This is a genomic window from Kitasatospora mediocidica KCTC 9733, assembly GCF_000744225.1.
GTDB lineage: Bacteria > Actinomycetota > Actinomycetes > Streptomycetales > Streptomycetaceae > Kitasatospora > Kitasatospora mediocidica.
In genome coordinates this window covers 1805464-1859827 of record NZ_JQLN01000005.1, presented here as the reverse complement: position 1 = coordinate 1859827, position 54364 = coordinate 1805464, and the positions used below count along the sequence as shown (strand labels likewise).

The window sequence follows — 54364 nt, the reverse complement described above, 5'->3', positions numbered from 1 at the left end:
GGCGGCCCGGCCCTGCCCCAGGTCGTGCACGGCCAGCGCCCACTGGGCCCAGCCGGAGCCGGCCGCCGGGGCTCCCCAGGCCGAGGCGGCGTCGGCCAGCGCCTCGGCCACCCGCTCGGTCACCCGCTCGGTCACCCGTGCGCCGTCCCCGCGCAGCGCCGCCACATACGCGTCGAGCGCGCAGAGTTGGCTGAGCCACTGCGGCTGCCCGGTGTCCCGGGCGAGCGCCAGCCCCTCGGCGAGGCTGACCTCGGCATCGCGGTGCCGGCCGTGAAAGAGTTCCGCCTCGGCGAGGAAGAAGAGCAGCGTGGGCAGCGGACCCACCGACCCGCTGAGGCGCGCCTCGGCGATCAGCTCGGTGGCCAGCTGATAGGTCTCCGCGTCGCGGCCCAGGATCAGCGTCGCGCCGCAGATCGGCAGCAGCTCACGCGGCCCCTCCGCGCCGGCCGCGCGCGCCCGCCGGACGGTCTCGGCGGCGGTCGGCAGCACCGGGCCGGACCGGCCGAGCGCGGGCAGCGCGGTCGCCAGCAGGTGGCGGACCAGCGGCTCGGTCGGGTCGCCGGCCGGCAGCGACAGGGCGGCCAGCCGGTCCAGCACCACTTCGGTCTGCGCCGCCCCGAGGTACCAGGCGGCGTGGAAGGCCTGGAGCAGCAGCCGGGCGGCGTCCGGCGGGGTGATCTCGCTCTCCGCGGCGGTCAGCAGCAGCCGGTACGCGTCGGGGTAGGAGCCCCGCCAGAAGTGCGCGGTGGCCCGGACCCAGGCCAGCACGGCCCGGGCGTACGGCTCCTCGGCCCACTCCCCGGCGCGCACCGCCAGCGCCTCGGCCCGGTCCGACTCGGCGGCGTCCAGGGCGGCTTCGGCGGCCAGCAGCAGGCAGCGGGCGGCCGCCGTCCGGTCGGGGTTGAGCCGGGCCGCCCGCTCATAGGCGGCGGACGCTCCGGCGTGCCCGCCGCGCGCACCGGCCCGCGCGGCGACCCGCTCCAACGCCTCGGCCAGCTCCGCGTCCTGGCCGCTCACCGCGAGCGAGAGGTGCCAACTGCCGCGGTCCTCCTGCCCCGCCTCGCGCAGCAGCCGGCCCAGCGTGCGGTGGACCGCCGTCCGGCTGTCCGGCGCCGCCTGTTGCAGCAGGACGGTGCGCAGCAGCGAGGTCCGCAGGACGTACCGGCCCTGCAGCGAGAACCGCAGCAGCCCGGCTGCCTCGACGGCCGCGAAGTCCTCCGCACGGACGCCGAGTTGCTGGGCCGCCCCGCGCACGACCGCCGGGTCGCCGGTCTCCTCGGCGGCCGCGAGCAGCAGCAACGTCCGGGCGCCGGCGGGCAGTCGGGTGACCTGGCCGTGCAGGGCAAGCTGCAGCCGTCCGGTCAGCGGCAATCCGCCGTCCAGGAAGGCGGAGTCGGCGGCGGAGCCCGGCACGGCCGCGAACTCGACCGGCAGCTCGGTCAGCGCCAGCGGGTTGCCCTGCGCCTGCGCGAGCACCCGGAACCGCACCCGCTCGGTCGCCCGGCCGTCCTCGCGCGAGGTCAACAGCGCCGCGGCGGCGGTGGGATCGAGTCCGGCCAGCCGCAGTTCGGGCAGCCCGGGGGCCGCGAACGCCCCCTCGCCGTCGCGCGCGGCGAAGAGCAGCACGACGCCCTCGCGGTCCAGCCGCCGGGCCGCCAGCAGCAACGCCTCGGCGGACGCCCGGTCGAGCCACTGGGCGTCGTCGACCAGGCACACCAGCGGGCGGTCGGCGGCCAGTTCGGCGAGCAGCGCGAGCGTCGCGAGGCCGGTGAGCAGCCGGTCCGCGGGGCCGACGTCGGCCAGCCCGAAGGCGTTCTCCAACGCGCGGCGCTGCGGCGCCGGCAGCGCGGGCAGTCTGTCCAGCGCCGGGGCCAGCAGCAGGTGCAGTCCGGCGAACGGCAGGTCGGCCTCCGACTCGACGCCGGTCACCCGGATCAACCGGTGCTCCTCGCCCGCCCGTTCGGCGGCATGGTCGAGCAGCGCGCTCTTGCCGATCCCCGGCTCCCCGCGCAGCACCAGCACCGCGCTGCGCCCCTCCCGCGCCCCCGCCAGCATGGCGTCGACGGCGGCCTGCTCCCGTGCCCTCCCGTACAGCATGGGCCGAGCCTACCCATGCGTGACTGATTCGGGCCGACCGCGTCCTGCGTACCTTCGTGACCAGTAGGAACACCGAAACGACAGCAGCTCACAAGGAGAAGGACCATGACGGATCTTCAGCAGTTGGCCGACCGGTACATCGCCCTGTGGAACGAGACCGACCCGGCCACCCGCCGCAAGCTCGTCGACGACATCTGGGCCGAGGACGCCGGCTACACCGACCCGCTGGTGGAGGTGGTCGGCCGGGATGCCTTCGACACCGTGATCGGCGCCGTCCAGAGCCAGTTCCCCGGCCTGGTCTTCACCCTGGGGTCCGGCGGCGTGGACACCCACCACAACATCGCCCGCTTCACCTGGGACCTCGGCCCGGCCGGCGGGGAGGCGCTGGTGGTCGGCTTCGACGTCCTGGTGGCCACCGCGGACGGCCGGATCGGCGCGGTGCACGGCTTCCTCGACCGGGTACCCAGCGCCTGAACCCGTTCTGGATACCGACGGAAAGGGCCGGGGAGCTGCCCCTCCCCGGCCGGATCGGGTTGGATGGGCGGATGAGTAGCGAGAAGAACGACGTGCCCGCCTGGGAGCAGCGGTTCCGGGCGGCGCGGCTCTCCCTCCCCGAGTGGGCCGACGAAGCCCCCGACCGTTCGCTGTACGTCTCGAACGCGACCGGAACCTTCGAGGTGTACGCCTGGGACCGGGCCGCCGACACCCACCGCCGGGTCACCGACCGCCCCAACGGCACCACCGACGCGGCGCTCTCGCCCGACGGCGCCTGGGTCTGGTGGTTCGACGACACCGACGGCGACGAGTTCGGCGTCTGGCGTCGGCAGCCCTTCGGGGGCGGCGCCGACGAGCCGGCCGTCCCCGGCCTCGCGCCGTCCTACGAGGCGGGTCTGGCGCTGGGCCGGGACGGCACCGTGGTGGTCGGCCGGTCCACCGACGAGGACGGCACCACGATCCACCTGCTGCGCCCGGGCGCGGAGCAGCCCGTGGAGATCTACCGGCACGCCGAGTACGGCGGCGTCGGCGACCTGTCGCACGACTGTGCGCTGCTGGCCGTCGACCACACCGAGCACGGCGACGCGATGCACAGCGCGATCCGGGTGCTGCGCACCGCCGACGGGTCCACGGTCGGCGAGCTGGACGAGGTGACCGGCCACGCCGAGCCGCGCGGCCTGGCCTGCCTGGGCTTCGCCCCCGTCCCCGGCGACAGCCGCCTGCTGGTGGCCCACCAGCGTCGCGGCCACTGGGAGCCGATGCTCTGGGACCCGCTGACCGGCGTCGAGACCGAACTGGTGCTGCGCACCGCGGAGGGCGGCACGCTGCCCGGCGACGTCTCCGCGCAGTGGCACCCGGACGCCAAGGCACTGCTGGTCGAGCACGAGTTCGAGGCCCGCAGCGAGCTGTTCCGCTACGACCTCGCCGACGGGGTGCTGACCCGGCTGGACACCCCGCGCGGCACGGTCTCGGGCGCCACCGCCCGGCCGGACGGGACGGTGGAGTTCCTCTGGTCCTCGGCCGCCGAGCCGTCCGCCGTCCGCTCCACCGCGGGCACCGTGGTGCTGCGCGCGCCGGGCTCGGTGCCGCCCGGATCGGTGCCGGTCGAGGACGTCTGGGTGGACGGCCCGGGCGGCCGGGTGCACGCCCTGGTGCAGCGCCCGGCGGGCGAGGGCCCGTTCCCGACGGTCTTCGAGGTGCACGGCGGCCCGACCCACCACGACAGCGACTCCTTCGCCGCCGGCCCGGCCGCCTGGCTGGACCACGGCTTCGCGGTGGTCCGGGTCAACTACCGCGGCTCGACCGGCTACGGCCAGGCCTGGACGGACGCGCTGCGCGAGCGGGTCGGCCTGATCGAGCTGGAGGACATCGGCGCGGTGCGCGCCTGGGCGGTGGCCTCCGGCCTCGCCGACCCGGCGAGGCTGATCCTCTCCGGCGGCTCCTGGGGCGGCTACCTCACGCTGCTCGGCCTGGGCGTGCAGCCGGAGGACTGGTCGCTGGGCTTGGCCGTCGTCCCGGTGGCGGACTACCTCACCGCCTACGAGGACGAGATGGAGGCGCTGAAGTCCCTGGACCGCACGCTCTTCGGCGGGACCCCGCAGGAGGAGCCCGAGCGCTGGCGGACCTCCTCGCCGCTGACCTACGTCGAGCGGGTCAAGGTGCCGGTCTACATCAGCGCCGGTCTGAACGACCCGCGCTGCCCGATCCAGCAGATCGAGAACTACGTGACGCGGCTGGAGCAGCTGGGCACCCCGCACGAGGTCTACCGCTACGACGCCGGGCACGGCTCGCTGGTGGTGGAGGAGCGGATCAAGCAGCTGCGGCTGGAGATCGACTTCGCCCGCCGGCACCTGCCGCAGTAGTCCGCTCTCAGCTCTCCAGGACCGGGTCGAGCCCGAGGGCCCGGTCCTGGGCGGCCTCCGCCTCGCGGCGCAGCAGCCGGAACCACATGAAGCCGACGAAACCGGCGAAGACGAACCACTCCAGCGTGTAGCCGAGGTTCTGGAACGCCCGGGCGGTCAGTCCGTCGCCGCCGTCCGGCTGGGTCGTCGGCACCGCCGTCAGGCCGGCCTGCACGTCGTCCTCGGCCACCCAGCCGTCGTACGTCGGGTACGGCAGCAGGTTGACCAGGGTGGCCGGGTTGATGGTGCCGAGCTGGCCGGCCGGCAGTCCGCCGACCACCGCGCCGGCGCTGTCGCTGGTCTCGGGCGCCTGGAGGCGGCCGACGACGCTCACCTGACCGGCGGGGGGCGCTGGAGGCGTACCGGGGGCGCCCGCCACCCAGCCGCGCACCACCGCGACGGCGTGACCGTCCGCCGTCCGCAGCGGGGTGAGCACGTAGTAGCCCTGCCGGTCGTCCACCGTGCGGTTGGGGACCATCAGCTGGTGGGCGGCGTCGAAGGTGCCCGAGACGCTCACCTCGTGGCCCACCGAACCGGCGCTGACCAGCGGCGCGGCGGCGGTCAGCACGGAGTCCAGCGGGCTGGCGGCGCCGGGCGTGGCCAGGGGCGCGGTGGTCTTGGCGTGGTGGCTGACGACCCGGTCCTCGAACCGGCCCAGCTGCCACGAGCCCAGCCACAGGCAGACCGCGATGGCGGCCACCGCGAGGACGGTGTTGCCCAGCCAGCGCGGAGTCAGGAGGAACCGGTACACACCCCCACGGTAACCATCGATTCCCACCGCCCCCGCACAGGGTCCCCGTCCGCCCCCGTGGCGCGCCCGTCAGGACGCCGGCTGCGGCAGCGAGCGGTAGACCGTGCCACCGCCGCACACCCCGTCGAGCTGCGCGGAGGCCGCCACCGGTCCGTCGCCGGCCGGCCGCTCGGCGACGGTGAGCGTCCCGGACGCGGTGGACCGGTCCGACGACGGCGCCGCGCTGGCGGAGGAGCCGGCCGCCGCGCTGGACCGGCCGACCGCGCCCCCGCCGCTCGGGAGGGTGAACCCGCCACCCGGCGACTCGTCGGCGGAGCCCGGACCGCCGGACTCCGCCGCCGGGACGGCGCCGGCCGGCCGGCTCGGCGAGCCGCCCTGGGCGCCCGGCCCGCCCGTACTGCCGGTGGCCCCCGGCTGCCCGGCCCCCGGGCTGGCGCCGGCGGTGGGGTCCAGGCTGGCGCTGGGGCTCGGACCGGCGGTCGGCGCCGCCGAGGAGGACGCGCCTCCGGGCTGGCAGAGCGCGGTCGGCACCCAGGCGAAGGAGAGCTGGTAGCTGGCCGCCACGGGCAGCAGCAGCCGGCCCGGCAGGGTCGCCGGGTCCGGCAGCGCGTCGGCCGGATCCCCCAGGGTGTGGACGAGAACGGTGACCGGACCCGCGCCGCCGCTCACCGTCAGGGTGCCCGGGTCGGTCAGCAGGCAGGCCCGCCCCGAGACGTTGGAGACGGTGAAGAGGCCGTAGCGCCGACCGGTCGCGTCCGGCGTGCCGACCAGGGCGCTGGCCCGTCCGAGGTCGGCCGCAGCGCAGTCGGGCGCGGCGGGGACCGCTCCGGATGGGCCGCTGCCGGGCGCGCTCAGCGCGGACGCCCCGGCGATCGGCGGCGGCGTGGACGCCGAGGTGGCGTCGCCGTCGTCCGCCGCGCCCGTCCTGGGCAGGCCGGGAAGCGGGCGGCGGCCCTTCGACGCGGGGCCGGAGCCGCCGCGCTCCTCGGAGGGCCGGACGGTGCCGGGGCCGGCCGCCGAGCCGTCGGACAGCTGAAGGCCGCCCAGGCTCTGCAGGGTCGGCACGGCGACCGCGAGCACCGCGGCGGCCAGCCCCGCGCTGGTCCACGCCTGCCGGCGCCGGGCCCGCCGGGCCGGGACGGCCCGCCGGATCCGCGGCAGCGCGTCCGGCGTCGGCTGCAGGCCGTCCACCGCGCGGTGCAGCAGCGCGCGGAGCATCTGCTCCTCCGCGCTGTCGAAGCTCCCGGGCGCCTCCGCGCGCCCCCGCGCCTCGTGCTGATCCTCAGTCATGACTGCTCTCCATCAGCACCCGCAGGGCCGCCAGACCGCGCGAGCCGTACGCCTTCACCGCCCCCAACGAGACCCCCAGCAACTCGGCCACCTGAGCCTCCGTCATGTCGGCGTAGTAGCGCATCACCAGGACCTCACGCTGACGCCGTTGCAGCTTGCGCAGCGCGGCCTTCAGCTGATCGCGTTCGAGAGCATCGTAGGCGCCCTCTTCTGCACTGGCCATGTCAGGCATCGGCTTCGGCAGCAGCCGCAGCCCGAGGATGCGCCGACGCAGCGTACTGCGCGAGAGGTTGACGACGGTCTGGCGCAGGTAGGCGAGGGTCTTCTCGGGCTCACGGACCCGCCGACGGGCCGCGTGCACCCGGATGAACGCCTCCTGCACGACGTCCTCGCAGGAGGCCTGATCGTCCAGCAGCAGGGCGGCCAGCCGCAGCAGCGACCGGTAGTGGGCCTGGTAGGTCTCGGTGAGCAGGTCGACACTGGCTCCCGCCGTGTCGGTGGCAGCCATGGTCATCCCGGGCTCAGCCGACTGCCGCACAGCTGCCGGGCGTACGGGTTTCGCCCTTGCCCCACCCATCACCACCAGGTCTGTCACGGCCGTTGGACACTCGATCCCCCCTCAGGGTTGCCCCGTCTGGCGGACATTCTTCCGCACAGAGCGGAGCCCCCTCCACCGGAAGGGGGCTCCAGATCAAAAACCAGGGGTGGATCCGTGTGTCAGCCGAGGAATTCCGCAGCGACCAGCTCGGCGATCTGCGCGGTGTTGAGGGCCGCGCCCTTGCGCAGGTTGTCGCCGCAGAGGAAGAGGTCCAGGGCGTTCGGGTCGTCGATCGAGCGACGCACCCGGCCGACCCAGGTGGGGTCGGTGCCGACCACGTCGTTCGGCGTCGGGAACTCGCCGGCCTCCGGGTTGTCGTACAGCACCACGCCGGGCGCCCGGGCCAGGATCTCCTGGGCGCGCAGCTGGCTGACCTCGCGCTCGAAGACCGCGTGCACGGCCAGCGAGTGCGTGGTGACCACCGGGATCCGCACACAGGTGGCGGAGACCCTGAGGTTCGGCAGGCCGAGGATCTTGCGGCTCTCGTTGCGGACCTTGAGCTCCTCGGAGGACCAGCCGCCCTCCTGGAGCGAGCCGGCCCACGGCACCGCGTTCAGCACCAGCGGCGCCGGGAACGGGCCGTTGTCGCCGATCACCGCGCGCAGGTCGCCGGTCTGCTCGCCGACGGCCGTACCGGCCACCTTCGCGGTCTGCTCGCGCAGTGCGTCGATGCCGGGCTGACCGGCGCCGGAGGCCGCCTGGTAGGAGGCGACCACCAGCTCCTTGAGGCTGAGCTCGGAGTGCAGCGCGCCCAGCGCGACGATCATCGACAGCGTGGTGCAGTTCGGGTTGGCGATGATGCCGCGCGGACGCAGCCGGGCCGCGGCCGCGTTCACCTCGGGCACCACCAGCGGCACGTCGTCGTCCATCCGGAAGGCCCCGGAGTTGTCGACGACGACGGCGCCCCGGGCCACCGCGATCGGCGCCCACTGCGCCGAGACCTCGTCCGGGACGTCGAACATCGCGATGTCGATGCCCTCGAAGGCCTCCTCGCTCAGCGCCACGACCTCGACCTCCTGGCCGCGCACGGACAGCTTGCGGCCGGCCGAGCGGGCGGAGGCGATCAGCCGGATCTCTCCCCAGACGTCCTGGCGGGCGGAGAGGATGCCGAGCATCACCGTGCCGACGGCGCCGGTGGCGCCGACCACGGCGAGGTTGGGCCGGCGACTCATCGCCCGGTCCCGCCGTAGACGACGGCCTCGTCGCTGTCGCTGTCCAGGCCGAACGCGGAGTGCACCGCGCGGACCGCCTCGTTGACGTCGTCGGCGCGGGTCACCACGGAGATCCGGATCTCCGAGGTGGAGATCAGCTCGATGTTGACCCCGGCCTCGGAGAGCGCCTCGAAGAAGGTCGCGGTGACCCCCGGGTTGGAGCGCATGCCGGCGCCGACCAGCGAGATCTTGCCGATCGCGTCGTCGTAGCGCAGCGACTCGTAGCCGATGCCCTCCTTGACCCGGCCGAGGGCGTCGATGGCCTTCTGGCCCTCGGCCTTCGGCAGGGTGAAGGAGATGTCGGTCAGACCGGTGGAGGCGGCCGAGACGTTCTGCACCACCATGTCGATGTTGACCTCGGCGTCCGCGATCGCGCGGAAGATCCGGGCAGCCTCGCCCGGCTTGTCCGGCACGCCGACGACCGTGACCTTGGCCTCGGACGTGTCGTGGGCGACCCCGGAGATGATGGCCTGCTCCATCTCGCCCCCTTCGGGCTTGGTCGGGTTGGTGTTGCTGACGATGGTCCCCGGCAGTCCGGAGAACGACGATCGTACGTGGATCGGGATCGTGTAGCGCCGCGCGTACTCGACACAGCGGTCCAGCAGCACCTTGGAGCCGGACGAGGCCAGCTCCAGCATGTCCTCGTAGCCGATCCAGTCGATCTTGCGGGCCTTCTTGACCACCCGCGGGTCGGCGGTGAAAACGCCGTCCACATCGGTGTAGATCTCGCAGACCTCGGCCTTGAGTGCGGCGGCCAGCGCCACCGCGGTGGTGTCGGAGCCGCCACGGCCCAGGGTAGTGATGTCCTTGCTCACCTGGGAGACGCCCTGGAAGCCGGCCACGATCGCGATGTTGCCCTCGTCCAGGGCATTGCGGATCCGGCCCGGCGTGACGTCGATGATGCGCGCCTTGTTGTGGACCGAGTCGGTGATGACTCCGGCCTGGCTCCCCGTGAACGACTGGGCCTCGTGACCCAGGGATCTGATGGCCATGGCCAGCAGCGCCATCGAGATCCGCTCACCAGCGGTCAGCAGCATGTCGAACTCACGGCCGGCGGGCAGGGGGGAAACCTGCTCGGCGAGTTCGATCAGCTCGTCCGTCGTGTCGCCCATCGCGGACACCACGACGACGACCTCATGGCCGGCCTTCTTGGTGTCCACGATGCGACGGGCCACGCGCTTGATGCCCTCGGCATCCGCAACGGATGAGCCGCCGTACTTCTGCACGACAAGGCCCACGTGCGCTCCTCGACTAAGTCGTTTTCGGGGGTGGTGGTGGTCGGCGCGGGTGGCGTCGTCCGGTCCCCCGGGCCCCCTGCGTGAGGGGGTCCTTTCGGTCGCGGGTCAGTCTACCGAGCGGGCGGCCGGGTTCGGCCGCATTCCATATGGTGAGACTGACGTTTTACCTGGTGGACGCTCCGGTTGCGGCGCGACGGGCGACTCTGCGGGGGATCCGGGGCGGGTGCGAAAGATTCACGGGGGCGGGCGGGTTCCGCTCCGGATTTGCCGGTTGAAGATTTTTCAAGATTTTCACCGGGCCCCCGCCTGATCCGCCCGTCGCACCTGCCGTAGCCGTCGAACCCGTCGCACCCATGGCGACGACCGTGGCCCCGGCGTCCGGCCGCACCACGTGCTGCGGCAGGGTCCGGCCCAGCCGCAGCAGCAGCGCGCCACCCGCCAGCGCCGCGGCGGCGACCACAAGCCACGGCAGCCGGCCGTCCACCGCGAGCAGCACGGTGAAGAGCGAGGGCGCGACGGTCTTCGCGAGCGACCAGGAGAGCTGGTACGTCGCCAGGTACCGCCCCCGCAGCTCCACCGGCGCGGCGGCGGTGGCCAGCGAGGAGGCCGACGGGTTGTGCACCAGCTCCCCGACCGTGGCGACCACCACGGCCGCCAGCAGCCCGGCCATCAGCAGCGGCAGCGCGTGCGGCCGCAGGGTGCCCAGCACCGCCTGGCCGAGCGCGGCCAGCGCGAAGAACCCGGCGCCGGCCGCCGCGGCCGCCGTGCGGCTGCCGAAGCGCCTCGCGGCCCGCGCCACCGGGACCCCGGCGACCGCGCAGAGCACCGTGTTCACCACGAAAGCCGCGCCGGTCAGCGACTGCGGGGCGCCCAGCCGGCTCACCGCGAAGACCGGCAGCAGGACCGAGAGGGCCGAGTAGCCGAGGGCGATCAGGAAGTTGGCCGAGGTCAGGCCGAGGTACTGCCGGTCGGCCAGCACCACGCGGTAGCCGACCCGCGCCGGCCCGTCGGCCGCCGGCCCGTCGGCGCGGGCGGGAGCCGGACGGCTGCGGCCCGTCCCGGGCGTCCGGCGCGCCAGCAGGCCCGCGGCCAGGAAGCTCGCGGCGTTGAGCCAGGCCGCCACCGTGAAGCCCCGGTCGCCGAGCACGCCGATGATCAGCGAGGCGAGCAGCGTCCCCGCCCCCAGTCCGGCGTTGGCCAGGCTGCGGGCGATCGCCTGCAGTCGCTCGACGTCCGCCCCCCGGGCCAGCTCGCCGATCCGGGCCTGCTGGACGACCGGGAAGCCGCGGTCGCCGGTCGCGGTGAGCAGGGCCACGACGGCGAAGGCCGGCAGCGAGGTGGCGAACGGGTAGGCGGCGAAGGCCAGGCCGCGCAGCCCGTAGAGCGCCAACTGGAGGCGGCGGGCGCCGAACCGGTCCACCGCGACGCCGACCAGCGGCAGCGCCGCCATCGCCGCGAACCCGGTGGCCGTGAGCACCGCGCCGATCAGCGTCAGCGGCAGGCCGGTGACGTGCCGGAAGAACACCAGGCTGAACGGGATGTACATCCCCGAGCCCACGGAGTCGACCGCCATCCCCGCCAGCAGGGCGCGCTCACCCGGCACGCGCGGCACGCGCGGCACGCGCCGCCGCCGCAGCCTGCCGCTGCCCCAGCTGTCCGTGATCATGATCCCCCCAATTGCTAAGTTGAAAGTAACTTAGCAGTAAGCGACTTAGAGTCAAGCTAGTTTGTGGCAGACTGGTCCCCATGGAGCCCATCGAAGCCACCGCCCCCGCATCCGCGCCCGCCACCGGCGCGCTACCGCCGGACGCGGTGGACACGATCATCGACCAGTGGCAGCGGGCCAGGCCCGACCTGGAGACCGACGCGATGGCGGTGTTCGGGCGGATCTACCGGCTGGCCCGGGCGATGGGCGACCGGATCGAACGGACGTACCAGCGGTTCGGCATCGGTCGCGGCGAGTTCGACGTCCTCGCCACGCTGCGCCGGGCACCCGCGCCGCACGTGCTCTCCCCGCGCGAGCTGACGGCCACCCTGATGCTCACCACGGGCGGCATGACCGGCCGGCTGGACAAGCTGGAGCGGGCCGGACTGGTGCTGCGCTCCCCCGACCCCGTGGACCGGCGCGGGCTCCGGGTCTCGCTCACCGCGCAGGGGCTGGCCGTGGTGGACCAGGCCGTCAGCGCCGGGCTGGCCGAGCAGCAGCAGGCGCTGGCCGCGCTCGGCGGCGAGCAGGCCGCGCAGCTGAACGATCTGCTGCGGACCCTGCTCGCGGCCGTCTGACGCTCAGCGGTGGCCGGGTGTCAGGTGCCGAGCTCGGCGGCCATCAGGGCGCCGGCCTGCTGCTCCAGCTGCTCGTCGGTCAACCCGTCGTCGTCCGTGTCCGCGCCGTCCGGCACCGCGCCGATCGGGCTGTCCAGCCGGACGTGCGCGATCAGCGACTGCAGCGCCCGCAGCACCGCGGTGCAGGACGAGCCCCAGGTGGAGAGGTAGGAGAACTGCCACCACCAGAGCGCCTCGCTGATCCGGCCCTCGTCGTAGTGCGTCAGGCCGTGCCGCAGGTCGCTCACCACGCCCGCCAGATCGTCCGAGATCCGGAACGCGCTGGGCATCGTCGGCGCACCGTACGGGTCGAAGACCTCGTGGTAGACGTCGATCGGCGCGAGCAGCTCGGCGAGGCGCTCACGCAGCTCCACGCCGTCCGGCTCGGGCCCGGTGTCCGGCTCGAACCGGTCCTCGGGCAGGACGTCCTCGACAGCGCCGAGCCGCCCGCCGGCCAACAGCAGCTGGGAGACCTCCAGCAGCAGCAGTGACACGGCGCTGCCCGGCTCGTCGCCCTTGGCGATCTCCGTCACGGCCAGCACGAAGCTCTTGACCGAGTCCGCGATCTGCACGGCGAAGTCGTCCGGTCCCTGCGCCGGCACGGTCTGGGTGTGCACACCCGGGTGCACGCTCTTGTCAGACATCGAGCAGTCGTCTCCCTTCGAAGGCCCGGCCGAGGGTGACCTCGTCGGCGTACTCCAAGTCCCCGCCGACGGGCAGTCCGCTCGCCAGTCGGGTCACCTTCAGCCCCATCGGCTTGCAGAGCCGGGCCAGGTAGGTCGCGGTCGCCTCCCCTTCCAGGTTGGGGTCTGTGGCGAGGATCAGCTCGCTGACCGTCCCGTCGGCCAGGCGCGCCAGCAGTTCCCTGATCCGCAGGTCGTCCGGACCGACGCCCTCGATCGGGCTGATCGCGCCGCCGAGCACGTGGTAGCGGCCGCGGAACTCACGCGTCCGCTCGATCGCCACGACGTCCTTGGACTCCTCCACCACGCAGATGACCGTCAGGTCGCGCCTCGGGTCCAGACAGACCCGGCAGCGCTCGGTCTCCGCCACGTTGCCGCAGACCGCGCAGAACCGGACCTTGTCCTTGACCTCCAGCAGCGTGTGCGCCAGACGCCGGACGTCCACCGGGTCGGCCGCCAGGATGTGGAAGGCGATCCGCTGCGCGCTCTTGGGCCCGACGCCGGGCAGCCTGCCCAACTCGTCGATCAGGTCCTGAACAACGCCCTCGTACACCGCTCTGCCTTCCCACTGCTCTCGCCACTGCACTCGCCACTGCGTTCACGACGTCGGCTCTGCTGCTCGTTCGCCGCCGCCGGTGCCATCATCCAACGATTCGGGCGTCGGACACACCGTCCGACGCCCGAATGACCTGAGATGTTCAGAAGGGCAGCCCCGGGATGCTGCCGCCGAGACCGCCGAGGCCCTGGGTCAGCGGGCCCATCCGCTCGGCCGCGAGCTTCTGGGCCGCCGCGTTGGCGTCCCGGACGGCCGCCAGGACCAGGTCCGCCAGCGTCTCGGTGTCCTCCGGGTCGACGGCGGCCGGCGCGATGGTGAGCGCCATCAGCTCGCCGCTACCGCTCACCGTGGCCTCGACCAGGCCGCCGCCCGCCGAACCGCTCACCCGCGCGTCGGCCAGCTCCTGCTGCGCGCGGCCGAGGTCCTCCTGCATCTTCTGCGCCTGCTTGAGCAGCTGCTGCATGTTGGGCTGGCCACCACCAGGAAACACGGTTCACTCCTGCCTGAGAAACTCCATGCGGCGGCGCGTCGCGTGGCACGCCGTCCTCCGTCGGATCGAGCCTACGTCCTGGGCGGTGCGGCGCTCATAAGGTCCCGGTTTCGCCCGTTCCCGCCGCTCCCGCCGATCAGCCGGTGATCAACGGCCGTGCTGGATCTCCTCCAGAACGGTCGCGTTGAGCTCCCGGATGATCAGCTCCTGACCGGAGACGGTGTTCACCGGCTGGCCCGGACCGCCGGCCTCCGGGTCGTCGTCGTCCTCAGGACCGAACCCCGACGTCATCGGCGACGGCCCGGCGGGCGCCGCCTGCGACACGACCGCCGGAGCCTGCGCCTGCTGCTGGTGCTGCTGCTGTTGCTGGTGCTGCGGCTGCTGTTGCTGTACGGACGGTGCCGGCGCCGGTGCCTGGGCCTGCGGCGTGGCCGGGGCGAACTGGGCGACCGGCGCGGCGGGAGGAGCCGCCGCGGGAGCCGGCTGACGCGAGGCCGGCGAGGCACCGCCCGCCCCGCCCGCGCCACCCCAGCCGCCGCTGCCCGCGGTGGGCGCGGGCGCCTGGCTGCCGCCGCCGGACGGGTCGACGATGCACTCGATCCGCCAGTCCACGTTGAGCGCGTCGGCCACCGCCTGCTTCAGTACGTCGTCGCTGTTGCTGCTGACGAAGCTGTCGCGGGCCCCGGCGTTGATGAAGGAGACCTGGAGGACACTGCCGTCGAAGCCCGCGACCTGGCCGTTCTGGCTCAACAGGATCCAGGTGAAGCGGCGGCGGTTCTTCACCGCCTCCAGGATCTGCGGCCACATCTGCCGCACCTGCGCCGCGCCCTGCTGCGCCCCTGCGGACGGCTGCTGCTGGACCGGCGGGGCGGGCGGGGCCGCTGCCGGCTGCTGAACGGGCGGGGGCGTCGACGTCGGTGTCGGCGTCGGCTCCTGCCCGGCCGCCGGGAAGCTGCGCGGGATCGGCCAAGCCCCCGGCGCGGGCCCCGCCGCCGGAGCGGGAGCGGGCACGGAAGCAGGTGCCGGTGCCTGTACCGGCTGCTGGAACGCCGCAGGCGCCACTACCGGCACCTCTGTCACCGCTGGCACCACGGGTGCCGGCGCCATGGCCGCCACCGGCGCACCGGCGCCGGCGAATCCCCCCCCGCCCCCGAACGCCGTCCCGCCGCCCGCGGCGGCCCGCCGCTCCAGGGTCTCCATCCGCGCCATCAGCGACAGCTCGTCGCTGTACGCGCCGGGCAGCATCACCCGGGCACAGATCAGCTCCAGCTGGAGGCGCGGCGCGGCGTTCCCGCGCATCTCGGTCAAGCCGGTGTTGACGATGTCGGCGGCCCGGCTGAGCTCGGCCGCCCCGAACCGGTCCGCCTGCGCCTGCATCACGGCCACCCGGTCCGGAGGAGCGTCGATCAGCCCCTTCTCCCCGGCGTCCGGCACCGTGCCCAGGATCAGCAGGTCGCGCAGCCGCTCCAGCAGATCCGTGACGAACCGCCGCGGGTCGTGCCCACCCTCGACCACCCGGTCGACGATCTGGAACACCGTCGCCCCGTCGTGCGCGGCGAACGCGTCCACGACCTCGTCCAACAGCGCCGAGTCCGTGTACCCGAGCAGCGCGGTGGCCATTTGATAGGTGACCCCGCCCTCGCCCGCGCCGGCCAGGAGCTGGTCCATCACCGACATCGAGTCACGCACCGAGCCAGCCCCGGAGCGCACCACCAACGGGAACACCGAGTCCTCGACCTGGATCTGCTCCCGCCCGCAGACCTCGGCCAGGTAGTCCCGCAGCGTGCCCGGCGGCACCAGCCGGAACGGGTAGTGGTGGGTCCGGGACCGGATCGTCCCGATCACCTTCTCCGGCTCCGTCGTCGCGAAGATGAACTTGAGGTGCTCCGGCGGCTCCTCCACCACCTTCAGCAGCGCGTTGAACCCGGCCGAGGTGACCATGTGCGCCTCGTCCAGGATGAAGATCTTGTACCGGCTGTGCACCGGCGCGAAGAACGCCCGCTCACGCAGGTCACGCGCGTCGTCCACACCACCGTGCGACGCGGCGTCGATCTCGATCACGTCGATCGAACCGGGCCCGCCGGTCGCCAGGTCGGTGCACGACTGGCACTCCCCGCACGGCGTCGGCGTCGGCCCCTGCGCACAGTTGAGACAACGCGCCAGGATGCGCGCACTCGTCGTCTTGCCGCAGCCGCGCGGGCCGCTGAACAGGTAGGCGTGGTTGACCCTGTTGTTGCGCAGGGCCTGCTGGAGCGGAGCGGTCACGTGCTCCTGCCCGATGACCTCGGCGAAAGTCTCGGGGCGATAGCGGCGGTACAGGGCTAGGGACACGCCACCGACGATATCGGGACCGCCGGACAAACGCGTCGTCCGTCGGCCCCCCGCCCCCGCCAGGGAACGCAAAGACCCCTCGTGCACCCGCCAGAGCCCTCTTACCCTTGCTGCCTTCCGGCCCTGGGGGGGTTCAGAGAGATAACGCCACACGAGGGGCTGGCACCAGAGTAGCGGATCCCAGCCCCTACTCCCTACCCCCACCCCCATCGACGATCCGCAGGCAGCCACCCGCGACCACCTGCGGATAGGTGGTCGCGAGCACCCCCGAACATGTACTAAGCTCTCCCACGGAGGATTCGCCTAGTGGCCTAGGGCGCACGCTTGGAAAGCGTGTTGGGGGCAACCCCTCACGAGTTCGAATCTCGTATCCTCCGCCTCTGCCAGCCATGGCAGCCGAAGGACCCGACCGCACTGCGGTCGGGTCCTTCGTCGTTCCGTGGTTGCAGTTTCGGTTGCATTCGCTGCCGTTCGGAGCCGTCCGCAGCCCGCTGAGCAACGGCCCAGCTGCAGGCGGAAAGCATTCGAGCCGACGCCGCCCCAGTGCGACGACCGGCAATGGACGCTACTGCGGCGCGAGATTCGACTGGGCTGTGGCATTGGACGCCACCATCGCGCGCACACCAGCACGCGGGCCGGCGCCCGCATCGACCTACCGCCGGAGCCCACCTCGGCGAAGGTCGGGCACCGGCCAGAAGTGGTCGGCTCGTCGACCGGCGGCTAGCGTTTTATCGGATGCCTCGGCCGGGAGGAGGAACTGCCCGGTTCGGGAAGGCCCGGCGGTGCAGGCGGCGCGTGCATCCCGCCTGCTTCCCACTTCGGGCCGTGAGGCCTCAGGCTAGGAGGCGTGGTGACGACTCCGTCCGATCCTCTTGCGCTGCTGCGGTCCAAGAGCTACATCGCGCTGCTGGTGCTTGCCGCGATGATCGGTGTTCCCATCTCGGCAGCGGCCTACTTCTTTCTCGCCCTGGTCAGCGAACTGCAGGGGTGGATCTTCACCAGCCTGCCGAAGGCCCTGGGCTTCCACGGCGAACCCCTGTGGTGGCCCATACCGCCGCTGCTGCTGGCCGGCGTGCTGGTCGCGCTCACCATCCGGTATCTGCCCGGCACGGGCGGGCGTTCACCAGCTGACGGGTTCAAGGCGGGCGAGGGCCCGCCACCCACCATCGACCTTCCGGGCATCGTACTCGCGGCCTTCGCCACGTTGAGCCTGGGCGTGGTGCTCGGCCCCGAAGGGCCGCTGGTCGCCCTCGGCGCGGGGCTCGGCGCCCTCGCGGTCCGCCTCGTCAAGCGGGACGCGCCGCCCAGGGTCCAGTCCGTGCTGGCCGCCGCGGGCAGCTTCGCCGCGATCAGCGCCATCCTCGGCTCGCCCATAACCGGTGCCTTCCTCCTGATGGAAGCCTCCGGCCTGGGCGGCGCCATGATGCAACTCGTGCTGGTACCAGGTCTGCTGGCCGCAGGCGTCGGATCCCTCATATTCGTCGGCCTGGATGCCTGGACCGGCCTGGGCACGTTCTCACTGGCGATTCCCGGTCTGCCGCACGTCGGTGCTCCTACCGGCGCCGAATTCCTGTGGGCTGTGGCGATCGGGCTCATGGCCGTCCCGGTCGGCTCCGGAATCCGGTGGCTCGCGCTGTTCCTGCGGCCCTATTCCGTGCGGCGGATCGTGCCGGTCACCGCAGCGGTCGGTCTGGCGGTCGCGGGCCTGGCGATCGCGTTCGCCGCAGCCACCGGCAAGAGCTCCTCCGAGGTGCTGTTCTCCGGGCAGACCGCACTCGGACCGCTCATTACCAACAGCGCCAGCTACAGCGTCGGCGCGCTGCTGCTGCTCATCGTCTGCAAAGGGCTCGCCTACGGAGTGTCGCTGAGCTGCTTCCGCGGTGGTCCGACCTTCCCGGCCCTGTTCGTCGGGGCGGCCGGCGGCATAGCACTGTCGCACCTGCCGGGACTGCCGCTCGTCGACGGCGTCGCCCTGGGCATCGGCGCGATGTCCGTCGTGATGCTCAGGCTCCCGCTGACGTCCGTCCTGCTGGCCACCCTGCTGCTGGCGTCGGACAGCCTGACGATCATGCCGCTGGTGATTGTGGCAGTTGTCGTGGCGTACGTGGCCTCCGCCAGGCTCGCACCGCCCCCGCCTCAGGGATCCCCTTCTGCCACGACAGTGCCCCCCGAACCGCACGAACCGCGCCCCCGGCCCGATCGCGCGGCCTGATCGTGTCACTCGCGGCCGGGAACCGCCGTCGCCAGCCGCGGTAGCCGCACCGCTGTCGGCACAAGGACCGGCCCTTGCGTTCACCGCCGTCCAACGCTGTCCGCAGTCTGCCGAGTAAGCCGCTCCGCTGCCGGCCTACCCGCATGAATCACAGACTCTGGCGCGAGAACTTCAGGTCCCGGCGTGCGATCGTGGCCGGCAGCCGGGGCGCAAGCGCTGCCACGCCGCCGTCCGGCGGCAGCGAGGCGCCGAAACGGCTAGTCTGCGGGCGAAGCGGCGGTGATCTTCGCCGCCTGCACACCAGGTGGGGGCCATACCCGTGAGCTCAACGTCCAACGGCGATCCCGCGCGCCCGAACTCGCGCGCCGCGGCCTACCGTGGCGCGCTGGCCGACCCACGACCGCTGGCCCTTGCAGCCCAGACGATGATCGCGATGGAGACCCTCCTCCACGTCGCCGTGACCGTCACCGGCGGTCGCGACTCCGCCATAGCCTGGGCGGCACCGCTTTCCGTTCCCCTCTTCCTCACCGCCGTCGGACTCTTCCTCTGCTGGTTTCACCGCTGCAGCCGCAACGCCGAACTCTTCGCCCCCGGCCGGCACCAGCACTCCGAAGAAGCCACTGTCGGCATCTGGTTCCACCCATTGAAGATGCTCTGGGCCCCACGCCGCATCGCCCTCGACATCTGGAACGCCAGCGGCGGCACCGGCAGTCCCTGGCTGATCAACGCGTGGTGGATCGCCTGGCTCGGGAAGTTCTTCAGCGCGCTCCTGTATCCGGCCTTCGGCGGGTCCGTCTACGACCCGAACGCGACCTATATGTTCCAGATCGGTGTCGTTGCCGCAGGGCTGGCCATCCTAATGATCCACCAGCTCACCGCCGCTCAGGATGCCAAGGTGGGAGCAGGGGTCCGCGACACTGGGTTCTGAGCGGCGGGCGCCGCTTACGCCAGCCCTCCAGGAGAACTGGATCACTTGATCCGCGAGCCAGATCGACTCTGGCTTCTGGTCTCAGTTTTGGTCTCGTTCACCCCCGTCCAGCCGGGTCCAGCAACCGCCCAGCAGCTCGCTCCGCCGCAGGTCAGAACGGTCACAGACCCCAGCGGACACCATTCAGGAGAGCTGGAAAGCGTGTTGGGGGTAACCCCTCACGAGTTCGAATCTCGTATCCTCCGCCGGCAGATGGCCCGGACCGCACAGCGGTCCGGGCCATCGTCGTTGCCGGGCTGTCTCCCGCCGGCATCACGGCTACCGCCGGCGCAGGTGGCGAGAGGCCGCCAAGCAGGAAGACAGCCAGGTTGCCTCTGGTTGGTTGATAATCAGGCCGCTGACAGTGATCATCCCGTCCATGACCTCGCCGACCCGGATCGAGTGGTCGCCGACGCGGAACAGCTGCCAATCCGCATCGCTGTGCCAGAGGCGCGCCGTCTTCTCCCCTCGACGCTGGGCGAAGACGAGTTCCTCGCCGCACTCGTTCAGGAAGTAGCCCACGTAGTCCTTCGCGGTGATCGAGCCACCGCACAGGCGAGCCAGGAGTTGCTCGATCGAGGGCTGGGCGTCAGTCATGAGTCGGGCTCCTCAGTCGCTTCCGAGTCCTGTTGCTCGGATGACAGCGCAAGCATCCGACTGGCCGAATCGAGCAGGGTCTCGTAGGTGATCACTTCTATCCGGGTGGCGTGCGTGTTGTAGGTGCGCAGGGTCTCCGCGACCTCCCTCGGCGCGATACCCCCTCCCACATAGCGCGAGTGGCCGATCACAATGGTGGCCGAGGCCCTGCGGCTGTCGACTCCGTAGTCGGCCAGGATGGTCCGCCGGTCCTCGTCCAGTGTCCGCAGGTAGTTCTGCGCCTGGGAGACCGCTTGGTGGGGTGGCGCGCCCAGCATCAGATGGCCGCTGCGGCGAATGACCAAGCTCTCGATGTTGGCGCGCTTGAGCTCGACGACGTGCAGGGAACCATCGGCACGCAGGAGCGGGATGTCCAGGATGGTATCCGGGGTGTACTGGCGGCGCGCCAGCTCACCCACATAGGCCCCACCGAAGATCCACGCCTGATTCTTCAGGCAGGCGTGAAGCACGCTCTCGGAACTGGCCGGATCGTCCACCGCAGCCCTCAGGGCCGCGAGGCCGGCCCGCCTGGCCTTGAGCTCAAGGAACTGGGCCAACAGCCCCGCGTCGGCATCCACCAGGACATCACCCAGCAACCGGGCAGACTCCGCAGAGGCCGGACGCGGCAGACTTCGCAGGACCAGCTCAAGGTGGCCGTACTGCTGGAGTCGCCTCACCTCCCGCGTGGACAGCCGGATCCCACCCTCGCCAGCCTCGACTCCCAGGTGGTCGGCGCACTGGGCAATGCCACGGAAGAGGTCACGGGCATCCGCGGCAGTCGCGTCCGGATTGTCACGGCAGAGCACGTCAAGCACGGCAACCGCCCGGTCGGCGCCACGAGCGGCCATCCTCCGATGGAACTCCTCACCACGCTGCCGAGCGTCCTCGTCGTAGTACCCCTCCACAACTTCGAGGAACAGCTCTCCGTCGGCGTAGCCGGCGAACCGTTGGAAGCGCTGGGCAAGCCCGAAGTCCCCACAGAGGATGGCTTCTTGGGCCACATCGTTCAGGGCGTCCACCAACGGCCGGCCCTTGCCGTACGTGCGGTCCGTTCCCATGATGCGCAACACCGTGTCGATTCGCTGCTGGACGACCGCGTGCTCGGTGAGCCCCTTTGCTGCCTCGACCATGCGCTGGAGCGAGAAGCTGGATCTGAATCCCATCGAGCTAGCCTAGGGTCGGGTACTGACAGCACAGCCTTGCCAGCTGGTTGATCAGGGGTTGCCGACCAGGAGACTGTCAGGCACCGCTGAACCACGGGCGTCGCGATGACGGGCATTGCTCTGGTGGTGGAGGACGATGTTGCCGCCGAGCTGCATGACCACGTGCGCGACCCAGTTGGCCCAGGTTCCGGGATCGGCCCATGGTCTCAGTTCCGGTCTCATTCACTGCACTCCAGCAACGTTCGAAGCCTGGGCACCACCCCGCTTCACCCCAGGTCAGAACCGGTACGGCACCCCGGCGGACAGCGCCCAGGAGAATTGGAAAGCGTGTTGGGCAACCACTCACGAGTTCGAATCTCGCATCCTCCGCACCGGCCCACCGTCGAACGGCTACCGTCAGACGGCCACGAGACGGACGCGATCACCGCAGAGCTTTGTCATGTCGTCGATGTCCGAAGTCAGCAGGACGACCGGCCGCTGCTGCCGCAGCGCCATCTCGGCCACTGCTGCGTCGATCGCGTACTTGTGGCCATGGAGACCTGCGGCGATCAGCATCGCGGAAGCCGCTCGGGCCTCCTCATCTCCCACCTGCACGATCCGCAGCCCGGACAGGATCCACCGCAGACGCGCCTGATCGGTGCGACTGTGCACGGCTTCGATGATGGTCAGAGCACTGATCACCACCTCCATGCCCCGCTTCCGGGCCTCGGCGACCAGCGCGACGGCAGGCTCGTGATCACTGAGCAGCTTGGAGAGGCCCTCGGAGTCCAGCACCAAGGTGCCCTCGTGACTCAGCTTGCGACGGGCCATCCGCCCTCCTCGGCGAACACCTCGTCGAAGACCTGACGAGCCCGGTCCTGCTCCGCCGGCGAGATCGGTCCCTGCCTACGCTCAAAGTCAGCCAGGTACTCGTCCAGGATCTGACCGCGCAGCTCCCGCTCGACGGCCGCTGTGATGAACGCCGAGAACTCGCGCTTGCCCACCCGCTGGCGGATGGCCTCGGCCGTACCTTCGGGCAGGGAGAGGCTGACCCTGGTGGCTGGCCCCTCGCCGATGCTGTAGGGCATCTCAGTCATGGAGCCACATTATCAAAGAAGTAGGAATTCCGCTCTGGTCTCGATGCGCGCCTCACCTGGTTGCAGTTTTGGTTGCATCCACTCCCGTCCAGCGCCGTCCGGAGCACGGCGAGCAACGCACTCCGCCGCAGGTCGGGATACCTGCGGATGCTCCCGAACGGCTGGACGAACAATTGGAAAGCGTGTTGGGGGCAACCCCTCACGAGTTCGAATCTCGTATCCTCCGCCTTTGCCAGCCATGGCAGCTCGAAGGCCCCGACCGGGTTACCGGTCGGGGCCTTCTTCGTGTCCTGGTCTCAGTTTTGGTCTCAGTTCCGATTTTTGGGCCCCAGTGGCCGGGCCGCCGCCTGCGCCCGGGAGCGAGATCAGCTCCCGCAGGAGCACTCTGCAGCAGCCTTCGCCTCGGCCAGACTCTGGGTCGTGTCCAGAGCCTGCTCGTCGGGAGTGCAGCAGGCGGTGGTGCCGCAGCAGGCGTCCGGCGCGCCGGTCGCCTTGTCGAAGGTGTCGGCGTCGGCCTTGACGACGTACACCTCCCAGGGTTCCTTGCCCGGACCGTGCACCCAGACCTTGTCCTGGAGCGCGTAGCAGCAGGAGGTGCCTCCCCCGCCCTTCGGCCGGGAGGTGCCCCCTTCCTCGAAGGTGGCCAGGCCGGCGTCCTTGAGGCGGGTGGTGGCGGCGGCGACCTGGTCGGTGGTCTCGACCTCAACCCCGAGGTGGTCGAGGCGGGTGTCCTCACCGGGCTCGCCCTCGATGAGGACGAGCTTGAGCGGGGGCTCCGCAATGGCGAAGTTCGCGTAGCCGGGGCGGCGCTTGGCGGGCTCGGTGCCGAAGAGCTTGGAGTAGAAGGCGATGGAGCCTTCGAGGTCGGCGACACGAAGGGCGAGCTGAACACGGGACATGGCGGTCTCCCCGATCCGGGTTCTTGTTTCGACAACTGTCGATACAGGCGAGCTTGCCACCGGATTAGATGAGCGTCAACATAGACACATGTCGAATCTGGAGCTGAAGGTGCTCGATCAGGACGAGGCGGCGGTCGCGTGCTGCTCGCCGATGGTCCGCGAGCCGCTGGGTGAAGAGGCCGCCGTCGACCTGGCGAAGATGTTCAAGGCGCTGTCGGACCCGGTGCGTCTGCGGCTACTGTCGCTGATCGCCTCGCACGAGGGCGGCGAGGCGTGCGTCTGCGACCTGACCGGGCCGTTCGACGTCTCCCAGCCGACCATCTCCCACCACCTCAAGGTGCTGCGCGAGGCCGGCCTGGTCGGCTCCGAGCGGCGCGGGACCTGGGTCTACTACTGGGTGCTGCCCGCCGCCCTTGCCAAGCTGTCGGCCCTGCTCCAGGCCCCGGCCGCCGCCGGAGGGTCCAGATGACCGAGATAGCTCCTCCCCCAGCCTCCGGCCGGGGGTACCCCCTCGGCCGCCGGGCGGCTGTCGAGTTCGTCGGGACCGGCGCGCTGGTCGCGGTCGTGGTCGGCTCGGGCATCCAGGCCACCAAGCTCTCCCAGGATGTCGGCGTGCAGCTGCTGGCCAACTCGCTGGCGACGGTGTTCGGCCTCGGCGTGCTGATCCTGCTGCTCGGCCCGGTCTCCGGCGCCCACTTCAACCCGGTCGTCACCCTGGCCGCCTGGTGGACCGAGCGCCGGGACGGCGGGGGCCCGGAGCTGCGGGAGGTCGCGGTCTACGGCGTCGCCCAGGTCGCCGGGGCGATCGGCGGCGCGGTGCTGGCGGACGCGATGTTCGCCGAGCCGCTCGTGCGCTGGTCGACGCATGCCCGCTGGGCGCCGCACCTGTGGCTGGGCGAGGTCGTCGCGACCGCCGGGCTCATCCTGCTGATCTTCGGCCTGGCCCGCACCGGCCGCGCGCACTTCGCCCCGACCGCGGTCGCCGCCTACATCGGCGCCGCCTACTGGTTCACCTCCTCGACCAGCTTCGCCAACCCGGCCGTGACGATCGGCCGCGCGTTCACCGACACCTTCGCCGGCATCGCCCCAGCCTCCGTCCTGCCGTTCATCGCCGCCCAGCTCGTCGGCCTGGCCGCCGGTGTTGCGCTGGTTGCGGTGCTGTTCGGCCGACCGACGCCCGCCGCCGAGGACGTCGTCGTCCCTCATGGCGACCACCACCCGGCCGAAGCCGCCCGCTGACCCGCCTCCCGAAGACGAAGGACCCTTTCGTGAGCACTCCCGCCGTCCCGTCCGTGCTGTTCGTCTGCGTGCACAACGCCGGACGCTCCCAGATGGCCGCCGCGTTCCTCACCCGCCTCGGCGGCGACCGGGTCGAGGTCCGCTCGGCCGGCTCCGCCCCGGCCGACACCGTGAACCCGGCCGTGGTCGAGGCCCTGGCCGAGGTCGGCATCGACATCACCGCCGAGGTGCCCAAGGTGCTCACCGCCGAGGCCGTCCAGGCGTCCGACGTGGTGATCACCATGGGCTGCGGCGACGCCTGCCCGTACTTCCCCGGCAAGCGCTACCTGGACTGGAAGCTCGACGACCCGGCCGGCCGGGGCGTCGACGCCGTCCGCCCGATCCGCGACGAGATCGAGCGGCGCATCCGCGGCCTGCTCGCCGACCTCGGTATCGAGGCCGCCGGATGAGCGGGGCCGTGCGCGTCGTCGCCATGGCGCCCGATGTGGTCAGCTGAAGAACGGGTCGTCCACGACGTGGGCCCAGCCGCCGTCCGGCTGTCGTCGGAGGATCTCGGTGGTGGTGGAGATCACCGGCTCTGGTCCGGCTCCGGTGAGGGTGGCGTTGTTCGACACCAGGGCGACGTCGTCAACCTGTCGGATGTCACGCAGTTCGAGGGTGAGGCGGGAGCCGCTGTCGACCATCTGCTGCATGGCCGCGCGGATGGCGTCCGTGCCGACCGAGTGAGTCCCGGGGGCAGGGACGAAGTGGGCGTTCGGCTCGTAGAGCGATACCAGACCCTCGACGTCGCCTGCCTCCAGGTACTCCATGAACAAGGTCCCCACCTGCTGAGGCGTCTCGGCGCGGCGCCGGGCGAGGGCGCCGACCGGCTTGTCGCCCCAGCCGGCCGCGGCGAGCATGTCGTACCAGCCGGGATGGGCGCCGTGGGGCAGATGGCGGCGCAGCAGGTCGCCCGGGAAGGTCAGCGGGGACGCCTTGTGGGGCTTGGCCTTGGCCTGGGTGAGGATGGCGTCGCTGAGCGCGTAGCCGAGGTCCAGGCGCGGGAGCAGGAGGTGCACGTCGTCGGCGAGGCCGGATGGCAGGCTCTCGCGCTGGCCTCCGAGGATGTCGGTGCCGATGCCGGCCTGGGCCAGTGCGACCTCCGTGCCCTTCCGTTCGGCGATGCCGTCCGAGGTGTGCAGGGCGATGGCGTCCCAGGCGATGGCGATACGCCGTTCCTCGACGCCGTGCTCGCGCAGGAAGGCCGCTGCGGTGTCAGCGCCGTCGACTTCGAAGCGCTGGTCGCCGTTGCCTTCCTCGGTCAGGCCGATGTCGTGCAGAGCGCAGCTGATGAACAGCAGCTCGTCGTCGTAGTCGCTACCGGCGCGCAGACCCTGATCCTGAGCATGAGCGCGAGCGAAGACATAGCTACGGACGCTGTGATGGAGAACGAATGCGGGCGAGATCCGTTCCACATAGGCATAGGTGTCCCGCGTGAGGCCCGTGTCGGGCAGGTCGAGCTGCTCGAAGACGGACAAGGGTGCATCTGTGGTCATGAGGTGTGTCTTTCGTCCGGATGCCCCGGTACGGGGCCGATCGGTTCGGTGTCTCGGCGACGCGCTGACGCGTGCCGGGTCTTGGAGGTGCTGCGCACGGCGCGTGGAGCGCCGGCGGATCGGCCTGCCGGGGATGGCCGGTTGCCATCGGTGCGGCCGGTGGAGTGGTGCGGTGTGCTGGAAGTGAGGGAGGGTCGCAGGCGGCCCCCGGCGGGTCAGTCGCGCTCTGCGAAGTCCTTGGCGGCGCGCTCGACGAAGTCGGCGACGCGCTTGGGATGTGCGACGAAGGCCGTGTGGGAGGCGTCGATGTCCTCGGTGTGCGCGTTCATCCGGGCGGCCATGTCCCGCTGCAGCTGCGGCGGGATGGAGTTGTCGTCGTTGGAGACGAGATACCAGGTCGGCTTCCGGTCCCATCCCCGGACGGTGGCGGCCTCGGTGAAGGCGAATGCGGACAGCGGCCGCTGCGTCGCGTACATCGTGCGGGCCAGCTCGTCGGAGGAGTCGCCGCAGAACACCTCGCGGAACCGGCCGGGGTTGATGTAGAGGTCGGGGCCGCCCGGGGCGCCGGGAGCGTCGTAAGGGGTCGGCGCGTTCTCGGTGGCGAGCAGCGACGGCGTGTACCCGTCCTGTGCGCTGAGGCAGCTCTCGCCGACTTCGAGGGCGAAAGCGGCCAGGTAGACCAGCCCGATCACGTTGTCGAGGCCGTCGACGGCGTGGCTGATGACGGCGCCGGCGTAGGAGTGGCCGACGAGCACGACGGGGCCGTCGATGGCCGCGACGCGGGTGCGGATCGACGCCGCGTCGGAGGCGAGAGCGCGCAGCGGGTTCGGCGGGGCGACCACGGTGAAGCCGTCGGCTTCGAGGCCGGAGATCAGTCCGTGGTAGCCGGACGCGTCCGCGAACGCGCCGTGGACGAGGACGAAGGTGGGCTTGGCGTCGGTCCTGGTTGGGTCGGTCGTCTCGGTCCTGGTCGGGTCGGTCGTCTCGGTCCTGGTCGGGTCGGTCGTCTCGGTCATGGTCGGGTCGGTCGTCTCGGTCATGGTTGTGCCTTTCGCGTCGGATGGAACGGTGGCGGCTGCGCGGCGCGCAACCTCTTTGGTGCGGAACCGTTTTGGGGCTGATCGCCGGTCAGGTGGCCGGTGCGAACGTGGTGATCGCGTCGACGAGTTCGTCGGGGGCTTCGAGCGGGATGAGGTGCCCGGTGTTCGCGATCACCACGAACTGCGCTCCGGAGAGGTAGGGGACGAGGTTGCGGCGCAGCACGTCGACGGGTTCGACGCGGTCGTGCTCGCCGGCGATGACGAGGGCCGGGACGCTGATCATGCGGGCGTGTTCGGTGATGTCCTCGGCGATTCCGCGCAGCGGCCATTCTGTGCGGGCGGCGTCGGCGCCGGCCCGGGAGTCCGCGATGATCTGTGCCTTGACCCGGGCCGGCAGGTCGCCGGCGGTCAGGACGGTGTCCCTGGCGCCGGCAACGGACTCTTCGGTGTCGTAGGCATGGGAGAGGAACTCGCGGTACTCGGCGGTGATTTCCGCCGGCGGCCTGGCCGGTCCGGATCCGACGAGGACGATCCCCCGCAGACGGGCGGGGCGCGTCGCGGCGACGAGCTGCGCGACCTTGCCGCCCATGGAGTGTCCGACCAGCACGTAGTCGTCGATTCCGGCGGCGGCGAGGACAGCGACGGTGTCGTCGGCGAGCTGGCGGAGCGTGTAGGGCCCGGGGAGCGTGTTCGAACGGCTCCACCCGCGGAAGTCGACCGCGAGCGTGTCACGGCCCGGCAGACGGTCCACGACCACGTCCCAGGTGCGGGCGGACCCACCCCAGTAGTGCAGGAAGACCAGGGTCGGGCCCGTACCCCTGCGATGGTCGTATGCGGGCAGTGCAAGCTGCTGCGTGCTGGTCATCTCGGATCCTTCGGTCTCGCTTTGCGACTGGTTTTTCCTTGTCACCATTGGACCGCCGTCCGCCGAACGAGACATCGTCAGGACTGGACGGCCGATGGTGGAAACTGGACTCGTGGCAACGATCCGGCATATGACCTATCAGCCCGTCGACAGCGGGGCCTCCTCGGTCGAGGTGATGACGTTCGAACGGCTGCGGGAGATCAACGACAGTGGCACGCAACGAGCCGACTTCCACGTGCTCGCTCTCGTCGACGAAGGGGAGGGCACGGTCACGGTCGACTTCGTCTGCCACCCGCTCTCGGCGCGGACCGCGGTGTGGGTCTCGCCCGGCGCGGTGCACCGCTGGGACGACATCGCCGACGTCGCGGGACACCTGGTGCTCTTCGTCCCGACCGCGCCGGTGACGCACCGCACGCGGGAGCTGGTTGCCTCTCCCGATCTCGTCGCCCGGTGGCCGGTGCCCGCCGAGTCCTGGCCGTTCGTCGACGCGGCGCGCAGGCATCTCGTCCTCGAGGCGCGCGCCCTGGCCGAGGACCCGTCGACGGAGCTGCCCGCGATCCTGCTGTCCGCGCTGATCACCCGCGTCGAGCCCCCGCATTCCCAGGCGCGCTCGGCGAACCCGACGTTCCAGCTGTTCCGCGCGAGCGTCGAGGCGCACTTCCGGACCCACCACGACGTCGGCCACTACGCAGCGAGGCTCGGGTTCGCCCCGCGCACCCTGACCCGGGCGGTGCAGCAGGTCACCGGACGTACCGCGAAGGCGTACATCGTGGAACGGATCGTGCTCGAGGCGAAACGCCTACTCGCCCACGAACGCATCACCGCGGCGCGGTGTGCGAGCGAGCTCGGGTTCCCGGACCCATCGAACTTCTCGCTCTTCTTCCAGAACGCGACGGGCCTGCGCCCCGGCGCCTGGCAGGCGGCGACGATCCTCGACTGACCCGTCGACGCCCGTCCCCCGCCGGGCTACCTGCCGGCCGGAGCGACGGTCTCGACGACGTGTTCGACGACGGTCTCGACGAGCCCGGTCTCCAGTCGCAGCACGTGCCCCGACACCGACGCGAGGACCTCGCTCGTCATCAGCGGGTCGGCGAGGAGCTTCTCGACGTCGTGCCGCGCGGTGGCGACCGGGTCCGCCACCGCGCGCTCGGCGAGCACGGCGTCGTCGCCTCCGGTGCGGTCCGCGAACGCGCTGCGGAACGCCGGGTCGGCGAGCAGACCGGTGCCGCACTGCGTGTGATGCACGATCGCGACGTCCATCCTGACTCCGAGCCGCACCGCCAGATACGCGATGTCCTCGATCACGCGGCCGTCCACCCGTCCGCCCGTGTTCCGCAGCACTCCCGCGTCCCCTGTTCCGATCCCGAGGAAGCCTGCGGGCTCGACGCGCGGATCGGCGCAGGTCAGCACCAGCGGGAGCCGCTCCGGCATCGATGCGGGCATCGCCAACCGGGCGAGGTCGACGTTCGCCGCGAAAACCTGGTTGCGCTTCAAGAACTCGTCGAAGTCCGACACGATTCCTCCATGTGGTGTATCTGCAACATTGATGGCGTCGGCTACGCTACATAGGAGGAGGTGCATATGCAACATCAGGAGTCGGAAGGGCCGCAGCGGCAAGCCCTGTGGATGGCGGACCGGTGTCTCGGCAGGCGCATCGCGCGACTGCACCGGCTCGTCTCGCGGCGCTTCGAGGCGGAATTGCGGGAGTCGGGGCTCACCCTGCCGCAGGTCGAGGTGCTCTCCGAGATGACCGCCTCCGGCGAGCCCGTTCGCCCGTCGGAGATCGCCGGCTGGCTCGGCATCGAGCGCTCCACGATCAGCCGCAACCTCGACCTGCTCGCCCAGCTCGGCTACGTCCGCGCCGCAGAGACATCGGCGACCGGGCGAACGACCCGTGTCGTCGTGACCGACGCCGGCCATCAGGCACTGGCGGACGCCCAGCCCGCCTGGGAACGGGCGCAGGCGTGGATCAGCGCCGCCGTCGACGAGAACGCCGTCGACGCGCTCGACCGCTGGCTCGCCGCCCTCGAACTCGCCCCCCGGTCCCGCTGACCGCGAACGCCCAACCCCGGAAGCCCGAGCCGAATCACCGAACTCATTCACCCCGGTCCAGCCGGGTTCAGCTGCCGTCCAGCGGTTCGCTCCGTCGCAGGTCAGGACGGGTGTGAACCCTGTGTGCGCATCTGCTGGACCCGGTCAGCGGGGTGCCGTCGTGACCGGGTCGCCGGTGCGCACTGTGCCGGGCTCCAGGACGGTGAGGTAGAGGCCGACGCAGGTCAGCTTGCCCAGGGTGAGCACCGGGACCCGGTGCTCACGGGCGACGGTGCGCATCAGGGTCGGATCAGGGGGAAGGTCGCCGTGGGCCAGGGTGGGTACGACGCAGCGCGGGGTCGGCACCTGGACTTGGAACAAGGCCCCGCCGATGCGCAGCCGGGCTCCCGGCCAGGCGTCCTCGGGGTAACCGGGGGTGTTACCGGTGTCGATCACAAGGTTGGGGCGGAACCGGCGCGGGTCGAGGTCGCCCGCCGGATGGCGGCGACGCAGTCGGTCGAGGGTGCCGGTGGTGACCAGGTGGACCGCGCCGAAGTCGAAGAAGGTGCCGGCGGCAGTGCGGCCGCTGGTGATCGAGGCACCGGTGGGGTCGGTGACGGCCGACGGGGCCAGCGCCTCGGGCAAGCCGCCGTCGTAGTCCGGCACCTGGCGCTCCAGCAGGCCCTGCTCCGGAGGCTTGTCGCTGAGTACGACGGGGCGGCCGAGCAGGACCGACAGGTCCTGGTCCAGCTCCGGCGCTCCGGCGGCCAGCACGGCGCCGCCCGGCAGGACGACCCGGGCCGCACCGGTCGCGGTCGACTCGGCCCGGCAGGACAGCAGTCTGCCCCACTTGCGCGGGTGCTTGGCGCTGCCCACCGCGCCGTCCACACCGAGCACCGCGAAGGCGCGGTCACCGGCCAGTCCGCTGGCAGTGAAGTCGCCTTCAGCCAGTTCCTCGCCGAGCATCGACTTCACCGGATAGCGGTGGATCGAGCGCACCCGCGCTCGCGCCGTCATCGCGCCCCCAGCATGCGCCGGGCCAGCTGCTGAGCCGTCGTCAGGGCCTGTTCCGGCGCCGTGGTGACGTCCGGCCGGACCCCGCTGCCCTCCCAGTTGGTCCCGGTGCGCGGGTCGACCGGCGCCATGGTCGGGATGAACGCGGAGAAGCCGTCGGTCAGCGCGAAGAAGTCCCCGGGGTTCGCCGCACCGGCGCTCGGCTGGCCGATGACCACGCCGCGCCCGAGGCTCTGGGCCGCGTATGCGAACGCCTCGCCCGCCGAGGCGGTGTCCGGGCCGATGAGCAGGAACAGCGGGATGTCGGGGCGGTGGCCCAGCGGGTTGTCCGCCGGCGTCCAGCACTGCTCCGGCTCCTGGTAGCGCGCGGTCAGGGTCAGCAGGTGAGTGGGCTGCGGGGGCAGGAAGTGGCCCAGCAGCAGGGTCCCGCCGGAGGGCCACCCGCCGGGCACCCGGCGCAGATCGACGATCACCGCATCGGCGTTCGCGGTGCCGGCCAGCGCCGCCTGCGCCGCCGCCAGCGCGGCGGGGTCGTCGGTGTCGCAGACCAGCGAGAGCTCGAGCAGCGCGATGCCGCCGTCCAGCATGCCGACCTGCCGGAACCCGTGGTTCATCCGGCGCCGCGACTCGGGGTCGTCCAGCGGGGACACCGGCCTGTCGGCGCCCTCGTCGCCGGCGCCGGGGAGCCATCGCAGGCTCAGGTGCCGGTCATGGCCGCGCAGCAGGGCTTTCACCTCCGCGACGAGTGCCGGCGGATCCGCAACGCTGGGTTGCCAGTTGCGCAGCTGCGCGGCGATCGTGGCGGCCACCTCGGGGTGGACGTAGTGCTCCTCGATCCGGTCCGCGAGCAGTGCGAGTAACCGGAGTATCGACTCATGCATGAGGGTGTCCTGTCGTCGATGGCGGCGCGGGTTCCGCGGCCGGGGGCAGGAACGGGCGGCGCTCGATGATGCCGATCGCCCGGTTGACCACCGCGGCGAGGCTGATGCCGAGTTCCACATCCAGCGCCTCGGCGGCCTGCTGGGTCCGCGCGTACTGCTGCGCGACGGCCGGCAGCAGACGACGGGCCGTGTCGGTGAGGCGGACCCGGCGCTCGCGCCCGTCGCTCCCCGGTGCCGACTCCACCAGCCCGTCCCCGCGCATCCGCCGCACGCTCTGGCTGGCCGCAGCGTGTGACGTTCCGGTGGCAGTGGCCAACTCCCGCACGGAAAGTGACGGCACGTCACGCAGAGCCCGCAGCACTGGGGTGTACCCGGAGCGGAACTCGAGTCCGGCGGCGGCGTAGGCGCGCTCCACTTCGCCGTCGAGGAGTTCGCTGAGTCGGCGCAGAGCGGTCCCGAGGGTGCGCGGGTGCTGATCTTCCGTCACAACTGAACTGTAACACCGCCTTTATATTTCTTCCTCGCGATGCACGGGTTCGACGCGGCGGCGGAGGCGAAGGCCGGACGTGCGCTGGTGAACGACGAAGCCGGGCCGACCGTTGGCGCGGGCGGGGGCCGAGCGCCACAGGTCGCGGCGGAGCACCCGGGCGGCCGGCAAGCCGAGGACCTCGCGCAGGAGCCGTTTCCAGTGGCGGAGGTAGGCACTGGGGTTGAGCGGCTTCGCCGGTCTCCGAGGTGAAGACGTAGCCCTTGTCCGACCAGAGATCCCGCGCGAGGGCCCGCTCGCGGCCCTGTGCCTCCTTGCGCCGGCGGAGGATCAGGACGAGCTGCCCGGGCAGCGGCACCGCACGGCGCCCGGCCCAACAGCTCGGGCCTCCTCCTCTTCAAGCTTCGGGGCCTTGGCGATCGTGGCCACGTTGCGGGTGAGATGGTCGCGCCGCACGCGGATAGCCACGTCGACCACCAGGCGACGGCCATCGGCGCCCGCGGTCTCTCGTCAGCCTCGAAAGGCCGTTCGGAGCGCCCCCGGAGGTAGCGATGAGATCTCGGGGGCACCCGTTTTTGATCAAAGCCTTGACACGGGGTGAACGAAGCCGTTCGATGTCACTCGCCGTGTTCGATATCGTCGGATTATGGCGAGCAATGTTCACTTATGGTAGTTGCTGGTATCTCACTTCCTCTTCGCCGTGGAGCTTCTGCCGGTGAGTCACGACCCGGCGGCGGGCCGGGGGCAGTCGCTGGCTGCCGCCCCGGCGGCAGGCGCACCAGCGGTCTGGGAGGTCCAGCGGGCCGGCTTCAGGGATGGGGAAAGCGAATGGCGGTAAGGACGAATCGGCCTTCGCGGCTGCGGCGGGCAGCTGTGGCGGCGGGGGTTCTGGTGGCAGGGCTCGGCGCAGTCCCATCCGCGGTCGCGGCCGCCCCGACGCCGCTGCTCCAGGTTCCGCCCATGGGTTGGAACGCCTGGAACACCTACGGGTGCGGCGCGACCCAGTCGCTGATCGAGTCGGTCGCGGACAGCCTGGTCGCGAACGGCATGCGGGACGCCGGATACCGGTACGTCAACGTCGACGACTGCTGGATGGCCCGGGACGCGAACGGCAATCTGACCGGCAACTCCAACTACCCCGACATGAAGGCCCTCGGCGACTACCTGCACGCGCGGGGCTTCAAGTTCGGCCTCTACGAGTCGCCAGGGGCCAAGACCTGCGCCGGATACGCCGGTAGCGCCGGGCACGAAGTCAACGACGCCAACACCTTCGCGTCCTGGGGCGTCGACTACCTCAAGTACGACTACTGCGAGAGCGCCTCGTCGCTGTCCGCCCAGGTCGCCGACTTCGCCAAGATGCGCAACGCGCTGGAAGCCACCGGCCGACCGATCGTCTTCAGCATCAACCCGAACAGCGGCAGCAATACGGGCGCGGGCGTCACTCGGGACTGGGGCGACGTCTCCGACCAGGCGCGCAGCACCGAGGACATCGGGAACCAGTGGTGGGGCCAGAGCTGGCCCAACGGCATCGCCAACATCATCACCGAGAACGCCACGCTGGCTTGGCGGGCCAAGCCGGGCTCGTTCAATGATGCGGACATGCTGGAGGTCGGCAACGGCGGGCTCAGCACGACCGAGGAGCAGACCCACTTCGCCATGTGGGCGATGATGGCCTCGCCTCTGATCGCCAGCGCCAACCCGAGCAGCCTGAACGCGACTTCGCTGGCGCTGCTGAAGAACCCGCGGCTCATCGCGATCGACCAGGACACCCTGGGCCTCCAGGCGAAGGTCATCGGCGGGAGTCGATTGATCAACTCCTCGGGGTCACTGGTCCTGGCGAAGCCTCTCAGCAACGGTGACGTCGCCCTCGCGCTCTACAACGGGTCGGACAGCGCGCAGACCCTGAGCGCCTCCCTGGCCGCGGTGGGCATCCCCGGCACAGGAACCTGGACCGATCAGTACACCGGCACCGTCGCCCAGAGCAGCGCCGCCGGCATCACCACCGAGGTCCCGGCCCACGGCACCGCGGCGTACCGGGTCACCGCGCCCAGCGCGCCGGCCTCCTGGTACACCGCCTTGATCAACCCCACTGCGGGCGCCCAGAGTTACGAAGCCGAGGACCCTGCCCACTCGATCGTGTCGGGCCGCTGGATCAACAATTCCGGCGCGGTCTTCTCGGCCTGCCCGGTCTGCTCGGGCGGCGAGAAGGTGAGCTGGATCGGGGGAACGAACAAGCTCTACATCAACGGTGTCTATGCCCAGAACGCCGGCACCTACCCGGTCACCGTCCAGTACGTGAACGGGGACGGGGATCGCTACGCCTCGATCTGGACCAACGGCGAGAACCTGCAGAAGGTCTCGTTCCGCGGGAACGGCAACTGGAACTCGACCCAGACGGCGACCGTGGAGCTGACGCTGCACGCGGGCTACAACACGATCACCTTCGGCAACGAGTACGGCGGTTGGGCCCCCGACGTCGACAAGATCTCGGTGCCCGCCACCGGTTGACGTGCGGTCGTAAGAGTCTCAGTTTTGCTCTCATTCATCCTGGTCCAACGAGGTTCGGAGGACGACCAGGAGACCTCTGCATCTCAGGTCGGAACGTGTGCGGACCCCAGCGAACAGCGCTGTGCAGAATTGGAAAGCGTGTGTTGGGGGCAACCCCTCACGCGTTCGAATCTCGTACCCTCCGCAGGTCAGAGGGCTCGCACCGCTTCAGCGGCGCGGGCCCTCTGCCTTTTCATCTCAGTTGCAGTCTCAATCGACGGCGCCGCAGCCACAGGCCACACCGTCAGTGGCCATCGCTATGTTCCAGGCCATGACAGGCACAGACGATCAGCACGGCGCAGGAGTCGTCGACATGAGCGCCCCCTCGGACATCGTCGCTCGCGTCCGCGAACACGCGCTCCAAGAGAGGGGCGAGCTCCCCGCTCGGGTCGGCGAGTGGGAGGTCGCCGCAGCCGAGCGCGAACTCGGCTTCCCACTACCGCGATTGCTGGTCCGGCTGTATCAGGAGGTGGCCAACGGCGGCTTTGGTCCCGAGTACCTGCTGCTGCCCCTGGTCGGCGAGAGCCGGACAGCGGTTGCCGAGTACGGCCCTTGCGAATACTGGCCCCACGGCGTCCTGCCGATCCTGGACTGGGGCTGCGGCATGTACGCCGCGGTGGACTGCCTGGACCCCGATGCTCCGGTCCTGCTCTTCGAACCGAACGCCGGCCCCGAAGACTGGGCGGAGGCGTGGTTCACCGACTCGCCGTCACTCGCGCAGTGGCTGAATTCCTGGCTCGACGGCACTGGCTGGTGGGAGGAGGAGAACATGATGGCCGAGGACGCACCCGAGCCCCAGCCCTGGCCCGACGCCACGAGGCGGCTCGCCCCCTAGCCCAGGCAGGGAGCGTACGCCATTCTGTACGTTATGAAGACGATGAGTGCGACTGAGCTCCGCAGCAGTCTTGCGGCCGCGCTCGACTCTGTCGAGAACGACGCCGAGGAACTCGTCATCACCCGGGCCGGCCATGAGCCGCTGGTCGTCGTCTCCCTGGCCGATTACGCGTCGCTGCGCGAGACCGACTACCTCTTGCGCTCCCCCGCCAACGCCGACCATCTGCGTCAGTCCCTTCGGGACTACCAGGAAGGTCGCACCCAGAACCGCGAACTGATCGACCCCGAGGACGCCACCGAGCAGTCCGCATGAAGATCCAGTCCACCGACGGCGGCTGGACCGACTATCTGTACTGGCAGGCGAACGACCGCCGCCTCCTCAAACGCATCAACCAACTGATCGACGACATCCGCCGCAACGGCCACGAGGGCATCGGCAAACCCGAACCCCTGCGCCACGAACTCGCCGGAGCCTGGTCCCGCCGCATCGACCAGGAACACCGTCTGGTCTACGTGCTCGACGAGCAGGCCGACACGGTGTGCGTCATCGCCTGCCGCTACCACTACAGCAAGTAGCCCGTTTCGCTCTGATCGCCCCGACACATTGGGGCCCGGGCAGGGATGTCGGCCAGTCGCAGTTCCAGTTGCATTCACCCCCGTCCGCGAGTGTCCGGCCAGCCCTCGTCTGGGCACTTCTCCGCAGGTCGGGACGGTGGCGTACTCAGCTGAACCCCCGGACGAACAGTTGGAAAGCGTGTTTGAGGCAACCCTCACGCGTTCGAATCTCGTATCCTGCACCTCTGCCAGCCATGGCAGCTCAAAGGCCCCGACCGGGGAACCCGACCGGGGCCTTCGGCGTTCACTCTCCGCACTCAGACGAGCAGCGGCCGGAGGGCGGACCACTGGTCCAGGGCGGCAGCCAGGTGCGGGTCTCGGATGCGGGAGCGGTGCTGCTCGGCTGCTCGGATGAGCCCGTTTGCGCGGCGGGAGCGCAGCAGCTCCGGGCGGGAGTGCGAGCGGAGGTCAGCGCTCCGTGCCAGGTCGTCGTGGGTTCCCGGGATCGCGGTGAGGCACTCTCGGACCAAGGTGTCCGCATCGGGGATCCCGGCTCCAGCGGGCAGCGGCGCATATCGGTTGTGAAGCGTTGCGACGAACCAGGCGCGCCTCTGCACCGTGTCGAGAGTAGTAAAAACGCCCTGACTCTCACTCTGCTCGATGAGCCAGAGCTTGAGGGTGATCCACCTGTCCCAAGGTCCGGTCTCCTGAGCCATGCCGGCGTCGATCGACTGCAGGTAGTACAGCCACCAGTTGGGGCGTTCCTCGGCTTGGGCGGGCTGCCGGCGTATCAGCCAGTCGAGCCGGGCCTCGTTGGAGAGCAGAACAAGGTAGTTGAGGCGGTCGCGGGTGGCCCGGCGCGCACGAGGCGCGCTGCGCACAGCAGCGAGGCCGGGCGGGAGCGGGGCGCTGATCTGGTACAGCGGCAGTTCATCGGGGTTGAAGGTCGCCACCTCGGGACAGGAGCCGAGCAGGACGGTGGTCTGACTGTCGGGCTGCCAGAACTCTCGCAACTGCGGGTCGGTAGCGGGGATCTCCTGAAGTGGCCAGCCCTCGGATTCCAGCAGTGCACGGACTCGGCCGAACGGCGCCGCCGTTGCCGGGAAGGCCCCGTAAGCGCGCTGTAGTACGGGATTGACCACCGCGGACCCGGCTGTCTCCAGACGGTGGACCTGGATGGTGAACCGAAGACCGAACCAAGGCATGTCGGCGGCGGTCCGCTCCCAGGTGAATTCCACCAGCCCGAAGTCCCGCAGCAGCACGCCGCGAGCACGCTGCTCGCCGAAATCGGCGCCCAGCACCATCGTGACCTGGTCGGGGGTGCAGGACGAGTCGAGACCCAGGATCGTGCCGGTGGACAGCACGTCCGCGTAGAATTCAAGATCACTCACCGGTTGCTCCTCGCGCCTGGTTTTGCACGGTCTTCAGTTGGACCATGGGAAAACGTGTTGGGGGCAACCCCTCACGAGTTCGAATCTCGTATCCTCCGCCAGCACCACACAGGGGCTGACCTGCGAAGACAGGTCAGCCCCTCGTGTTTTCCCAGGTGAAATTACAGCACCGTGTCAGCACGGACCGGGGTAGGTTCCTCGCATGGCATCCATTCGCATTCGCGAACGCAAAGACGGCGGCACCACGTACACGGTCACCTGGCGTGACGGCGGCGCCCGCACAGGCAAGCAGGACTCCGAGAAGTTCGACGACATGGACAGCGCCAAGGACTTCCGCGACCTGGTGAACGGGTACGGCGAGCAGTGGCCGCCCGGGTGGGTCAAGGGCAAGGGGTTCGTCGAGCAGAAGTCGGCCGAGCCCGAGCCCGAGATCGACCCCGAGACGATGTTCGAGGTGTTCGCGCTCAAGTACGTGGACCTGCTGACCGGTGTTCAGGGCGGCAGCAAGGCGAAGTACCGGCAGATGGTCGTCTGCAACATGGTCCCGTGGTTCCGCGACTTCTCGGTCGCCGACGGGGAGTTGTCCATCACCGGCGACGCGATCAAGCTGTGGGTCAACGACCTCGAAGAGGGTCGGTGGGGGCCGTACCCGCCCGAGAAGGCGCGCAAGCGCCGCAAGTACCGGGCGAAGACCGTCCGGGACAACCACGGGTTGCTGTCGGGCATCCTCAAGTCCGCTGTCCTGAAGGGCAAGCGTGCCACCAACCCGTGCGTGGAGACTCGGTTGCCGCGGCCGGACGACACCGACGCCGACGAGATGTGCTTTCTGGAGCACTGGGAGTACGCCATCGTCCACCGGCACCTGAAGCCGGACGCCGCCGACATCGTGGAGCTCGCGGCCGGGACCGGCCTGCGGTGGGGCGAGTTGACCGCCCTGCAGAAGCAGGACATCGTGCGCCGCGGCGGCCGGCCCGCGCTGCGGGTCCAGCGGACGTGGAAGCTCGGCGAGGACGGCTCGCGGTACACGGGGCCGCCGAAGACGAAGAAGTCCCGGCGCACCATCGTGCTGACGCCCCGCCTGAGCGCGATCGTCCAGCGAGCCGCCCGGGGCAAGGCGGCGGACGCGCTGCTGTTCACGGCACCCGAGGGCGGCGCGTGGCTGCCGGCGACGTTCCGGCGTCAGCGGTGGCTGCCAGCGATCGAGAAGGCGCAGGAAGACGGGCTGACCAAGACCCCGCGCGTTCACGACCTGCGCCACACGCACGCCTCGTGGATGATCGCCGCCAAGGTGCCGTTGCCCGCGATCCAGGCCCGGTTGGGCCACGAGTCGATTCAGACCACCGTGGACCGGTACGGGCACCTGCTCGACATCCTCGACGACGAGGTGATCGCCGCCGTGGACCACGCGTTCACCCTGACCCAGGTCGCTCCCCCTGCCGATGTCCTGCTCGGCCGTGAGGATGTCGCCGCGGCAGCCTGACCCCCGGGCAGCACAGCGCCCCCGGACCGATCGGTCCGGGGGCGCTGGCGCGTGCACTTACGCAGCAGGCAGGGCGAGGGGCTCACCCTTGATCAGGCTCTCGATCTGACCGGCCAGCACATCCGCCGCCCGGTCGGCATCGACCCCGCCAGCCATCCATGCCCGGATGTCCGCGGTGTGCCGCGCCAGGTGTTCGGCCGAGACGATCCGGGGGTCTCCCACGATCACGATCCGGCTGTAGAAGACCACCAGCATGAGCGGAACCCCGTCGTCGAGTTCCGTCAGCTCGTGGGTGACTGTGTCTACGAATCCCCCTCGTCCGGGCAGCACACGGCCAGCCCCGGCGCTGCGCCACCTGCCCAAAAGCCTGTTCGACCTTACGCCCGCGTTAACGGTCCGTGCCAGGACGATCTGATCTTGCAAATGGGCGTGTATGGGGTCTAACTAGGACGCATCCGACGAAGAGTCGTTCAACCTTGTACCGAGTGCCTCGATCACCGCGCGGGCCCGTGACAGCTCCGCCGGCTCCATGCCCTCAAGATGCCCGAGGATCACCCGCACGTCCTCGGGAAGCCCGGACATCTCGCTCCCCGTGTACTGCAGCCACTGCTCGGCCGCGGCCCGCTGAACCTTGGGAAGCGGCAGCCCGAACCCGGCAGCCAGGGCCCGCAGGACTCGCGCCTCCGGCGCCCGCGTCATCTTCCCCGTGGCCAGCTTGTGAACCGTCGAGGCGCTGATCGCTTCGCCGCCCTCCGGGTCGATCGCCCGATCCGCAGCCGCCTGGTAGCTCAAACCCTGCTGCTCAAGCGCGGCGCGCACCATCTGCGTCAGGGCATCGCTGCTCGCTGTGCCGTTGGACATCCCCGGTTCCCTTCGCACGCTTCCCCCGGCGCCCTACGACGGCCCCGAGGTACTGACGGCGGGGGTCTAGACAACTCCCGTCGCGTTCGCGAACGAGGCTAACAGTCAACAACAGGCAATAACTACATCAGTACAGGCCAGATCTTGTGGCGAACACGCCACCCTTCCCCGACATATGCCAGAAGCCCCTATCCCGAGACACGTGCCAAAAGCATTCGCATTCGCGAATGCAGACATGTAGCGTCACGAAGGCGAACGGAAGTGGCACGAACGGACGTGAAGGAGGGTGTATGGCCCTGCTCGACTACGCCGGCGCCGCCGAGGAACTGGACCTTCCCGAGACGTGGCTGCGGCGGAACATCAAGCGGATTCCCCACCAGAAGTACGGCAAGTACGTCCGATTCGGACCCGAGCACCTGCAGGCGATCCGGGCCATGCACGAGGTGGTGCCAACCGGCCGGCCCGCGAGCGGTCCGACCGGCCTCGTCCCGCGGGGTGCCCGATGACCCGCGACCGCGCCGGGGATATCCGGATCACGGCCGAGCCCGACCTCGTCGAGGCCGTCCTCGCCGCGCTCCGGTCCTCCTCTACTCTCACCGTCGCCCGGGTCTCCCGAAGCATCCCGGAGGCCAACGGCCGCCAGCGTCTGTATGTGCGGGTCCGATGATCCGCGCCCACCTGCACCCCGACCGCCACACCGTGCGGCTCGACGCCACCGACGCGGCCGAGCGGCTGCTCGACGTGGTCGCCCTGGCGTTCGTCGCCGACGAGCAGGGCATCGGCGACCTGCTGCGCGAGCTGGCCGGCGCCGCCGACCGCCACCGCTCGGCCCGGACCGATCCGCGGGCGAGCGACTACGAACGCGACTACGCCGCCGCCGCGTTGGACGCCTTTCGCGAGGACGCACGCGGCGGAATCCGGCGGACGTTGGAGCAGCGCCGCACCGACCTGGTCAAGGCGCTACCCGCCATCGACGGCCTGCTCGCCGTGGATCTGACCTGGCGCTCGGCCGTGACCCTTGCCGACCGGCTGCGCGACCTTGCGGCGCGCACGGTCGCCGGCCGCCGCTCTATCGAACTGGAGTGCGAGACGTGAGTCGAGTCGGTGTTCCCGGCGCGCCGGCGGCGCGGTCGGACGTGCTGTTCCTGGCCGCCGCCCGCGCGGCCACCACCGCCGAGGAGGTGCGGGAGGTCTGGCGACAGGCGAAGGCGGCCGGTCAGCCGCAGTGGTACCTCGATCAGGTCGCCGCGGTCGGCCGCGGCAAGCCCGGCGCCCGGCCGGCCGGACTGTCGGCGGGTGCGGCATGAGGCGGCCCCGGGTGTGCGGGCTCGACCTGTCGCTGACTGGGTCCGGCGTGGCCGGCGCCGACTGGGCGCGGACCGTGGGCAGCAGCGGACGCCGGGACGACTCGTTCCTCGCCCGCCGGACGCGACTGCACCGGCTCGCCGGCGGCGTGGTCGCCCTGGTCGGCACGTGCGATCTCGCCGTGATCGAGGGCCCGGCCTACTCCCGCACCACCGGTTCGGTCTGGGACCGCGCCGGTCTGTGGTGGCTGGTGGTGGACGCCCTGATGCGCCGCGATGTGCCGGTCGCGGTGGTCGCCCCGACCGCGCGGGCGAAGTACGCCACAGGCAGGGGCAACGCGTCCAAGTCGGCGGTGGTCGCCGCGGTGCGCCGTACCTACCGGGTGCCGGTCGCCGACGACAACCAGGCCGATGCCTTCGTGCTGGTCGCCATGGGGCACGACTGGCTCGGCGAGCCGCTGGTCGAGGTGCCCGCCGGTCAGCGGTGCGCGCTGGACCACGTCGCGTGGCCTGACCGGTTCGGCCCCGCGCAGCTCGCCCTCGACGGCGGCGCCGTGCCCTACCTCGACACCGTCGAACCGGTCCGCAGGCCGCGCCGCTCGGCACCGCCGTCCGTCTCGCACGACGTGGAGCCGAGCCCGGGGCAGCTCGATGCGCTGGAGGTGCTCGGGTGACCACCGATCTCCGGATCGGGTCGCTGTGCACCGGCTACGGCGGTCTCGACATGGGCGTGCAGCGGGTGCTCGGCGGGTCGGTGGTCTGGCACTCCGACATCGACCCGGGCGCACGGCGCATCCTTCACCACCACTGGCCCGACACTCCCAATTTCGGCGACCTGACGGTCGTGGACTGGGCGGCGGTCGAGCCGATCGACATCCTTACCGGCGGGTACCCGTGCCAGCCGTTCAGCACGGCGGGACGCCGGAAGGGAACCGAGGATGATCGGCACATCTGGCCGTACATCGCCCATGCCCTTGGGGTACTACGACCCCGACTCGCACTCTTTGAGAACGTCTCAGGGCACCTTTCCCTGGGATTCGACACCGTCCTCGCCGACCTTGCCCGCCTCGGGTGGGATGCGGAGTGGGTGTGTGTACGCGCGTCCGATGTCGGCGCGGCCCACCAGCGCCGGCGCCTGTTCATCCTGGCGTGGCCTGCTGCCGACGCCGACCGCGACGTTCATCCAGGACGTGATCACACCCGAGCGGTGGCTCGCCCGGCGCGCCCGGATGCGCGAACGGCATGGCGGCACAAGCGAGATGGGGTTGCCGCTCGGGCTCGCGGTGCGGCTGCTGCCGAGCCCGACGGCATCGGAGCACACCGGCCCCGCGCACACCGGGGAAGGCGGGCTGAACCTGCGCACCATGATCGCCATGTTGCCGACCCCGCGCGCGAGCGACGGGAGCAAGGGCAGCCCGAACCAGCACGGGAGCAAGGGGGACTTGACCCTGTCGTCGGCGGCGTACCGGATTGGGGAGCCTACGGCCCGGCGGTCGCGACGTGGGAGGAGTTCACCCGCCCCGCACCCCGGCCAACTGACGATCGAGGACGCCTGAGCCCTCGGTTCGTCGAGTGGTTGATGGGCCTGCCCGACGGCCATGTGACCGCCGTTCCGGGCCTCAGCCGGGCTGCCCAGCTGCACGCGCTCGGCAACGGTGTGGTGCCCCAACAGGCCGAGCACGCACTGCGGTTGCTGCTCGACCGCGCCACGCTCGCCGCCCCGTCCCCCCGACCATGTCCGGCCGCCACGCCCCGAAGCCGTGCCCGCGCCGCCCGCAACTCGCACAGGGAGAACGCCAGATGAGCCATTCCGCCCGTGACTGGGTCTGGGAGCGGTCCCGGGCGCGCGGCACCGCGCGCCTGGTGATGCTCTCGCTGGCCGACCACGTCACCGGCCCCGAGTGCCTGGCCTACGGCAGCACCACCTCGCTGGCCGAGCGCACCGGCGCGGGCCGGCGAACGGTGGTGACCGCCGTTGACCGGGCGATCGAGCTCGGCGAGCTGGAGATCGTCCGGGGCCGCACCGGGCCGCGCGGCGAACGGGTCTACCGGCTGCCCCTGGCGGTCGGCTGGACCCCCGGCACGGTCCCGACCGGCGGCGCCGCCGATCCCGCCGGCGTGGTCGAGGGGTGCGAGATCTGCACCACGGGTGGTGCGGATTCGGCACAGCACCGGTGCGAGAACCGCACCACCGATGGTGCGGAAACGGCACCACGCGCGGCCGAAGCCTGCGGGAACTGCACCACCGGGGGTGCCGAATTCGCCGGTCAACGGTGCAGCAACTGCACCACCGGTAGTGCCGAAACCGCACCCCAGAACAGGAGAGAACAGAAAGGAAAGGGAACTGAAAGGGAGCAGCGCACGGGCGCGCGCGAGCACACCGCCGCCTCTGCTGCCCGCTTCACTCTGCCCGCCGACTGGCAGCCCGACGACGCCCTGATCGGCTGGGCCGGCGTCACCGGGCACCTGCAGCGGCTCGGCATCGACGGCATCGACCGGGCCACCGCCAAGTGGCTGGCTCACCGAGCCGCGGCGCCGGCCCGCACCGCCGAGCAGTGGCGCAGCGACTGGCAGCACTGGATTTCCCGCGAGCGGGCCACGCCGCCGCTCCACGTCGTACCCGGCAGCGGCACGGCCGGAGGAACGTCGCGGACCGCCCGCAACTCGGAGCTGTTGCAGGCGGCGCTCGCCGAACTCAACTCACGAGGGGGGAACGCAGGATGATGCCGAACGAGGTCGCCGCGCTGCTGGCCTACGTGGCCGAGCTCGACCCACGCACCGCCAACAGCAACCAGGCCGAAGCCGCCGAGCAGCTGCGCCGCTGGTGCGAACTGCTGCGCGACGTCCCGGCCATCGCGCCGGACGGTTGGGACGCCGCCGCCGTGGTGCGCCGCCACGTGGCCGAGAGCCCGTTCCCGATCCTGGCCGTCGATGTCACCCGCCCGTGGGCCGCCCACCGCCGGGCGCTGCTCGCCCGGCACACCGACCCCACCCCGGCAGTCGATCCCGACGACGTCGCCGGCTGGCAGGCCGCGATCCGGGCGCAGCGCGACGCGGTCGCCACCGGGCAGGCAGCGCCAACCGCGTCCCGCGAGGTGACCAGCGGCGACCCACACCCGGCGATCGTCGCCCGGATCGCCGCTGCCGGCAGCCCGGTCCCGGCGGAAGCCGCCGACGCGCTTCGCCCCTACCGCCCGGCGAAGGCCGCCCGGGAAGCCGCGAGCGAGCAGGGCCGATCGGACGACCTGTCCGTCGCGTGCACCTGGTGCCGGGCTCCGGTCGGCGAGCAGTGCCGGCGCCGCACCAACCGCGGGCCCAACCGCGCCGGGAGCTGGCACCGGCGCGCGACCGTCCACCCCAGCCGCCGAGAGGCCGCCCAGGCCCGGCGCGATCGACAGGAGAGTGCCGCATGACCCCACGCCACCGCCGCCGCGCCCGCACCGGCACCACCCACAACCAGACCGCCTACCGGCTCACCGCGGCGTGGCCGTCCACCACCCAGCCGACGCGGTTCCAGACCACCGACCGGCGCCGCCTCGACAAGGTCGCCCGGCAGCTGGCCGGGGCCGGCGCCACCGTGGACATCGAGGAGCACGCCGGCCACGGCGCCTGGACCGCCGTACGCCGCCTGGAGCCGACCCGGGCGCGCCAGCCGCGCACTACGGCCGCCGAGCCGCAGCACGTCGAGCCGAAATCGCGGCTCGACGACGTCGAACGGCTGATGAGCCGACCGCCGATCCCGCGCGACGGTGGCAAGCCAGCCGCGCGCACCGTCGCCCACGGCCGGGGCATCCGATGAGCGCCCCGGACCGCGCGGACGTCACCGTGCTGCTGCACCTGGTCGAGCGGGCCGAGCGCGGCAGCCTGCTGCCGGCCGAAGCCGCCATCCTGCGCGCCGGAATCTGCGATCTCGCGGTCTACCGGGAGTGGTGCGCTGAGTGGGCCCGGATCGCCGCCGATGGCCGGCGCCGGATGCACGTGATGCGCCGGGCCCTGCGCCGAGCGGTCGCCAGGGCCAAGCGCGGCCGGCAGGCCGAGATCGAACTCGCCCACCTGCGTGCCGCCACCGCCGCCGAGCCCAAGCCCGACCCGCAGGCGTACGAGGCGCTGCTCGCCGCGCAGCTGATCGACGGCATGGCGCTCGCCCGCGCCGCGCGCCACCTCGAACCCGTCACCCACCGGACGGCGGCCCACTGACCGGCCTGGGCGCCCCCGTACGCCACAGAGGGGCGCCCAGGCCCACCAACCACGTTCCACCCGCACCAGACCGGAGAAGCGCACACGTGTACCAGCCCGCTGACCTCTATCGAGCCGCCGACCAGCTGCGCACCGTCCGCACCGAGTGGGCCGCGCTGCTGATCGCTATCGAGACCCCGCCAGCCGCCGCGTGGCCGCCGGCGCAGCTCTCCACCCACCTTGCCCAGCAGCAGGCGGCCGATGCCGACCTGCTCGTCGCCGACCGGGCCCCGTTGACGCTTCGCCAGCACCCGGCGCCTGCCAACCTGACCGCGCTCGACGCCGCCGTGCGCGTCGAGGCTCTGTTGTTCGACCTGTGCGACACCTTGGCCGCCGCCGGGCAGCGCGCGATCGGCCGTCGGCGCGTGTCGAGTCCCGGACGGCCGCCGGTGTGGGCAGACGACGAAGCCGATGCCGCCGACCCCCGTCGATGGCACTTCCGCAGCCCGACCGACCCGGGCAGCCGCCGCCACGGGCTCCACTTCGCCGCGTTGTGGGTCGAGGGCCGCCTGCTCGATGAGGACACCGCGCCCGAGCGGCACCTCGACGGCAGCACGGCAGTCGCGCTGTTCGCGCCGATGCCCGAGCACCTGCGGCACGAGACGATCCGGGTCGCGCGACAGTGCGAGCAGCTGGTGCTGCGGGCGCTGGAACTCGACGAGCGCGAGACACCCGTCGAGGGCCGTCCGTGCCCGTGGTGCGGTGGCGAGCTGATCCTGCACACCGCGCCCGACGAGGCGCCGCGGGTCACGTGCGGCACCGGGCCTGGCTGCCCGGCCCCCGTACCGCTCGACGACCGGCAGCGGCGCATGTGGAGCGTCACAGAACTGCTCGGTCTCGTGGCGGAACTGGGCAGCAGCACTGCTGCATAAGCGCGAGGTCGGGTCGCTCAGTCCCGCGAGACTGGTCGCTCGGCCGGACGCGTAGGCAGCATGGTGCCTGAGTTAGGGGTTTTGATCCTCAGGGGCGGCACCAGCCAGCATCTCAGCCCACTCGTGCTGGCTGGACTGTCCGCAGTGGAAGTCCTTGAGCCGGCTCACCAGCAGCTGCGGGAACGTGCGCAGGCATTGGTCGAGGGGGAGCGGCGACCACTGGACCGCAGTCGTCAGGAGCCTCTCAGGGTCGCTCACGACCTCCAAGAGGACGCCGTTGCGTTCCTGGGCCTTCTTCGCGAGCCAGTCCGACTCAAGATCAGCTTGGTTCGGCTCAACCGCCACGTAGAGCCCCTTGCCAATGCCCGCCGCCGCAAGTCGCTCGACGAACTGAAGGATCTCACTCTGACTAACGGACTTCTGCTTTGCCTCAGCGCTCAGGACCACGATCCTGTCGCCAGGGCCGGTTTCGACAGGCCCACCCGCCTCGAACAGTTCCGGCTGGGGTGCGGATTGACTAGGGGCCGGAATCTCGACGGCGACGTCACCCGGAACCTTCCGGCTGGGGTCGTTGATCGCGTCAGCGTAGACCATGCCTGGGTGCACGAGGTCAAGGCAGGCGGCGACCAGAGCTTGGCCTCGTCGGCCTCCCTCCCGGTTCGAGTTGATGAACTGCTTCGCGAGCGAGCCGAGCACGGGAAGTGGCAGCACGTCTGCGTCGATCGTCAGGACGGTGGCAGGGTTCCCGTCCTCGATGCGCGCCCGAAGGAAGGCCGCCAAGGCGTGGACAGCCGACTCGCCTTCGAGGAAGTCCACCGCCTCAAGACACTCGATCAAGTACTCAAGGTCGGCGCGACCAGGCTTGTTCTCGTCGATGAGCGTGTTGACGACCATCTTCTTTGCGAAGTACGGCTGGTTGTTCAAAGGCTCGGCGCCTGTGGTCCGAAGATCGATCTCATGCTCGACACAGAGCGGCACGAGTACGTTCTTCGCCACGCCGCGTGCCGAGTAGCCGCGGTGGACGCCGGTCTGGAGAGCCAGAGCGTTGACCTGCTTGTTCGTGGCCTTGGCTAGCAGCGCTGTCCCGAGGATCGGCGTGTTCGACTTGCTGATGGCCTTACTCACCCGCCGAGTGCGCTTGAGCCACTCGTCCGGCACCTCCTCTGCCGACTGGGCAAGCTCCAAGGCCTCAAGGAATATGGCCTTGGCCTGCGCGGGCGACACCGAGAGGACCTTCTTACCCCCGCTTTGAGCCATGACCGTACCCGCGCTCCTTGATCGACCAGAGGTGACGGTGACCAGGCTCGCACACGTGTGGCTACCTACGGTACTGGTTGTGTCAGGAGAGGTCGGCCGACGGACCGTCCGAGCAGGTCTGGTGCCGCGATGTCCGTCTCGTCTGGCACTCTGTTCTCTGTGACAAATCGTGGCATCGCAATCTCCCTGTTCTCTGGCGCTGGCGGACTCGACCTTGGGGTCGAGGCGGCCGGCTACGAGGTGCGCGCCGCCGTGGAGCGCGACCCAGACGCCGTGGCCACGATGGAGAAGAACTTCTCTCACCTGCAGACCGAAGTCATCCAGAAGGACATCCTGGAGACTCCCACCCGAGACCTCCTGCGTGCAGCGGGCCTCAAGGGCAAGGAGCGGCCGGACCTTCTGGTAGGTGGCCCTCCCTGCACACCGTTCTCAAAGTCGGGCTTCTGGCTGGAGTACAAGCGGAAGGGGCTGGACCCTGATGCCTCTTTGCTGCAGGCATACACGCGAGTTCTCCGAGAGTCGAAGCCTCGCGCGTTCGTTCTTGAGAACGTCTACGCCCTCACCTACAACAACAAGGCGTCCCGTCCCGCCTATGAGCGGCTCCTGAGGGAGATCGACGAGGCGGGCTACGTCTTTGAGTCGAAGGTGCTGAACGCCGCCGACTATGGCGTGCCGCAGGCCCGCCCTCGGCTGTTCATCATTGGGGTTCCCAAGGGCAAGACCCTCCCGCAGCATCCGGAGGCGACCCACGGCGGGAAGTGGGAGCGTCGCGCAACCGGCGACGTCAACCAGCCGCACGTCACAACAGGACAGGCGCTCGCGGGAGTCGTGGCTGAGCCCGAGCCGGGCGAGACTGTGGGCGGCAAGTACGGCCATCTCCTGCCCGACATCCCGCCGGGAGAAAATTACCTCCACTACACCGAGGAGAAGGGCCACAAGAACCCGGAGTTCGCGTGGCGCTCCCGCTACTGGTCGTTCCTGCTCAAGCTCGACCCTCAGCGGCCTTCCCCGACGATCCAGGCACAGCCTGGGCCGTACATCGGTCCGTTCCACTGGGAGAGCCGGCGCCTCAGGGTGCCGGAGCTGAAGAAGCTCTTCACCTTCCCTGACGAGTTCGAGTTCATTGGCAAGCGGAGTTCGGTTCAGTCTCAGCTCGGAAACTGCGTGCCACCCCTGCTCGCCGAGAAGGTCGTGCGCGCGGTCGCCGAGCAGATCGACTGACCGCCGCAAGCTGACGCAGCCCGATCAGGCTTGCATCGTTATGAAGTCGTGCCCTACAGTTCGAAGCGCTTCCGGCGTGCCCGGAGAGCGAAGGCTCCCGACCCGTCACCACATCTCGGTGACGGGTCGTTCGCATACTCGGCCCCGATCCACTCCGACACCGGACGTTCACGGGAGGTGAGATGCGGCGACAGCGCCCATGCCTGGTGTGCAGTCGGCTCACCAGGAATCCCAGCCGGTGCGACACCCACCAGGCCGAATGGCAGGCCCAGCAGGATCAGCGGCGGGGCAGCGCCACCCGGCGCGGCTACGACTCCCGGTACCGCCGCACCGCAGCCGCCACCGTGGCCAACCATCGCGCGAGCGTCGGCGACTGGTGCCCAGGCTGGCGCCGTCCCGGCCACCCGGCCACCGACCTGACCGCCGATCACGTCGTGCCGCTGGCGGCCGGCGGCTCGAACACGGCCAGCAACCTGGCCGCGCTCTGTCGCTCGTGCAACGCCGCCAAGCGTGACCGCTGACCGCACCACCACTACCGAGCGTCACATTTCTGGTGCGTGCAGCCGCATACCGGGGGGTGGGTAGAAGTCGCGCGCATGATCATCTGGGGACCCGGCCCCGTGCCCGAAAGTTTTTCGTACGGGTTGACCAGCATTTTTTGACCTCGGTGACCACATAGGCACCCTGAGTATCCAGTTGCCGTGAGTAGTCAGGGGCGGTGGTCGCATGCCCGGACCGCTGCCCAAGCCCGCCCACGAGCGGCAGCGCCGCAACGCCCGGGACCTGGGCCAGGTGACCGCCCCAACCGGCGAAGTGCCCGCGGCACCGCACGAGTTGGGCGCCGAAGCGGTCGCGGCGTGGTCGGACTACTGGGGTGACGTGGTCGCCGGCGTGGTCCGGCCGGCCGACACCTCCCTCGCCGTCCGGTGGGCCCGCAACCTCGACCGGTATCACCGCATCCTCGAAATGGCCGACGCCGAACCGGTTACCATCGGCAGCACAGGCCAGCCGAAAGCGAACCCGCTCTACGACCTCGCGTACAAGATCGAGGCCAGCGTGCGGGCCGACGAGCAGCAGCTCGGGATCGGCCCGCTGGCCCGGCTGCGGCTCGGGGTGAAGTTGGCCGAAGCGCAGACCTCCCTCGCCGACTTGTCCGCCGACATCGACGCCGAGGGGGTGAGCGACGATGACGACCCGCGCTCACTCCTCACCGGCTGAGGTGCTGCCGTGGCCGGACGCCGTCCCGGTGCCGCTGTCCGCCCCGCCGCTGACCACCGCGCCGAGCGACGGCCCGAAGGTCATCAGGTGGATCGAGCGGCATTGCCGCTACGGGGAGGGTGACCGGTTCGGGCAGCCCGTGCGGTTGGAGCTGTTCCAGAAGCTGTTTCTGATCATGTTGTTCGAGCTCCGGCCGGACGGCACCCGCCGATACCGCCGCGCGTTGCTCGAAGTCCCGAAGGGCAACGGCAAGACTCCGATCGCCTCATGGGTGGCCGCCTACCTCCTGGCGACCCAGCGCTCGGCGGTCATCCCGGTGGCCGCCGCCTCCTACGATCAGGCCGAGTTGCTGTTCGGCGACCTGCGGACCGCGATCGACGAATCGCCCACCCTGGCAAGCCTGTTCAACACCTTCGAGGGAGAGGTGCAGGTCGCCGGCGGCCCCGGCCGGGCCTACAAGGTCGCCGCGGTCGCGGGCACCAACGACGGGCAGCGGCCGAGCGCCGCGTTCTTCGACGAAATCCACGAGTGGACCGGCAACAAAGCCCGTGTGCACCTGGTGATCGCCAACGGGGCGGCCAAGCGCGCCGGCTCGATCGTGATCAACACGACCACGCCCGGGGCCGACCTCGACAGCATGGCCGGCAAGCTCCACGAGTACGGCCTCAAGGTCAACTCGGGTGAGATCGAAGACGACGAGTTCCTGTTCGTCTGCTGGGGATGCCCGGAAGATCGCTACGACCTCACCGACCCCGACAGCCCCGGCTTTCAGGAGCGGCTACACCGGGCGATCCGGGACGCCAACCCGGCCGCCGGCGCCTTCCTGTCGGTGCCGGACGTCGCCGCGCGCTTCTACCAGATCGCCCGACACGAGTTCGTCCGCTACCACCTGGGGATGTGGACGACAGTCGCCGAGCGGTGGCTGCCGGCCGGCGCATGGGAGGCATGCGAGCGTCCCGGGCCGGTGCCCGACGGCGCCGAGGTCACCCTCGGGTTCGACGGCTCGTTCAACGGCGACTCGACCGCGTTGGTGGTCGTCTCCTGCCCGACGGACGACGGCGAGCTGCCGCACGTGGATGTCGTGGCGGCATGGGAACGGCCCGAGACGCTGGTCGGCGACTGGCAGGTGCCGATCCTCGACGTCGAGGAGGCGATCCGCGCCGCCTGCCGACGCTGGGCCGTCCGCGAGATCGACTGTGACCCCTACCGGTGGGCCCGTACCTATCAGGTGTTGGAGTCCGAGAACCTGCCGATCGTCGAGTTCCCCCAGAGCCCGGCACGCATGATCCCGGCGACGAACAGGTTCTACGAGGCCGTCGTGAACGGGCAGTTGACCCACTCCGGCGACCCGCGGCTCGCCAGACACCTGGCCAACTGCGCGATCAAGACCGACGCCCGCGGAAGCCGGCTCACCAAGGAACACAGGCACAGCACCCGGCGAATCGACTTGGCGGTCGCCGCCGTCATGGCGCTCGAACGCGCCGTGCAGGAACCCGAGCGACCGCCCACCCCCCAGTTCTTCAGCTGGGCCGACCTGTAGACGAAGGGGGTGATGCGCCGTGCGCTTCTCGCGCCAGGTGCTCTCCGACCTGCTCGACGTGGCCGGCCTGGTCGCCCTCGACACCGCCGCGTGGTGGTGGTGCCCGATCGCCGGGCTGGTCGTACTCGGCGGCGCGCTGCTGCTGGCCGGGTGGGTGATCGACCGGTGAGCCTGCTCCGTCGCGCCTCCCGCTCCCGCCCGGAGAAACGGTTCTACGCCCCGCCCAGCTCCGCCGGCGACCCGTGGGCGATCCCGAGCAACGGCTCGCTCGCCGCGTTCACCCCCTCCGGTGTCCCGGTGACCGAGGACACCGCCATGAGCCTGCTCGCGGTGGCCGCGTGCGTGCGCATCCTCTCGACGAAGGTTGCCGGACTGCCGTTCGACGCCGTGCGGATGCGCGGAGCACTGCGCGAGACCATCGACCCGGCGCCGGTCATCGTCGGCGACCCGTTCGGCGGCGCCAACAACATGGCCTACCCCACCCGCCGGGTGGGCTTCGTGCAGCTCATGGTGTCGCTCTTGCTCCGCGGCAACGCCTACGCGCTGGTCCTCGCCCGCGACGCCCTCGGCCGCCCGACCCGCCTGCAGGTGCTGCACCCCGACCGGGTGCGCTGCGGATGGGACCCGGCCGGGTCCGGGCAGCGCGTCTACCAGGTCAACCGCAAGCCGGTACCGGCTGCCGACATCGTGCACATGATGGGCATGTCCCACCCCGAGGCCGCCACCGGCATGAGCCTGATCGCCTACGCCCGCAACGCCATCTCGCTGGGGCTCGCGGCCGAGGAATTCGGCGGCAGGTTCTTCGGCAACGGCGCCCACATGAGCGGCATTCTCGAAGTCCCGGGCGACCTCGACAAGGAGCGCGCCCGCACTCTCAAGGAATCGTTCACCGCCTCACACGCCGGGCTGCAAAACGCCCACGCCATCGGGGTGTTGAGCGGCGGCGCCCAGTTCAAGCCGATCAGCGTCAGCCCCGAGGACGCGCAATTCCTCGGGACAAGGGCGGCCCAGAACCTCGATATCGCCATGCTTTTCGGGGTCCCGCCGCACATGCTCGGCCAAGTGGACCGAACGACCAGTTGGGGCACGGGAATTGAGCAGCAGTCGCTCGGTTTCCTGCGCTACACCCTCGAAGCGTGGACGGGCCTGTTCGAGGACGCATGGTCCGCGATGCTGCCCCGCCCGCAGGTCGCCCGCTTCAACCTCGACGCCCTGTTGCGCACCGACACCGCCGGACGATTCGCCGTCTACACCCAGGCCAGGACCGCCGGAATCATGACACAGGACGAGATCCGCGCACTGGAGAACCTCGGCCCGCTGCCCGACGGCAAGGGGGCCGACATCAACGCGCCGCTGAATTCCTCGGCGTCCCCGAAGACCGCGGACGCCGACCCGGGCGCCGCTTCCGCCAAATCCGACGCAGCGTCAGGAATGGAGCCGTGATGGATCTCAGCGCCCGCAACACCACGCCGGCCGCGATCGAGCGTCGCTCGATTCCCTTCCGCGGCGACGAGCTGCGCTCGGCCCCCGACGGGACCGGCGGCGAAGTGCTCCGCTTCGAGGGATACGCCAGTGTCACCGAAGTCGGGTACGAAATGCAGGATTGGCTCGGCCCGTTCACCGAAGTCGTGCGGGCCGGCGCATTCACCCGCACCCTTGCCGAGAATGCCGACGTGCCGTTCCTGCTCAACCACGCCGGCATGACCCTGGCGCGCACCAAGTCGGGCACGCTGCGGCTGGCCGAGGACTCGACCGGCCTGCACGTCGAGGCCGACCTCGACCCGGCCAACCCCGACGTGCAGGGGTTGCGCTCCGCCATGTCGAGGCGCGACCTCGACGAGATGTCGTTCGGTTTCTGGGTCCGTTCCCAGCAGTGGTCACCGGACTACTCCCAGCGCGACATCCTCGACGTGGACCTCGACCACGGCGACGTGAGCGTTGTCAACTACGGTGCAAACCCGGCAACTTCGGCGCAGATGAACGCCCGCGACGCGGCGCAGGACTTGCAGCGGCTCACCGCCGACGAGCGGCGCGCGCTGTTCGATCGCCTGGCCGTCGAGTTCGCCCCCGCGCCGCCGGGTCTGCGGCTGTGGCAGGCCCAGGCCGCCGCCCTCGACCTGTAGCCCCTCCCCCCTTCGCTCGCCCCGACGGCCGACCGGCCGCCGGGCGCTTCCGCCTGCCCCGGCTCAGCCTTCGAGCGGGCGCTGCCATCCACCAACTCACCACATAGGAGCGCTAGTTGTCCGCGCTTATCTCTTCCCTGATCGAGCGGCGCGGCCAGGTCAAGGCCGACCTCGACGCACTGCTCGCCACCCCGACCGCCGAAGCCCGGGACCTCACCCCGGCCGAGGCCGAGACCTTCAAGACCACCACGGCCGAGATCCGCGCGCTCGACGAGCGGATCGGCGAGCTGACCGAGCAGGCCGAGCGCGACGAGAAGGCGGCCGAGACCGCCCGGAAGTTCGCCGCCACCGGCGAGCACCGCAGCCCCGCCGACCTGCGCGTCGTCGAGCAGCCGGTCTACCGCTCCGGCGCCGGTGGCGCGTCGTACTTCAAGGATCTGTTCCTGGCCACCCGCAAGGGCGACCACGCCGCGGCCGAGCGACTGCGCCGCAACGACCGGATGGTCGCCGAGAAGCGCGCGATCTCCACCGTCAACGGGGCCGGCGGCGAGTTCGTGCCGCCGGAGTAGCTGGAGGAGTCGTTCGTCCGGTTCGTGCGTCCGGGTCGGGTGACGGCCAACCTGTGCGTGCAGGGGGCGATCCCGCCCGGCACCGACAGCCTGAACATCCCCAAGATCGCGTCTGGTACCGCGACCGCGCCGCAGGGCACCCAGAACACGGGTATCCAGCAGACCGACATCACCACGACCAGCATCGCGGCATCCGTCAACACCGTGGCCGGCGGCCAGACGATCTCGATGCAGCTCGTCGAGCAGTCGCCGCTCAACATCGACGACATCATCCTCGAAGACCTCGCGGCCGACTACGCCCAGAAGCTCGACGCGGGCCAGGTGCTCGGCGGGACCGGCACCGGCGGC

At 70.9% G+C, this 54364-nt stretch carries 61 protein-coding genes, 1 tRNA gene, 1 other RNA gene and 1 pseudogene (1 of these 64 cut by a window edge); 36 read left to right on the top strand and 28 right to left on the bottom strand.

The window, feature by feature from the left end; genetic code table 11:
- Window positions 1-1683: 1683 nt before the first annotated feature.
- A pseudogene (locus BS80_RS42980) lies at window positions 1684-2055 on the bottom strand (ATP-binding protein); the annotation flags it as partial.
- A 147-nt stretch (window positions 2056-2202) separates the two neighbouring features.
- Here BS80_RS42980 and BS80_RS22240 point away from each other — a divergent pair.
- Together BS80_RS22240 and BS80_RS22235 are read left to right on the top strand one after the other, a co-directional pair.
- Complete coding sequence (locus BS80_RS22240) at window positions 2203-2571, top strand: nuclear transport factor 2 family protein (RefSeq protein WP_035799954.1); 369 nt, start codon at window positions 2203-2205, stop codon at window positions 2569-2571.
- Window positions 2572-2642: 71 nt separating this feature from the next.
- On the top strand, window positions 2643-4454 hold the full coding sequence (locus BS80_RS22235; RefSeq protein WP_035799951.1) for a S9 family peptidase: 1812 nt from the start codon (window positions 2643-2645) through the stop codon (window positions 4452-4454).
- 7 nt (window positions 4455-4461) lie between these two features.
- Here the strand turns inward: BS80_RS22235 and BS80_RS22230 are convergent, their stop codons facing one another.
- From BS80_RS22230 to BS80_RS22205, 6 genes are all read right to left on the bottom strand, one after another.
- Complete coding sequence (locus BS80_RS22230) at window positions 4462-5244, bottom strand: SURF1 family protein (protein WP_035799948.1); 783 nt, start codon at window positions 5242-5244, stop codon at window positions 4462-4464.
- A 69-nt stretch (window positions 5245-5313) separates the two neighbouring features.
- Window positions 5314-6534 carry a hypothetical protein gene (locus BS80_RS22225; protein ID WP_051966908.1) on the bottom strand — a complete coding sequence of 407 codons (1221 nt, stop codon included), beginning with the start codon at window positions 6532-6534 and terminating at the stop codon, window positions 5314-5316.
- Window positions 6527-7048: a SigE family RNA polymerase sigma factor gene (locus tag BS80_RS22220; RefSeq protein WP_063772031.1), complete on the bottom strand. Its 522-nt coding sequence runs from the start codon at window positions 7046-7048 to the stop codon at window positions 6527-6529. Before BS80_RS22220 ends, BS80_RS22225 begins: the two co-directional genes overlap by 8 nt.
- A 203-nt stretch (window positions 7049-7251) precedes the next feature.
- Window positions 7252-8304, bottom strand: a complete 1053-nt coding sequence (locus BS80_RS22215; protein ID WP_035799947.1) for an aspartate-semialdehyde dehydrogenase — start codon at window positions 8302-8304, stop codon at window positions 7252-7254.
- Window positions 8301-9581, bottom strand: coding sequence for an aspartate kinase (locus BS80_RS22210; protein ID WP_035799945.1), 1281 nt, complete (start codon window positions 9579-9581; stop codon window positions 8301-8303). Before BS80_RS22210 ends, BS80_RS22215 begins: the two co-directional genes overlap by 4 nt.
- A 163-nt stretch (window positions 9582-9744) precedes the next feature.
- Entirely contained in the window at window positions 9745-11247 is a 1503-nt protein-coding gene (locus tag BS80_RS22205; RefSeq protein WP_063772030.1) for an MFS transporter, read from the bottom strand.
- 80 nt (window positions 11248-11327) lie between these two features.
- Between BS80_RS22205 and BS80_RS22200 the strand changes: the two genes are divergently transcribed.
- Window positions 11328-11864, top strand: a complete 537-nt coding sequence (locus BS80_RS22200) for a MarR family winged helix-turn-helix transcriptional regulator (RefSeq protein WP_051966907.1) — start codon at window positions 11328-11330, stop codon at window positions 11862-11864.
- 20 nt (window positions 11865-11884) lie between these two features.
- Here BS80_RS22200 and BS80_RS22195 read toward each other — a convergent pair whose 3' ends face one another.
- From BS80_RS22195 to ffs, 5 genes are all read right to left on the bottom strand, one after another.
- The gene (locus tag BS80_RS22195; protein ID WP_035799943.1) at window positions 11885-12547 is read right to left on the bottom strand and encodes a DUF5063 domain-containing protein; all 663 of its coding nucleotides are present in this window, start codon (window positions 12545-12547) and stop codon (window positions 11885-11887) included.
- Window positions 12540-13139 (bottom strand): recombination mediator RecR, encoded by a 600-nt coding sequence (gene recR, locus BS80_RS22190; protein ID WP_035799940.1) that lies wholly within the window; start codon window positions 13137-13139, stop codon window positions 12540-12542. The genes BS80_RS22195 and recR overlap by 8 nt, the downstream gene beginning before the upstream one ends.
- 145 nt (window positions 13140-13284) lie before the next feature.
- The gene (locus BS80_RS22185) at window positions 13285-13632 is read right to left on the bottom strand and encodes a YbaB/EbfC family nucleoid-associated protein (protein WP_083975051.1); all 348 of its coding nucleotides are present in this window, start codon (window positions 13630-13632) and stop codon (window positions 13285-13287) included.
- Between the two features lie 147 nt (window positions 13633-13779).
- The gene (locus BS80_RS22180) at window positions 13780-15963 is read right to left on the bottom strand and encodes a DNA polymerase III subunit gamma and tau (protein WP_035799931.1); all 2184 of its coding nucleotides are present in this window, start codon (window positions 15961-15963) and stop codon (window positions 13780-13782) included.
- A gap of 70 nt (window positions 15964-16033) precedes the next feature.
- Window positions 16034-16124, bottom strand: an RNA gene (gene ffs / locus BS80_RS38660) — signal recognition particle sRNA small type.
- Window positions 16125-16255: 131 nt separating this feature from the next.
- Here ffs and BS80_RS22175 point away from each other — a divergent pair.
- From BS80_RS22175 to BS80_RS22165, 3 genes are all read left to right on the top strand, one after another.
- Window positions 16256-16340: transfer RNA gene (locus tag BS80_RS22175), tRNA-Ser, on the top strand.
- Between the two features lie 473 nt (window positions 16341-16813).
- Window positions 16814-18175 (top strand): chloride channel protein, encoded by a 1362-nt coding sequence (locus BS80_RS22170; RefSeq protein ID WP_232246569.1) that lies wholly within the window; start codon window positions 16814-16816, stop codon window positions 18173-18175.
- Between the two features lie 319 nt (window positions 18176-18494).
- Entirely contained in the window at window positions 18495-19103 is a 609-nt protein-coding gene (locus tag BS80_RS22165; protein ID WP_157536468.1) for a DUF4328 domain-containing protein, read from the top strand.
- 318 nt (window positions 19104-19421) lie between these two features.
- Here BS80_RS22165 and BS80_RS22160 read toward each other — a convergent pair whose 3' ends face one another.
- The 5 genes from BS80_RS22160 to BS80_RS22140 all read right to left on the bottom strand — a co-directional run bounded on the left by BS80_RS22160 (window position 19422) and on the right by BS80_RS22140 (window position 22916).
- Window positions 19422-19739, bottom strand: coding sequence for a hypothetical protein (locus BS80_RS22160; RefSeq protein ID WP_035799928.1), 318 nt, complete (start codon window positions 19737-19739; stop codon window positions 19422-19424).
- Entirely contained in the window at window positions 19736-20941 is a 1206-nt protein-coding gene (locus tag BS80_RS22155) for a Shedu anti-phage system protein SduA domain-containing protein (protein ID WP_035799925.1), read from the bottom strand. Before BS80_RS22155 ends, BS80_RS22160 begins: the two co-directional genes overlap by 4 nt.
- A gap of 396 nt (window positions 20942-21337) precedes the next feature.
- Window positions 21338-21751, bottom strand: a complete 414-nt coding sequence (locus BS80_RS22150; RefSeq protein ID WP_035799922.1) for a PIN domain-containing protein — start codon at window positions 21749-21751, stop codon at window positions 21338-21340.
- Window positions 21733-22017 (bottom strand): hypothetical protein, encoded by a 285-nt coding sequence (locus BS80_RS22145; RefSeq protein WP_035799918.1) that lies wholly within the window; start codon window positions 22015-22017, stop codon window positions 21733-21735. The genes BS80_RS22150 and BS80_RS22145 overlap by 19 nt, the downstream gene beginning before the upstream one ends.
- A gap of 365 nt (window positions 22018-22382) precedes the next feature.
- On the bottom strand, window positions 22383-22916 hold the full coding sequence (locus tag BS80_RS22140) for an ArsI/CadI family heavy metal resistance metalloenzyme (protein ID WP_035799917.1): 534 nt from the start codon (window positions 22914-22916) through the stop codon (window positions 22383-22385).
- An 88-nt stretch (window positions 22917-23004) separates the two neighbouring features.
- Between BS80_RS22140 and BS80_RS22135 the strand changes: the two genes are divergently transcribed.
- Genes BS80_RS22135 through BS80_RS22125 form a run of 3 tightly spaced genes read left to right on the top strand, consistent with a single transcriptional unit; the run spans window position 23005 to window position 24604 of the window.
- Window positions 23005-23385 carry an ArsR/SmtB family transcription factor gene (locus BS80_RS22135; RefSeq protein ID WP_078656213.1) on the top strand — a complete coding sequence of 127 codons (381 nt, stop codon included), beginning with the start codon at window positions 23005-23007 and terminating at the stop codon, window positions 23383-23385.
- The gene (locus BS80_RS22130) at window positions 23382-24155 is read left to right on the top strand and encodes an aquaporin (RefSeq protein ID WP_051966905.1); all 774 of its coding nucleotides are present in this window, start codon (window positions 23382-23384) and stop codon (window positions 24153-24155) included. The genes BS80_RS22135 and BS80_RS22130 overlap by 4 nt, the downstream gene beginning before the upstream one ends.
- A 29-nt stretch (window positions 24156-24184) precedes the next feature.
- On the top strand, window positions 24185-24604 hold the full coding sequence (locus tag BS80_RS22125) for an arsenate reductase ArsC (protein ID WP_035799915.1): 420 nt from the start codon (window positions 24185-24187) through the stop codon (window positions 24602-24604).
- 39 nt (window positions 24605-24643) lie between these two features.
- Here BS80_RS22125 and BS80_RS22120 read toward each other — a convergent pair whose 3' ends face one another.
- The 3 genes from BS80_RS22120 to BS80_RS22110 form a co-directional block, all read right to left on the bottom strand.
- Window positions 24644-25690 (bottom strand): SgcJ/EcaC family oxidoreductase, encoded by a 1047-nt coding sequence (locus BS80_RS22120; protein WP_035799913.1) that lies wholly within the window; start codon window positions 25688-25690, stop codon window positions 24644-24646.
- Between the two features lie 215 nt (window positions 25691-25905).
- Window positions 25906-26730 carry an alpha/beta fold hydrolase gene (locus BS80_RS22115; protein WP_051966904.1) on the bottom strand — a complete coding sequence of 275 codons (825 nt, stop codon included), beginning with the start codon at window positions 26728-26730 and terminating at the stop codon, window positions 25906-25908.
- Window positions 26731-26818: 88 nt separating this feature from the next.
- On the bottom strand, window positions 26819-27595 hold the full coding sequence (locus tag BS80_RS22110) for an alpha/beta fold hydrolase (RefSeq protein WP_035799911.1): 777 nt from the start codon (window positions 27593-27595) through the stop codon (window positions 26819-26821).
- A 130-nt stretch (window positions 27596-27725) separates the two neighbouring features.
- Between BS80_RS22110 and BS80_RS22105 the strand changes: the two genes are divergently transcribed.
- Entirely contained in the window at window positions 27726-28535 is an 810-nt protein-coding gene (locus BS80_RS22105; protein WP_232246568.1) for a helix-turn-helix domain-containing protein, read from the top strand.
- Between the two features lie 26 nt (window positions 28536-28561).
- On the opposite strand, the gene BS80_RS22100 is transcribed toward BS80_RS22105, so the two are convergent.
- A complete protein-coding gene (locus BS80_RS22100) occupies window positions 28562-29110 on the bottom strand; it encodes a carbonic anhydrase (RefSeq protein ID WP_035799907.1) in 549 nt (182 codons plus the stop codon).
- 66 nt (window positions 29111-29176) lie between these two features.
- On the opposite strand from BS80_RS22100, the gene BS80_RS22095 reads away from it, so the two are divergent.
- Window positions 29177-29647, top strand: a complete 471-nt coding sequence (locus BS80_RS22095) for a MarR family winged helix-turn-helix transcriptional regulator (protein ID WP_083975047.1) — start codon at window positions 29177-29179, stop codon at window positions 29645-29647.
- Between the two features lie 144 nt (window positions 29648-29791).
- Here the strand turns inward: BS80_RS22095 and BS80_RS22090 are convergent, their stop codons facing one another.
- From BS80_RS22090 to BS80_RS22080, 3 genes are read right to left on the bottom strand one after another with little or no spacing between them, the layout of a single operon-like run.
- Window positions 29792-30643 (bottom strand): MOSC domain-containing protein, encoded by an 852-nt coding sequence (locus BS80_RS22090; RefSeq protein ID WP_035799904.1) that lies wholly within the window; start codon window positions 30641-30643, stop codon window positions 29792-29794.
- A complete protein-coding gene (locus BS80_RS22085) occupies window positions 30640-31521 on the bottom strand; it encodes a S41 family peptidase (RefSeq protein ID WP_035799902.1) in 882 nt (293 codons plus the stop codon). The genes BS80_RS22090 and BS80_RS22085 overlap by 4 nt, the downstream gene beginning before the upstream one ends.
- Window positions 31514-32008: a MarR family winged helix-turn-helix transcriptional regulator gene (locus BS80_RS22080; protein ID WP_051966903.1), complete on the bottom strand. Its 495-nt coding sequence runs from the start codon at window positions 32006-32008 to the stop codon at window positions 31514-31516. Before BS80_RS22080 ends, BS80_RS22085 begins: the two co-directional genes overlap by 8 nt.
- A gap of 960 nt (window positions 32009-32968) precedes the next feature.
- Between BS80_RS22080 and BS80_RS22075 the strand changes: the two genes are divergently transcribed.
- From BS80_RS22075 to BS80_RS22060, 4 genes are all read left to right on the top strand, one after another.
- Entirely contained in the window at window positions 32969-34516 is a 1548-nt protein-coding gene (locus tag BS80_RS22075) for an alpha-galactosidase D (RefSeq protein ID WP_051966902.1), read from the top strand.
- Window positions 34517-34826: 310 nt separating this feature from the next.
- Window positions 34827-35390 carry an SMI1/KNR4 family protein gene (locus BS80_RS22070; RefSeq protein ID WP_232246567.1) on the top strand — a complete coding sequence of 188 codons (564 nt, stop codon included), beginning with the start codon at window positions 34827-34829 and terminating at the stop codon, window positions 35388-35390.
- A 42-nt stretch (window positions 35391-35432) separates the two neighbouring features.
- Window positions 35433-35702, top strand: a complete 270-nt coding sequence (locus tag BS80_RS22065) for a type II toxin-antitoxin system Phd/YefM family antitoxin (protein WP_232246566.1) — start codon at window positions 35433-35435, stop codon at window positions 35700-35702.
- Window positions 35699-35965 (top strand): Txe/YoeB family addiction module toxin, encoded by a 267-nt coding sequence (locus tag BS80_RS22060; RefSeq protein WP_035799899.1) that lies wholly within the window; start codon window positions 35699-35701, stop codon window positions 35963-35965. The genes BS80_RS22065 and BS80_RS22060 overlap by 4 nt, the downstream gene beginning before the upstream one ends.
- 296 nt (window positions 35966-36261) lie before the next feature.
- Here BS80_RS22060 and BS80_RS37955 read toward each other — a convergent pair whose 3' ends face one another.
- Complete coding sequence (locus BS80_RS37955) at window positions 36262-37308, bottom strand: hypothetical protein (RefSeq protein ID WP_157536462.1); 1047 nt, start codon at window positions 37306-37308, stop codon at window positions 36262-36264.
- Window positions 37309-37537: 229 nt separating this feature from the next.
- Here BS80_RS37955 and BS80_RS22050 point away from each other — a divergent pair, with 229 nt between their 5' ends.
- Complete coding sequence (locus BS80_RS22050) at window positions 37538-38815, top strand: tyrosine-type recombinase/integrase (RefSeq protein ID WP_051966900.1); 1278 nt, start codon at window positions 37538-37540, stop codon at window positions 38813-38815.
- A gap of 57 nt (window positions 38816-38872) precedes the next feature.
- On the opposite strand, the gene BS80_RS22045 is transcribed toward BS80_RS22050, so the two are convergent.
- Window positions 38873-39070 (bottom strand): hypothetical protein, encoded by a 198-nt coding sequence (locus tag BS80_RS22045; protein ID WP_035799896.1) that lies wholly within the window; start codon window positions 39068-39070, stop codon window positions 38873-38875.
- A gap of 189 nt (window positions 39071-39259) precedes the next feature.
- Window positions 39260-39676: a helix-turn-helix domain-containing protein gene (locus tag BS80_RS37950; protein WP_051966899.1), complete on the bottom strand. Its 417-nt coding sequence runs from the start codon at window positions 39674-39676 to the stop codon at window positions 39260-39262.
- A 290-nt stretch (window positions 39677-39966) separates the two neighbouring features.
- Here BS80_RS37950 and BS80_RS22035 point away from each other — a divergent pair, with 290 nt between their 5' ends.
- The 11 genes from BS80_RS22035 to BS80_RS21990 all read left to right on the top strand — a co-directional run bounded on the left by BS80_RS22035 (window position 39967) and on the right by BS80_RS21990 (window position 46088).
- The gene (locus BS80_RS22035) at window positions 39967-40182 is read left to right on the top strand and encodes a hypothetical protein (RefSeq protein WP_051966898.1); all 216 of its coding nucleotides are present in this window, start codon (window positions 39967-39969) and stop codon (window positions 40180-40182) included.
- Window positions 40179-40343: a hypothetical protein gene (locus BS80_RS40975; protein ID WP_157536460.1), complete on the top strand. Its 165-nt coding sequence runs from the start codon at window positions 40179-40181 to the stop codon at window positions 40341-40343. Before BS80_RS22035 ends, BS80_RS40975 begins: the two co-directional genes overlap by 4 nt.
- Window positions 40340-40771: a hypothetical protein gene (locus BS80_RS22030; RefSeq protein WP_035799894.1), complete on the top strand. Its 432-nt coding sequence runs from the start codon at window positions 40340-40342 to the stop codon at window positions 40769-40771. Before BS80_RS40975 ends, BS80_RS22030 begins: the two co-directional genes overlap by 4 nt.
- Entirely contained in the window at window positions 40768-40983 is a 216-nt protein-coding gene (locus tag BS80_RS22025) for a hypothetical protein (RefSeq protein ID WP_035799893.1), read from the top strand. The genes BS80_RS22030 and BS80_RS22025 overlap by 4 nt, the downstream gene beginning before the upstream one ends.
- Before the next feature lie 11 nt (window positions 40984-40994).
- Window positions 40995-41654 (top strand): RuvC family protein, encoded by a 660-nt coding sequence (locus BS80_RS37945; RefSeq protein WP_051966897.1) that lies wholly within the window; start codon window positions 40995-40997, stop codon window positions 41652-41654.
- Entirely contained in the window at window positions 41651-42784 is a 1134-nt protein-coding gene (locus BS80_RS39555) for a DNA cytosine methyltransferase (RefSeq protein ID WP_232246565.1), read from the top strand. Before BS80_RS37945 ends, BS80_RS39555 begins: the two co-directional genes overlap by 4 nt.
- The gene (locus BS80_RS22010; protein WP_035799891.1) at window positions 42781-43704 is read left to right on the top strand and encodes a helix-turn-helix domain-containing protein; all 924 of its coding nucleotides are present in this window, start codon (window positions 42781-42783) and stop codon (window positions 43702-43704) included. The genes BS80_RS39555 and BS80_RS22010 overlap by 4 nt, the downstream gene beginning before the upstream one ends.
- On the top strand, window positions 43701-44393 hold the full coding sequence (locus BS80_RS22005) for a zinc finger domain-containing protein (RefSeq protein ID WP_035799888.1): 693 nt from the start codon (window positions 43701-43703) through the stop codon (window positions 44391-44393). Before BS80_RS22010 ends, BS80_RS22005 begins: the two co-directional genes overlap by 4 nt.
- A complete protein-coding gene (locus tag BS80_RS37935; protein ID WP_051966895.1) occupies window positions 44390-44779 on the top strand; it encodes a hypothetical protein in 390 nt (129 codons plus the stop codon). The genes BS80_RS22005 and BS80_RS37935 overlap by 4 nt, the downstream gene beginning before the upstream one ends.
- The gene (locus BS80_RS21995) at window positions 44776-45177 is read left to right on the top strand and encodes a hypothetical protein (protein ID WP_035799885.1); all 402 of its coding nucleotides are present in this window, start codon (window positions 44776-44778) and stop codon (window positions 45175-45177) included. Before BS80_RS37935 ends, BS80_RS21995 begins: the two co-directional genes overlap by 4 nt.
- A gap of 86 nt (window positions 45178-45263) precedes the next feature.
- Entirely contained in the window at window positions 45264-46088 is an 825-nt protein-coding gene (locus BS80_RS21990) for a hypothetical protein (RefSeq protein WP_035799882.1), read from the top strand.
- A gap of 72 nt (window positions 46089-46160) precedes the next feature.
- On the opposite strand, the gene BS80_RS21985 is transcribed toward BS80_RS21990, so the two are convergent.
- Window positions 46161-47345: a restriction endonuclease, SacI family gene (locus tag BS80_RS21985; RefSeq protein WP_035799879.1), complete on the bottom strand. Its 1185-nt coding sequence runs from the start codon at window positions 47343-47345 to the stop codon at window positions 46161-46163.
- Window positions 47346-47474: 129 nt separating this feature from the next.
- Here BS80_RS21985 and BS80_RS21980 point away from each other — a divergent pair, with 129 nt between their 5' ends.
- The 9 genes from BS80_RS21980 to BS80_RS42970 all read left to right on the top strand — a co-directional run.
- Window positions 47475-48566, top strand: a complete 1092-nt coding sequence (locus BS80_RS21980; RefSeq protein WP_035799877.1) for a DNA cytosine methyltransferase — start codon at window positions 47475-47477, stop codon at window positions 48564-48566.
- Window positions 48567-48748: 182 nt separating this feature from the next.
- Window positions 48749-49087, top strand: a complete 339-nt coding sequence (locus tag BS80_RS21975) for an HNH endonuclease (RefSeq protein ID WP_035799874.1) — start codon at window positions 48749-48751, stop codon at window positions 49085-49087.
- A 205-nt stretch (window positions 49088-49292) separates the two neighbouring features.
- Window positions 49293-49784, top strand: coding sequence for a phage terminase small subunit (locus BS80_RS21970; RefSeq protein WP_035799873.1), 492 nt, complete (start codon window positions 49293-49295; stop codon window positions 49782-49784).
- A complete protein-coding gene (locus BS80_RS21965) occupies window positions 49753-51324 on the top strand; it encodes a terminase TerL endonuclease subunit (RefSeq protein WP_083975042.1) in 1572 nt (523 codons plus the stop codon). Before BS80_RS21970 ends, BS80_RS21965 begins: the two co-directional genes overlap by 32 nt.
- Before the next feature lie 19 nt (window positions 51325-51343).
- Window positions 51344-51493 (top strand): hypothetical protein, encoded by a 150-nt coding sequence (locus BS80_RS41985; protein ID WP_198045578.1) that lies wholly within the window; start codon window positions 51344-51346, stop codon window positions 51491-51493.
- The gene (locus tag BS80_RS21960; protein ID WP_332262187.1) at window positions 51475-52767 is read left to right on the top strand and encodes a phage portal protein; all 1293 of its coding nucleotides are present in this window, start codon (window positions 51475-51477) and stop codon (window positions 52765-52767) included. Before BS80_RS41985 ends, BS80_RS21960 begins: the two co-directional genes overlap by 19 nt.
- The gene (locus BS80_RS21955) at window positions 52767-53447 is read left to right on the top strand and encodes an HK97 family phage prohead protease (protein WP_051966893.1); all 681 of its coding nucleotides are present in this window, start codon (window positions 52767-52769) and stop codon (window positions 53445-53447) included. The genes BS80_RS21960 and BS80_RS21955 overlap by 1 nt, the downstream gene beginning before the upstream one ends.
- A gap of 116 nt (window positions 53448-53563) precedes the next feature.
- Entirely contained in the window at window positions 53564-54016 is a 453-nt protein-coding gene (locus BS80_RS42975; protein ID WP_232246563.1) for a hypothetical protein, read from the top strand.
- Between the two features lie 24 nt (window positions 54017-54040).
- A protein-coding gene (locus BS80_RS42970; RefSeq protein WP_232246562.1) for a phage major capsid protein crosses the window boundary here: on the top strand, window positions 54041-54364 show its 5' portion. Its footprint extends 558 nt past the window's final position; 324 of the gene's 882 nt are visible here — the first part of the coding sequence; it begins with the start codon at window positions 54041-54043; its stop codon lies off the right edge, out of view.

Bases quoted from the DNA above. Each gene is read 5' to 3' on its own strand.
- BS80_RS22240 (WP_035799954.1), top strand. From the start codon at position 2,203: ATGACGGATCTTCAGCAGTTGGCCGACCGGTACATCGCCCTGTGGAAC.
- BS80_RS22235 (WP_035799951.1), top strand. From the start codon at position 2,643: ATGAGTAGCGAGAAGAACGACGTGCCCGCCTGGGAGCAGCGGTTCCGG.
- BS80_RS22225 (WP_051966908.1), bottom strand. From the start codon at position 6,534: ATGACTGAGGATCAGCACGAGGCGCGGGGGCGCGCGGAGGCGCCCGGG.
- BS80_RS22220 (WP_063772031.1), bottom strand. From the start codon at position 7,048: ATGACCATGGCTGCCACCGACACGGCGGGAGCCAGTGTCGACCTGCTC.
- BS80_RS22215 (WP_035799947.1), bottom strand. From the start codon at position 8,304: ATGAGTCGCCGGCCCAACCTCGCCGTGGTCGGCGCCACCGGCGCCGTC.
- BS80_RS22205 (WP_063772030.1), bottom strand. From the start codon at position 11,247: ATGATCACGGACAGCTGGGGCAGCGGCAGGCTGCGGCGGCGGCGCGTG.
- BS80_RS22200 (WP_051966907.1), top strand. From the start codon at position 11,328: ATGGAGCCCATCGAAGCCACCGCCCCCGCATCCGCGCCCGCCACCGGC.
- BS80_RS22195 (WP_035799943.1), bottom strand. From the start codon at position 12,547: ATGTCTGACAAGAGCGTGCACCCGGGTGTGCACACCCAGACCGTGCCG.
- BS80_RS22160 (WP_035799928.1), bottom strand. From the start codon at position 19,739: ATGACTGACGCCCAGCCCTCGATCGAGCAACTCCTGGCTCGCCTGTGC.
- BS80_RS22155 (WP_035799925.1), bottom strand. From the start codon at position 20,941: ATGGGATTCAGATCCAGCTTCTCGCTCCAGCGCATGGTCGAGGCAGCA.
- BS80_RS22150 (WP_035799922.1), bottom strand. From the start codon at position 21,751: ATGGCCCGTCGCAAGCTGAGTCACGAGGGCACCTTGGTGCTGGACTCC.
- BS80_RS22145 (WP_035799918.1), bottom strand. From the start codon at position 22,017: ATGACTGAGATGCCCTACAGCATCGGCGAGGGGCCAGCCACCAGGGTC.
- BS80_RS22140 (WP_035799917.1), bottom strand. From the start codon at position 22,916: ATGTCCCGTGTTCAGCTCGCCCTTCGTGTCGCCGACCTCGAAGGCTCC.
- BS80_RS22135 (WP_078656213.1), top strand. From the start codon at position 23,005: ATGTCGAATCTGGAGCTGAAGGTGCTCGATCAGGACGAGGCGGCGGTC.
- BS80_RS22130 (WP_051966905.1), top strand. From the start codon at position 23,382: ATGACCGAGATAGCTCCTCCCCCAGCCTCCGGCCGGGGGTACCCCCTC.
- BS80_RS22120 (WP_035799913.1), bottom strand. From the start codon at position 25,690: ATGACCACAGATGCACCCTTGTCCGTCTTCGAGCAGCTCGACCTGCCC.
- BS80_RS22115 (WP_051966904.1), bottom strand. From the start codon at position 26,730: ATGACCGAGACGACCGACCCGACCATGACCGAGACGACCGACCCGACC.
- BS80_RS22110 (WP_035799911.1), bottom strand. From the start codon at position 27,595: ATGACCAGCACGCAGCAGCTTGCACTGCCCGCATACGACCATCGCAGG.
- BS80_RS22105 (WP_232246568.1), top strand. From the start codon at position 27,726: ATGACCTATCAGCCCGTCGACAGCGGGGCCTCCTCGGTCGAGGTGATG.
- BS80_RS22095 (WP_083975047.1), top strand. From the start codon at position 29,177: ATGCAACATCAGGAGTCGGAAGGGCCGCAGCGGCAAGCCCTGTGGATG.
- BS80_RS22090 (WP_035799904.1), bottom strand. From the start codon at position 30,643: ATGACGGCGCGAGCGCGGGTGCGCTCGATCCACCGCTATCCGGTGAAG.
- BS80_RS22085 (WP_035799902.1), bottom strand. From the start codon at position 31,521: ATGCATGAGTCGATACTCCGGTTACTCGCACTGCTCGCGGACCGGATC.
- BS80_RS22075 (WP_051966902.1), top strand. From the start codon at position 32,969: ATGGGTTGGAACGCCTGGAACACCTACGGGTGCGGCGCGACCCAGTCG.
- BS80_RS22070 (WP_232246567.1), top strand. From the start codon at position 34,827: ATGACAGGCACAGACGATCAGCACGGCGCAGGAGTCGTCGACATGAGC.
- BS80_RS22065 (WP_232246566.1), top strand. From the start codon at position 35,433: ATGAGTGCGACTGAGCTCCGCAGCAGTCTTGCGGCCGCGCTCGACTCT.
- BS80_RS22060 (WP_035799899.1), top strand. From the start codon at position 35,699: ATGAAGATCCAGTCCACCGACGGCGGCTGGACCGACTATCTGTACTGG.
- BS80_RS22050 (WP_051966900.1), top strand. From the start codon at position 37,538: ATGGCATCCATTCGCATTCGCGAACGCAAAGACGGCGGCACCACGTAC.
- BS80_RS22045 (WP_035799896.1), bottom strand. From the start codon at position 39,070: ATGCTGGTGGTCTTCTACAGCCGGATCGTGATCGTGGGAGACCCCCGG.
- BS80_RS37950 (WP_051966899.1), bottom strand. From the start codon at position 39,676: ATGTCCAACGGCACAGCGAGCAGCGATGCCCTGACGCAGATGGTGCGC.
- BS80_RS22035 (WP_051966898.1), top strand. From the start codon at position 39,967: ATGGCCCTGCTCGACTACGCCGGCGCCGCCGAGGAACTGGACCTTCCC.
- BS80_RS40975 (WP_157536460.1), top strand. From the start codon at position 40,179: ATGACCCGCGACCGCGCCGGGGATATCCGGATCACGGCCGAGCCCGAC.
- BS80_RS22030 (WP_035799894.1), top strand. From the start codon at position 40,340: ATGATCCGCGCCCACCTGCACCCCGACCGCCACACCGTGCGGCTCGAC.
- BS80_RS22010 (WP_035799891.1), top strand. From the start codon at position 42,781: ATGAGCCATTCCGCCCGTGACTGGGTCTGGGAGCGGTCCCGGGCGCGC.
- BS80_RS22005 (WP_035799888.1), top strand. From the start codon at position 43,701: ATGATGCCGAACGAGGTCGCCGCGCTGCTGGCCTACGTGGCCGAGCTC.
- BS80_RS37935 (WP_051966895.1), top strand. From the start codon at position 44,390: ATGACCCCACGCCACCGCCGCCGCGCCCGCACCGGCACCACCCACAAC.
- BS80_RS21995 (WP_035799885.1), top strand. From the start codon at position 44,776: ATGAGCGCCCCGGACCGCGCGGACGTCACCGTGCTGCTGCACCTGGTC.
- BS80_RS21985 (WP_035799879.1), bottom strand. From the start codon at position 47,345: ATGGCTCAAAGCGGGGGTAAGAAGGTCCTCTCGGTGTCGCCCGCGCAG.
- BS80_RS21980 (WP_035799877.1), top strand. From the start codon at position 47,475: ATGTCCGTCTCGTCTGGCACTCTGTTCTCTGTGACAAATCGTGGCATC.
- BS80_RS21975 (WP_035799874.1), top strand. From the start codon at position 48,749: ATGCGGCGACAGCGCCCATGCCTGGTGTGCAGTCGGCTCACCAGGAAT.
- BS80_RS21970 (WP_035799873.1), top strand. From the start codon at position 49,293: ATGCCCGGACCGCTGCCCAAGCCCGCCCACGAGCGGCAGCGCCGCAAC.
- BS80_RS21965 (WP_083975042.1), top strand. From the start codon at position 49,753: ATGACGACCCGCGCTCACTCCTCACCGGCTGAGGTGCTGCCGTGGCCG.
- BS80_RS21955 (WP_051966893.1), top strand. From the start codon at position 52,767: ATGGATCTCAGCGCCCGCAACACCACGCCGGCCGCGATCGAGCGTCGC.